The organism is Microcoleus sp. AR_TQ3_B6 (assembly GCF_036702785.1).
Lineage (GTDB): Bacteria > Cyanobacteriota > Cyanobacteriia > Cyanobacteriales > Microcoleaceae > Microcoleus.
The window spans coordinates 34403-91528 of record NZ_JAUBVJ010000024.1; the positions used below are offsets into that span (position 1 = coordinate 34403).

Here is a 57126-nt window from a genome sequence, read left to right on the forward strand (position 1 = left end):
TCAGTTCGCCACCCTCAGAAAGGACATAGGGATTTGAGATTTGAGATTTGAGATTTGAGATTTGAGATTTGAGATTCTACACCATTGGCGTGTCAAAACGTCAAATAAAAAACCAAGCTTTAGATCACTTTTGAGCTGGTTTAAATTCGGGGGTGTGATGTAGCAGCGGATCAATACGCCACCCTCAGATTTGTTAAAAATTATCAATTATGAATTGAGTTAAAATGTCCATGGCTAGAGTTAGGCTTTATTATATTTTCATAAATAAATAAGGTAATTAAATGCTGCACAATTATCAACTAGCTATGGAAGAAATTCCCCCCCTAGCTCAAACTCTTGGCGAGCATTTTGACCGTTTGCCTCAAGTTGTAGCGTCGCTTTAGCAGGTTCTAGAACAACTCGAGTTGCGGATGAGTCGTCGGATTTTGATTTTTACGTGTATGTTGAAGAGGAAATTCCTGTTGACCTACGGGAGGCGATAGCGAGACAATTTTCCGACCCCATCGAAATCAACAATCAATTTTGGAAACCCGGGGACGAGTGGATAGATATTAACACTGGCTGCGGTATAGATATTATGTACCACAGGCTCGAATGGATCGAAGAAGAACTCGATCGCGTCCTGGTCAAACATCAAGCATCAGTAGGTTATTCAACCTGTTTTTGGTGGAACGTTCTCACCTCAATATCATTTTATGACAAAGATAAGTAGGTAGGCGGGATTAAACCGAATAATGTAACAGTATGTAAACAGGTTTAAGTCAGCCAGTTGAGAGCATTTGGATACTTTACCATCGTTTACATAGTGGCGTTTTTTCGCGCCGACTTACTTACGTCTCTTAATTATACAGCAGATTGCAGGTAAATAGAGTACACTTAAAAATAGTAAATTAATAGCAGTAATGAAACCATTACCCCTCAAACTTCGAGAAAAAGTGGTCAAAGCTTACAATCCGGGTAACACATCAAGCACGAAAACTAGCTACCCGATTTGATGTGAGTAAGTATGATTGTTGAACGACTATTAAAACGCTACCAACTTACAGGAAATATCCAACCACAACATCAACAGTATCAGCCATAAAAGTGAGTTGAATGAATATTCAAGTCAACTCCATGAGCTAGTACAAAAATATCCAAATAGCACTTTGTCAGAATATTGTGAGTAATGGGGAAATATTTACGGACAATGGATAAGTCCTAGTACCATGTGCCGAGAATTAAAAAGGGTGGGACTAAAAAAAAAAGACGCTACTCTGTAGTCAAGCGGCGACAGACCGAGTGCAAAAATTAAGAGGAGAATACTGGGAAAAAATGAAAAATATAGCTCCATCAAACCTAATTCTTATGGATTAAATGGGGTTTTACTCGGTTTAGTTTAACTAGAAGTTATGCAAAGCGAGCCTTACGGCACTCGAGTCTCTAATTTAACAACATTTTAGCTGCAAAAAACTCACAGCAATTATAGCTATTAGTTTTAAAAAAATGGTAGCATTAAGTATTCTCCGTTACTCGATATGGCAAGGCATTTGAAGTGTTAATCGAAAAAAATTGAGTGTCGAAACTCCCTCGTGGAAGCGGTAGTAGTAATCGATAATTAACCAGCACATAAAATAGCTTCTATTGCACCAATGATTCAAGTATTTGGCGCAAGTATTATTAACTTATAACCGTATTCTCCCCATTTTAATACCCTTGAATTATGGTGGTCGTAACTTAAATTTTTTCATGGTTAACTATTTTCTAACTACAACAAAAATGATTGATACATTAATTGCCGTCGCCCTCGATTCAATCAATCCTCCAAATGTAAGTAAAAGACTGGTTTACTAAATGCTGTTACTGTCATCTATAAACTTGCAATTGGCTATAGCATGGTTAATCAACCGGAGATGATATAAAGTTTTGTTTTCAGGGCTGGTTGAATCTGGCGGAGGCAGCCTCGAAGTTGATAGGTCAGTCCCTAAGTGCATAGGGTAATAGCCGGAGCCGGAAAAGTATAAAGAATTGCTAAATTTTTTCATAGAAGCTACTATCTAATATGATATAGTTTTACTATTCTTTTTCAAGAAAGCATATATAGTATGAATCTAAACCAGTATCTTGAGTTCTTAGCTTGTCCTAATTGTAACTATAATTTACATTCCATCAGCCAATGTGAAAATTGTGGGTTAAAATTTGAAATGGATGGTGATACGCCTAAACTATTCCCTACTTCTCGTCGTCGCACCGTCCAATTTGAATTTAATTCAGATCGCTCTGTAATTGATGAAAACATACTACAAACTTATATCAACGATCCACCTAGAGCTGATGTAACTAGCAATATTCCCTACCATCTCGATCCGGCCCATATATATGTTATCAACCAGCTTCCCCCAAACCAAAATATTTTGGAAATAGGTTGCGGTGGCGGTCAGTCAAGGCAATGGTTTGAAGGAAAAGGTCATAGCTACATAGGCGTTGATGTTTCAAAAGTACGTGTAGGTGAGTCATTACAGCAATTTGGAGGGTGCGATCTCTTATGTGATGCTCATTTCTTACCGTTTCAAGATAGACAGTTTGATGTGGTATATTCTGCGGCTGTTACAGAGCATTTAGCCTGTCCTTTTTTAGTTGCTCAAGAAGTTGCGAGAGTTTTAAAGCCGGGTGGATATTACTTAGGCAATGTTTCTTTTTTAGAGCCGTGGCATGATAATAGTTTTTTTCATATGTCAGTTTTGGGAGTAATTGAACTTTTGACCCAAGCCGGGTTGGAAATTAAATATGTTTGGCCAGAGCGGGGTTATAGTGGTTATAGAAGCTTATTTACGATGGGAAATAAACTTACTGAAAATATAGTGCTTGTTGGTGAAGCTGCCTATTTTATTTATAGACTAGGAAATCATCTAAAAGCAAGTGCGCGACGTATTTTCAAAGGTGCATCTGTACGAGATATTTATCAACGTGCGAAAGTTTCGGGAGCCATTTTTTGGATTGCGGTTCGTTCTAATACGGGAGTATAAGAGTGTCTGAATCCCTACAAGGGTACTGAAACACTTGACCATTTGAAATGCTATTCAAGCAACAGGAGATGACCAAGTGTTGAAGAGCCTAACATTGGGGTAAAGCCGGGATAAGGACAAATAGGACATCATGTAAGTTTTGTAACTAACCGCAATTTTTAGGCAGGGTAGCGAAGCTGTTACCATGGGCGAGTTAGCGTTTTAAACCCTTGTCAGATAAGGCGTTACGGGTTTATTTTGCACTTTTTTACATGGATATAGGCTTAATGCCATGACCAATAAAAAACGTCGCTAGCAATAAATATTTAGCGGTGATTGCGGTTAGTAAAGCTAATTTTATGACAGTTTTTTCGGCCTTGCATAAGTAAATCGGCCCGAAAAAACGCCACTATGTAAACGATGGTAAAATATCCAAATGCTCTCAACTGGCTGACTTAAACCTGTTTAAGTCAGTCGGCGCGAAAAAATGCCACTATGTAAACGGTGGTAAAGTATCCGAATGCTCTTAACTGGCTGACTTAAACCTGTTTACCTACTGTTATATTATTCGGTTTCATCCCGCCTACCTACTTAGTTGGTTTCAGTAATTGCAAGCAAATGCCGATCGACCTTATCCAGAACAACTCCGTCCAGCCATAACTGCCAAAAATTATCCAATTTTGCGTCGCAATATTTCGGCATTTCGCCACCAGTTATAATCCGCTGTTTTCCGCCGCAATTCAGTCAGTATTATCCATCGAACAGCAGCTTTTTTAAGCAGTTATTTCGATATTGTTTTTGCTGTTAATTCTCTCCCTCATTCGGGCGAAAAACGTCTCGTAGAAAGGGCAACAGCTTTGTGTTCAAAATTGCCGGAAGATTTGGATAGCCAGATTCACAATCTAACTAATTCTGTTTCCTTACCTGCGGGCGATCGCCCAATTTTACAATGTCTTGATGGATTTGTTGACAGTCTCGAGCCATTGTTAATTGAGGCAGGTTTAATTGCTACTAATTCTCTCGCTAGCTAGGTAAGTGCAAAAAAACAATAGTTCCATATCGTAGGGTACACAGTGCGCGCTTCCCTAAATATCGATCGAGCTTTTACAAATTTGCTTGTTTCAAATAACCTTCCAAATCTTTAATTCGTTCTTGCGTCACTCTGGCCCGGCAATAACCGTAGGTAGAAGCAGCCAAAGTACCGCCTTCAAACTGCCCTTTTGCATACTCACAATTTTCATCTCGAAATTTGAGCCAAGTACGCTGTGCCGCAGTCAATCTTTGCTTTTGTCTACTGCTGATTTTTGCTTGCAGTTGCTGGTATACTTGATTGAGCTTTCTGTCTGCAGCTTGGAACTCTTGAGTGGAACAGACATTCATGTCTAGCGTTGTTTGAGGATTTTTGCAGTTAGGCTGTTGGGCGACTTGTGCCGGAATGTTGCTGGCTTTGCTGGGAAGCAAAAATCCGGCTGTCAACAAAAGCAAACTTGCCGCAAATTTTACGCAAATAGTGCTATTTTTCAATTAGTTTCTCGCTTTTTTAATCTTTAAATTTTCTCGGCTGGCTGAGCCGATCGCCAAATCCACCAAGCCGCCGCCCACAGAGTAAAATTGCCGATGAGAGTCATCGCCGCTTGCAGGGTAACGATCCATTCTAGGGCTGGGGAGTTGTCAAAATAGTGCCATGTACAGGCACACATAGCGCTGACGAGAGCGGGCAGCATTCCGGCGGAAAGGGCCCACCAAGCTCGGTTTTGAGTGACTTCGCCGTAAGTCCAAATTAACCAGATGGCGGCAATCCACTCGACGACGCTAGAGACGTGAATAATCCAGGTGGGAATTGACAAAGCGTGCATTTTTTGTATTCTGAACGAAGATGAAAGATTTATCGATCGGGACTTACGCAACTGTCATATAAAGTATGATGAGTCAGTCGATTTTAGATTTTAGATTTTAGATTTTAGATTTACTCCACAGATGAATCTTGGAGCTTGAGCTTTGGTCTAAAATTTTAGGAGCATCCACGACTTAAGTCGGGGCGTGTACCTGTTTTTGGGCTGGTCATACAATTTTAGATTGGCGATTTGAGATGACTGATGACGTAAAGCTTGGAAGCTTGCTGACAGTCGCATTTTTTGGGCTAGTAGTATCAAATTTAAAACCTAAAATCTCAAAAAAATCTAAAATCTAAAATCTAAAATAGTTAGATTCCCCCTCACAAACAAAGAAAAGAGTAGAAATGCGAGCAATTTTGTGCGGCTATTACGGTAAAGGCAACGGCGGCGACGAGGCGCTGTTGGCATCGCTACTGCAAATGTTACCAGATGGCGTGACGCCGATCGTCCTGTCTGGCAATCCTGTCGAGACAAATCAGCGGTACGGGGTAGCTGCGCGCGATCGCATGAATGCCTTTCAAGTTATCGAAGCACTCCGCACATCCGACGCCCTAATCTGGGGCGGCGGCAGTTTAATCCAAGACGCTACTAGCATAGCGAGCCCTTTCTATTATGGGGGTTTGATGGGAATAGCGCAGCGGATGGGCTTAAAAACTGTTGCCTGGGCTCAGGGAATTGGGCCTTTGAAGCGCGAAATCACTCGCAAGTTATCTCAGCGCTGTTTTGCTGGATGCACCGCTGTCAGCGTGCGGGATAAAGGTTCAGCTACTTTACTTGCAGATTGGCAAATTCCCTTTACTTTAGCGCCCGATCCCGTCTGGGCTTTGGAGAATTCTCCCGTGTCGGGCTTGTGGGATTTACCGGCGCCCAGAGTTGCTGTTTGTTTGCGTTCTCATTCTACACTAACTCCCGCCCGTTTATCAAACTTAACTAAAGCTTTAGTTGACTTTCAAAAAGCAACTCGCACCTTAATTTTGCTGCTGCCTTTTCAAGCGTCTCACGACTTAGAAATTGCGAAACATTTGCACGAAGCCCTGCCCAAAAGGAGTCGCATCCTCAGTTTAGACGACCCGAGAAAATTGAAAGGAGTATTCCGGGGAGTCGAAATGGCGATCGGGATGCGCTACCACAGTTTAATTATGGCCGCATCCGAAGAATGCCGCTGTTTTGCCCTCAGCTACGATCCGAAAGTCAGCCAGTTAATGGAAGAGCTAGAAATGCCGGGATACTTATTATCAGAATTGCCAGACGATCCTTATTTAATCAGCAAAACCTGGATCGAACACTATGCTAACGGCGACGCCTTATCGCCAGACAGGATAAAATTTATCGTAGAGCGATCGCTCTTTCACCGCGAAGTATTGCAAACCGCGCTCCAGCAGTCTCCGTAAGAGGTAAAATACGATGACAGCCAGTACAGCCGACTTAAAAATTACCTGGGAAAAATTGCCAGACGACTTCATTTTAGACGAGGAACCTGTCGAAAATATCGACCCCCCCTTGCTCGCTGCCGCCTTGCGGGAAATCTTAGAAATCGCAGGGCTAATTGTCACAGGAATATTAATTGCCTCAAATATGGGGATTTGTCCGACAGTAGACAGCAAGCTAGTTATCAAAGCTCCAGATTGGTTTTATGCCCGCAACGTCCAGCCGCTTTCTAGTCAAGAAATTCGCCGCAGTTACACTCCCAACTTAGAAGGGGAAATTCCGGCGATCGTCATGAAATTTTTGTCAGCTAGCCCCAACGATGAATATTCTCAAATAGAAGATGATCCCCCCGGAAAATGGTATTTTTACGAGCAAATATTGCGAGTGCCAACTTATGCAATATTTCAACCTGCCACAGGAAGGCTAGAAATTAACCAGTTGAATTCATCAGAAAATTATCAACCACAGCAGCCCGATCCAAACGGCCGTTATTGGATTCCTGGAGTTGGATTATTTCTGGGTGTTTGGTATGGCACAAAAGCCGAAAGAACCGGATATTGGTTGCAGTGGTGGGATGAAAGCGGCGAGATATTATTGTGGGGTGCAGAAATGGTAGAAAGAGAAAGGCAAGAAAGAGTAACCGCTCAACAGCAAGCCGAACAAGAACGAGAACGGGCCGAACAAGAACGAGAACGATCGTCCATATTGGCCGCACAATTAAGAGCATTAGGCATTGAACCAGAAGCTTAAAAAATAGGCGATGCTATTCGATAAAAAATCATTGCCAGCAGTTCCACCGCATTCTTACTAAGAGGTAAAATACCATGACATTCAATCCAATGAAATTCAAAATATCCTGGGAAAAATTGCCCAAAAATTTCATTTTAGACGAGCAACCCCTGCAAGATATCGACCAGCCTTTGCTGGCCGCCGCCTTACGGGAAAGCTTAGAAATTGCGGGGCTAATTTTGGAGGGAACATTAATTGCGCCTCACCTGGCGATTTGTGTAACTTTCAACGATAAGCTAGTTATAAAAACTCCCGATCTGTTTTATGCCACCAACGTACAGCCCCTTCCCGATCGAGAAATTCGTCGCAGTTATACCCCCAACCTAGAAGGAGACATTCCGGCAATTGTCATGGAGTTTTTGCCAGAGAATCCTCCTAGTTATCAGGATGAATATTCTGCAAAACCAACTTATCTCCCCGGAAAATGGCATTTTTACGAACAAATATTGCAAGCTCCAATCTATGTAATTTTTGAACCTGCGATCGGATATTTAAAAGTATATCACTTAAATCCACCAGCACAGTATAAAAAACAGCAACCCGATGCAAACAATCGTTATTGGATTCCGGGAGTTGGGTTATTTCTAGGTGTTTGGGAGGGAACAAAAGCCGAAAGAACCGGATATTGGTTGCGGTGGTGGGATGAAAGCGGAGAGATGTTATTGTGGGGAGCAGAAATGGTAGAAAGGGAACGGCAGCGGGCCGATCGACTAGCCGCCCAATTAAGAGCAGCAGGCATTGAACCAGAAGCCTAATGCAATAATGAGCCATTAAAAATTGCCGAGGGACAAATTTTAATGGCTCATTAACTAAAAAGTATTAAACAACATCGCAAAAATTAATATTTATCTGCGTTAATCCACGTTAATCTGCCTTCATCAGCGGTTCAAAAATACATTCAGGAGACAGCAAAATTGGCAAGAGTAAGAGTGCGGGAACACGTCAATCCCCTATCAATTAGATATCAAGCATCTGCAAGTCCCCCGGATTGGACTAAAATCTATGCCCACTTAAATTTACCGCTGCATTTAGATATCGGCTGCGGCAGAGGGCGGTTTTTGTGGCACATGGCGCAAGTACAAACTGACTGGAATTTTCTCGGATTAGAAATTCGGGAACCTCTGGTAGAGGAGGCAAATCTGTGGCGGGACGAAAAAGGCTTGACAAATTTGCACTATTTGTTTTGCAATGCTAATAGTTCCCTGAAGCCGATTTTAGAAACTTTTCCCGCTGGCACTTTGCAGCGAGTTAGCATTCAATTTCCCGATCCGTGGTTCAAGAAAAAGCACCACAAACGGCGGGTGGTGCAGCAGGAATTAGTTAATGAATTGGCAATTTATCTGGGAATTGGCGGCGAAGTTTTTATTCAGTCAGATATTGAAGAAGTAGAAAGAGAAATGTGCGATCGCTTTTCATCTCACCCTAGTTTTAAACGTCAAAACGGCGACAACTGGCTAGCAGAAAATCCCCTACCTGTGGCTACTGAAAGAGAAATTGCTACTCTGAAACGGGGCGAACCAGTTTATCGAGCACTCTATCAAAAATAATGCTCGCTTTGGCAAACTCACCTTGGTAATAAATGTTATAACTTACATCTTGCACCTTGGTTAGGAACAGGCAAGATGCCTGTTCGGCAAAACTTAATTTTCTTGTGGAACGGGCATCTTGCTCGTTAATAAAAGAATTCTTTCTAACTTAAATCCAAGAGGGCAGCCACATCCTAATTTTCCATTCCATTTGCGACAAAGGCAGTCCCAAATAGATAGGCATCCAGAAAATAAAAGCACCCAAAACCAGAAAAATAATTGTTACCCCCATCCCTCGGAGTCGAGTTTGAGGGCTGTGCAGCCACCTGTCAACCCACCAAGCAAGTGCTAAGGCTGCAAACACAGAACAGCCCATATAATGGTACAAAAATATGCAGCGAGTCACCTTCATCCAAGGCAGCAAATTAGCGACCCAATTAACTATTAAATATAAGGCCAGCCACATTTCAGCAGTCGGCGGAAACAAAATCGGCCGCTGCTGTTCTATCGTATCAACAGAAGCCGCGCTGCGCGTTTGCAGCCACACCAAAACCCGGTGAACTAAAACTCCTATTACTAGCAGTAAAGCTAAGGTTGACAGCCACCAAAGGAAGGGATTTCCCATGGCGTGAACGTCAAAAATTGCCTGAGTTGCACCTTCAGGTAAAGGCGGCAAAACCGGATCGGGTTGGGCATTGCTGCTAGCAGTTTTGTAGAAGTAAACTATGGGACGCAGCATCAAAGGCCAACTGTACCACGTGGAACAGTAAGGATGCACGTCTGGGCCGCTTTTAATCCGCTGGTGATAAGTCAAAATTTCCGTTTGCATCTGCCAGAAATTGGGAGTGGGATTAAAGTGCAGGTGAGGAATCCAAGAGATGCTGTAAACTAGAATAGGAATAATAGCTAGACTTAAGCCGAGTTCTAGAAAATTGAGTTTAGTCAGTTTTTGTACGGGACTTTCGGCAGGAATTAGAGGTGAATCTACCTCGCGGCTTTGTTCTTCATTTCCTCTGTTACCCTGGATAAAACGAACTGCCCAAGCACAGATTAAAATTAGATAAGTACCGAGAAGAAACCACAATCCGTTCCATTTGATAGCCGCAGAGGCGCCGAAACCAATCCCGGCTAGTACCAGCCAAAGCCAGCGCTTTTTGCCTTGGGCTTCTACGCATTTTAAAAGAAATAACTGACCTAAAATTCCCAACAAAACTAGATAAATGTTGTTCAGCGCGTAGCGAGACTCCACTAAAAACAAACCGTCGCAGGCGATAAATAAAGCTGCAATAAAAGCAAAGGTGCGGCGCGGAACTAGCTGATAAGCTAGGCCTCCCACAACTAGCGGAATAAAGGAACCCGTGAGAGCATTCACCCAGCGGTAATCCCAAGGGGAAAGCAGGGAACCTGCCATACTGTTGACGGCTGTTTTTCCAAAGGGAAGGTGAGTGCCGATCCAAATGCCGATCGCAATTATGTACTGGCTCAGAGGCGGGTGAGCGTTGAAAAAAGGAGTTTTGGTGAGATAATCGTTGGCAAATTTAGCGTAATAAACCTCGTCAAATACTAAAGTGTTAAATTTCTCTAGTTGCCAAAAGCGTAGAGTTAAGGACAACAGGAACACACCGAGCATTCCCAGGGCAAAAACAAAAATTGATTTGTGTGAGTGTTTTTTGTTGGGGTTCATAAAAAATCAGAAAATAGTAAATCCTAGATTTGGGGGCGATCGCTAATTTAAAAATACTGAGTTGAGAATAGCGTAAAAATTACACTTATGACTTTTAACCTTCGCGGAGGCAAACCCAATGCGGCCGCCCTTGGAGGATGTGGCACTACGTGCAGCGGCGGGTGCGATCGCGCTTGGATGCCCGACGCAATGGCACCCCGGAAGGGAAAGCGCACCTGACAAGCTGCGATCGACTATGATACCGGTTAACAAGGTCTTCTTTGAGCAGTTATTTATGAATCTCACGCTTTGGGCTTGGGGGCGTTACGGAATCGCTGTAAGTGCTCTGATCTTGCTAGGAGTCCCGGCGGTAGCTGCACCCAGCGCGATTAAAATTAGTCAAGGGGTATCGCAGCATTCCGGGGGAAACCGGGCGGCGGCTGCTGAAAGAGGCTTTACAGAAGCAGATCAACTGTACCAGCAGGGGAGAGCCCAATCTTTAACAAAAGCGATCGCTAAATGGGAATAAGCATTAAAGCTGTATCGAGAAACGGGCGATCGCGCTCTTGAAGCTCTCACGCTCTACAATAATGCTACTGTCAAAGGCGATCGGGGCAACCTCACTGAAGCCCTCACTGACATTGAAGTTTCCATCAAAATCATCGAAAACCTCCGCACATACGCAATGATGTTGGTTCGCGGCGGGGCATTCTCCCTAAAAATATATGAATTGCGATCGCTTCTACTACTTCTTAAAAAACCAGCTCAGTTTGATAACCAGTGCGGTGATAAGTGCTGCTAAAACTGCTGTTCCTATACTCGCTGTTGCTGAGATAGCAGGAACCAACCAAGGATCTGGAATCCCTAGTTGCGACAGTGTGGAACCTAGAGGATATTTGGCAGCTTCCTTGGGGTCAGATGCGCCCGGAAATTGTGTCGCTATCGACGCAACAATTGACCCAGCCGCCAGTCCAACCCCCAAAATGGCAACGGTATTTTGAAAGTTGCGATCGCGTTCTGATTGGTCAATTTCAGTGACTCCACGAATCGAGTTAATTAACTCTCCTAGTAGGGTTACTCCTAGACTAAGACTTTCATAATCCCTCTCAATTTGTACTAGATATCGAGCTTCTACATTATCGCTAAATTTCTTCAGGAATTCCATATCGCTGACGGTCTGAAATTCTGTCAAGCGTTGCTCCATCCTCTTCAATCGTCTTCCGTAGTTGAGCAGATTCACTTCCATCGTCCGTTTTTGAGTATTCAGATAGTTCAAGTCTATCGAATAGTTAGCCAGAGTATTTTGAGCGTCTACCAAGGTTTTACGGAGCTGTTTTAGGTTGAGATTTCGAGTCTTAGCTTGCTCGAAATCTTTGAGATATTGCTGAGTTAGAACAAAACGATATTTGAGTTTCTGCCTCAGATATTGGCTTTGGCCGTAAGCCCAGAGGATTTTACTGCGGTAGGCAAATAAGCGAAGCCAGTCAAAGTTAATTTCAGAGGCTTTTCTAGCGGTTTCCGAGTTGGGATACAGGGCAATCAAAACCAAGTAGTTATCCTGAAGCTGATGGATGTTACAAATAGGATTTGACTCAGAATTAGAGGAGAGATCCGGTGAATTGAAACGATATCGCCAAAATTCAAATAGTATGCCTCCGGCAAACTGACTTTTGCTTCGGAAATCCCGATCCCAATCGAGTTCGAGTTCTGGAATTTGGCAGCAAGCTTGGGCAATAGATTGAGCTCGATCCGGGGTAAAGTTGGGAATTTGACCCGATAGCATCCAGACTTGCCCGATCGTACTCTTTGACTCAGCTAATCTTCGATCGAGTTCTGCTTTAAGATCGGCAAAGCAACTGACTACAAATGCTTCGGTTTGACTGCGCTCGGGATGTCCTAAAGAATGTTCTACTGAACAATCGAGTAAAAGTCCGTAACTATCTCCTAAACGTACTGGATAGTAGTATCCTTTTAAGGTATAGTTTTGGGAACTACTGTTAAATTGTTCTCTACCTCGATTTCCTAGTAATTCGACATATTCCGCTTCGACTGCGGCATCTCGCTGCTCGATCGCCGATCGGATTCGCTCGGGTAGTTTTTGGAGAAAACGGTCTTTATTATCAGCAATTTCGCCCGCATTTTCTCCCAAGCCGTCGCGCAAGTCGTACAGAAATAAATCTAGGGTCGGATAAATAATCTCACTCATTATGTTTAGCCTTCAGGAATTGGACTTTTGGAGATAGTTCTGCATTCGCTGAAGGAAACTGAGCTTTTTAGCCGTTTTTGCTGAATCTTCTTTAGTCAAGACATTAATAGCAGTGGTGAGAATTTCGTCACTTTCTCGATCGGGTTCGCCTTCAAAATAGCCGAAGGAAACAGGCTCTCGTTTATCGTCTACGAATAATTCTGCTTCTTTTTCCTGTCGGGTTGGTAGTAGTTCGATCGGGATGTTGCCGTCGATCGCCTGCAATTGCATTTTAGCCGTTTGAAAAAGTCGATCGAGGGAGGGGTTTTGCTCGACGATTGCCATCAAGCCTTCTTGAATATAATCCCAGTCGTCTGGATCGATCGCGAGTTGTTGACCCTTGGTTTTCAGCTTCGCTCGTTCGTCGGCAGTGAGTGGTGTTTCTAGCTGTTTCAGAGCGAGTAGGAGCGCCAGTAGAGTGGTGCGAGGAGATTCAGCCATGAAGCCTAGGACGTGAAATGGTTATTTAAAGTTTATGTTAGAGTAAAATAGGCGTTTAAGCCAAAATTCGCCTCGATCGCTGTCATCAGGTCTGTTTTAGTTGCGTTTGGGTGCATTGGCAATGGGATACAGCACTTAACATTTAAATTTTTCATGAAGCGATATGCACTGGTCGTTGGCATCAATCGGTATCCTTCTTTAGAGGCTAAAGGTGAAGCACAACACCTAAAAACCCCAGCGTCAGATGCAGAGGCGATCGCGCAACTCTTGGAAGCCGCTAATAATTTCCAGGTGCGACGGTTGCCTTGTAGCGAGATAGATGGAAAGTTACAGGTCAATCCAGATAAATTGGTTAACGCTGAGGAACTGGAAGATGAAATTACCAAACTGTTTTTGCCAAAAGACGATCGAGATACAGCGCTGTTGTTTTTTGCCGGACATGGACTCCCCAAACCTTTAGGGGATTTAAAACAAATTCTGCTGTCAACCAGTGATGTTAACCCGCGCCTCAAAAAATGGAAGGGTTTACTGCTCAGAGATTTATGGGAGATCGTAGGGCAAAGTTCAGTTAAAGAGCAAATTATTTGGTTGGATAGCTGCCATAGTGGCGAGTTACTGGAATTTAAGGAGAGTGATTTACTGAGGCGAGATTCTGAACGCAACCGCTTTTTAATTGCCGCTTCTCACAGTTCGGAAGTCGCCTACGAGCGGTTGGATGGCAAGCATGGCGTGCTGTCGGGAGCGCTGATCGAAGGGCTTAACGCCGACAGCACGCCCCAAAATCAATGGATTACCGATCGGAAACTGGCTGATTCCGTGGAGGAGAAATTAAAGGCATACTACCTTGAAGCCAAACTTCCTCAACAACCGCAAATTAGAAGAGCCGATGACGAAATTGAACTGGTTCGTGGCAAAAGTTCGGCGAATGTTGCTGAGTCAACACAGCCAAAAACCTCAATCGTTCGGAAAATTCCATTTGTGTTGCCGCAGTTAGATGTTTCAAGCTTCACGGGGCGGGAGGAAGAGTTACAACAACTCGAAGAGTTGCTGTTAAACCGCCAAGGGACGAAAATATGCAGCATTGCCAGTTTGGCTGGAGTTGGAGGGATTGGTAAATCTGCCCTCGCCTGTCACTTTGCCACGATCCATAAAGATGATTTTCCAGATGGTGTGATTGGTTTGCGGGTGGATGGCAAAGATCTAGATGCGATTGCTCGTGAATTTGCGCGTGGGTGCGGCGAGGAAATTGACTCGGAGGACGAACGAGATGCCAGCACCATCATGCAAGAGGTGTTTGCTTACCGTCGGATGCTGTTGATTTTCGACAATGCTGAAGAGTCAAGCATTCAGGCATTGCGTCCCGGTGGAGACAGATGCGCGGTGATTGTCACGACGCGCGATCTCCTATTACCCATCTCGCTGGATATTCCAGATAGTGGCAGAATTAATTTGCCCACACTTTCAGGTCCAGATTCACTGAATCTCCTACAAAAGCTCTTGAGTCAAGAGCGTGTGGCTGCTGAACCAGAAGCAGCGTCCCAATTGATCGATATGTCGGGTAAGTTACCCCTTGCCTTGCAAATTATCGGTGCAGCCTTGAAGCTCAACGAAAGGCGCAGTCTTGCCGATTATGCCGAATCGCTGAGTGAAGAACGGCGACTCGCACGACTGACATTCCGAGGCGACAAGCAGTTGGATCTGCGGGCTTGCTTTTCTTTGAGTTTGAAGCAGCTTCAGCCCGAAGAAATCGATTTCTTCTCGTGTTTGAGCGTGTGTGCGGAGGATGGATTTTCCCGACTTACCGCAATGGCGGCGACTGGTTGTGAGGATGAGTATGTCGCACAGGACTCTCTCGATTATCTCTGCCGACTGTCGCTGCTCAATTATGGTGAAGTAGGAGAAAATCGTTTTGTCTTTCACCCACTCATTCGCCTGTTTGCTCGTGAATTGCTGGTTGAGCGAGGATTAGAGGAAGAGGCAACAGCACGACACGCTGAGTTCTTGATTGGGTTTGTAAAGTCGAGCGAACTTGAAGGCTCTGTCGCTTCATTCATTGCAGAAGAATTCAACAACATTATTCTGGCGGCTAAGTGGTTACAAGAACACGAAACAACATCTAATAACAAAAACGAAGAGAAAGAAAAATATGCTTTTGTGATCGGCCTTGAACCCTTTTTTGAACAGTACGGTTACTGGGAACAAGCTGTCACTTTCATGGAGGGATTCGAGCAACTAGCAGAGCGTAACGAAGACTGGAATATTGTTATCAAATTTCGGATTCAGCAAGCAAAGTATCTATCTTTGCAGGGTAAGTCGTCGAGTGCAGAAACAAGGCTAGAAGGTATTCCAGAAATTCTCAGCAAAATCGAGGAGGAAGCACCTCGTCAACTTTCTGAAGCCAAGTGGCTCACAACTCTAGGTGGCATACTAAAGCGGCAAGGGAGATTTGATGAAGCCGTTGATACTTTCAAGCGTGCTGCAAATATTGATGAGCAACTTGGGAATAGCGAAACTTTCAACGATCGACGTTCGGTTGCCATCGGACTCCACGGTTTAGCCGGAATCTTCCAGCAACAAGGCAAACTTGATGAAGCCGCCGCTACTTTCCAACGGGTCGTTGAGATTAGCGAAGCTTTCAATGATCGACGACAGGTGGCGATCGGACTCAACGGTTTAGCCGGAATCTTCCAGCAACAAGGCAAACTCGATGAAGCCGCCGCTACTTTCCAACGTCGAGTTGAGATTAGCGAAGCTTTAAACGACCAGCGTTCGGTTGCCATCGGACTCAACGGTTTAGCCGGAGTCTTCCAGCAACAACGCAAACTCAAAAAAGCCGCTGCCACTTTCCAGCAAGGGGTTGAGATTAGCGAAACTTTAAACGACCAGCGTTCGGTTGCCATCGGACTCAACGGTTTAGCCGGAGTTTTGCAGCAACAAGGCAAACTAGATCAAGCCGCCGCTACTTTCCAACGGGTAGTTGAAATTAACGAAGCTTTCAACGGCCAGCGTTCGGTTGCCATCGGACTCAACGGTTTAGCCGGAGTCTTACTGCAACAAGGCAATCTCAAAGAAGCTGCCGCCACTTTTCAACAGGTGGTGGAGATTGGCGAAACTTTAAACGACCAGCGTTCGGTGGCGATCGGACTCAACGGTTTAGCCGGAGTCTTGCAGCAACAAGGCAAACTCGATGAAGTTGCCGCTACTTTCCAACGGGTAGTTAAGATTAATGAAACTTTAAACGACCAAAAACAAGTTGCGATCGCACTCAACGGTTTAGCCGGAGTCTTACTGCAACAAGGCAATCTCAAAGAAGCTGCCGCCACTTTTCAACAGGTGGTGAAGATTGGCGAAACTTCAAACGACCAAAAACAAGTTGCGATCGCACTCAACGGTTTAGCCGGAGTCTTCCAGCAACAAGGCAAACTCGAGGAAGCCGCCGCCACTTTCCAACAGGTCGTTGAGATTAGCGAAACTTTAAACGATCGACGACAGATTGGGATCGGACTCAACGGTTTAGCCGGAATCTTCCAGCAACAAGGCAAACTCGATCAAGCTGCCGCCACTTTCCAACAGGTCGTTGAGATTAACGAAGCTTTAAACGACCAGCGTTCGGTTGCGATCGGACTCAACGGTTTAGCCGGAATCTTCCAGCAACAAGGTAAACTCGATGAAGCTGCCGCTACTTTCCAACAGGTCGTTGAGATTAGCGAAACTTTAAACGATCGACGACAGATTGGGATCGGACTCAACGGTTTAGCCGGAATCTTCCAGCAACAAGGCAAACTCGATGAAGCTGCCGCTACTTTCCAACGGGTGGTTGAGATTAGCGAAACTTTAAACGACCAGCGTTCGGTTGCCATCGGACTCAACGGTTTAGCCGGAATCTTCCAGCAACAAGGCAAACTCGATGAAGCTGCCGCTACTTTCCAACGTCGAGTTGAGATTAGCGAAGCTTTCAACGACCAGCGTTCGTTGGCGATCGGACTCAACGGTTTAGCCGGAGTCTTGCAGCAACAAGGCAAACTCGATGAAGCCGCCACTACTTTCCAACGGGTGGTTGAGATTAACAAAGCTTTAAACGATCGACGACAGCAGGTCATTACATTGATCCGTTTAGGTGCAGTCTCACAACAGCAAGAGAACCTTAACGACGCGATCGATAATTTTGAGCGTAGCCTTGAACTTAGTAAAACAATAGGCGATCGACAACTCCAAGAAACAACACAGAGAGCTTTAGGAGAAGTGTTGCATCATCAAGGGTGTTTGTTGCTAACTAAAAAAGAATCTTGGAACGAAGCGGAGGAAGTTCTTCGCCGCAGTCAAAATATTTTTGGAGAGTTGGACGATTGCCCCAATTTCGCAATGGTGTTAAATAGCTTGGGAGGATTGTTACGAAAACAGGGAAAATGGAAGGAAGCGGAGACAATGCTTCGATCCGGCTACAATCTAGCCGAGAAACTCAAAGATAAGCGAGGACAGGCAATTATCTTCAATAGTTTAGGTCAGGTCTTGAGCCAACAGCAAGACGCTGAAAATTTTAAATTAGCCCTCATGTATTTTCGAGCAAGTATCAAACTTGGACAAGAACTTCCTGACCAATCCCACCTAGCGAAAGTTTACACGGCAATGGGTCAAGCTTTACTGAAAAATCGAGAAACAGAACAAGCTGTCATCCAACTCATCCAAGGTTTTGAAATTGATGAGAGTTTAACAAATCGTTTTGGTTTAGGTAAAGTTACTCCACAATTAACTCATGCACTGGTAAGACTGGGCAAACGTGATGAAGCATTGGCTTATTGTCAGCGTGCGCTGGCGATCGATCCCGCAAATCGAAAACTTCAAGAATTATACGATCGCCTTTCCTCTCCAAATCCCATCAAAAAGGGTACAGTCAAACACATCCGCTACAATACATAGCAACGCTGCTACTGGGGTCATATTACCCCCAACGATCGCACTGCCGATATCTACTTCCGCGAAGGGTTCATCGATTCGGACTGTATCGCTCAACTTAAACCAGGTGCGATCGTAGAAGTTGAAGTCGAGCAAACCGCAAAAGGACCCTGCGCTAAGAATATTAGGGCTTGCTGAATAATTGGAAAAAAGTGACGCTCTACAATAGTATAACTCCTTCCTCAACTTCCTCAATATAATTTGAAACCCGATCGCCCACGAAAACTAATCTAACATCATACCCAAAAAAAAGCGGCTCCGCTTCCCGCAGAACCGCCGTCACAGAGGATGAAAAATCAAAACTTAACGCACAACACCCTGTACTGAAGGTGATTCAATTGTTTTCATGAAGTACAGCTTCACTAATTGCCAGCCGTTCGAGAGATACAAAGGCAATTTTTGGAAGAACTGCAAGAATTTCGGAGTATTAGAAGCAGCGATTGCAGTCAACTTCTGATTGTTCTTGAGGCAAACATCCAGCCGTTCATAAAATTCTGGATTGTTCACGTCCAGCATCACGGGGAATACGCGGCCTGCTGTTTCGTTGGTCTTTTTGATGACTTCGATGTCGTACTCGCGAGCATCGAGACCGAGCGATCGATAAAAACCGGCGCGCTGGATATCATTGAGATACATTGTCGCGAATACCGACAGCAAGAAGAAACGGCACCAAAGCTTAGCGCGCCAATCATTCAACATCTGAGGCTGAGCTCTCATCACCGCATCAAAGAAATCTCCGTGGCGGTTTTCATCCTGGCACCAATTTTCAAAGAATCGGAAAATTGGATAAATCTGGTCTTCAGGATGGGCTTTTAAGTGCTGGTAAATCGTGATGTAGCGCCAATAACCGATTTTTTCCGACAAGTAAGTCGCGTAGAAAATAAACTTCGGTTTAAAGAATGTGTAACTGCGGCTCTTTGTCAAGAAACCCAAATCCAGGGACAAATTAAAGTCCGAGAGAGCTTTGTTGAGGAATCCGGCGTGCCGCGCTTCGTCCCGCGACATCAGCAAGAAACCTTCTGCCAGCAGTGGATTTGTGTCCTTGAGCTTGCGTGCCAACTCTTTGTAGAGCAAGAAGCCAGAAAACTCAGCGGTGCAAGAGCGTTCCAGGAATTCAATGAACAATTGGCGCTTTTCGCCGTCGATGTGTTCCCAAGATTGCTCGAACTCGGCATCCCGCACGAAGTGGTTGCGGTTGTAGTCAACGCGAAATTCTTTAATAATTGCTTGCAGTTCAGCTTCGTTTATCGAGATGTCCATTTTGGCCATCTCGTCAAAGTCTGTTGTGTAAAATCTCGGCGTGAGAATAGTTTCTTTGGCTGGGGCTTTCACTCCCGGCCGCAGTTCTTCAAAAGTGGGTTTTTTGAGGGAATCTACCATAGGTTTATTTGAGTTCTGCTTATAACTACTCGCTGGTTTCTGTTCTCGGTTACCGAGGGCAAGCGATCGCCCCTGTCTCTTGGTTAACGGCCGGCCGCGCGATCGGCCTCGTTATACTTTACCAAGCTCTCGACCCGGGAAATATATTGCTGGCGTTAAGAATTGCTACGCAGAATTACTCATGGGAGTCCGGGAGACTGGGAGTGGGGGAGACTGGGAGTGGGGGAGACTGGGAGAATTTCAATTTTTGTGTTCTCTCTGACTTGGGGATGATGCGCAAATCTCTCCGGGTGTCAAACTGTTCAAAGACTAAATAGAAAGTACAAAATATATAGAGCGAGTCCAATCCTTAGAATAACCAAGCAGGACGGTCAGAAAATGAGCAATTTGGGTGTTAGTTACCTTTTATGGGCAGCTTGTTTTTTCGGCCCATTCGGACTCCACCGCCTCTACAACGGCAAGATTGGTACTGGTTTACTGTGGCTGTTTACCTTTGGTTTGTGTGGGTTCGGGCAATTGTTTGACTTGCTCCTGCTCCCCAACATGGTGGACGAACACAATGCCAGTCTCAGGGGCAAACTCGGCGTATCTCGCGAAGGTATACCGCTATATCCCGTCAGCGGGGCGATCGCCGCGACATACCCCAAGCAAACTCCCGACCAGTTAGGGGTTAAACTCCTGAAGGCAGCTTATACCAAGAACGGAAGATTATCTGTCACCCAAGGGGTGATGGCAACCGGCGCTACTTTTGCCGAAGTGGAAGAGGCTTTTACGGCGATGCTGAAAACTGGTTATGTCAGTATCGAGAACGATTCAGTAACTGGCGTCGTGATGTACCACTTTCACGAACTTTAGCTGGTGCGGGTGCCTCAGAATCGGGGATTTTTTCTGTGGTTCGAGAGGGTAATCGCGCTGTGCACCCTATGGGGGCTCCTTCTGGTGCGGGTGCCTCAGAATCGGGGATTTTTTCTGTGGTTCGAGAGGGTAATCGCGCTGTGCACCCTACTACTTGATATTGCTGACCGAACAGTTGTTGCCGTTTTTCGAGCAAGCATTGCTGGCAAAATCGGCTAGAATGTTTGTTTGTCTATACAATCCGAAAGTATTTAGCGTCATGGCAGTCCCTAAGAAGAAAACCTCCAAATCCAAGAAGAATATGCGCAAGGCAACCTGGAAGCGCAAAGCTGTAGTGGCAGCTCAGAAAGCTCTGTCCCAGGGCAAATCAGTTCTGACTGGGCGTTCCAACAGCTTCGTGTATCCCAGCAATGAAGAAGAGGAGGAAGAATAGAAATGAAATACTGGGCATTGGGCGAACCCGATGCCCGATGGGTCAATCGATTTGAGATTTGAGATTTTAGATTTTAGATTGACCCCACGGATAAATGCTCTTTCTTGAGGATTTTCGAAAATCGATTGGGGATTGATTCCACGGATAAATCACGTGGCGGGTACCACCTTTGAAATTCGCTTGTCAATCGATTTTTGCTGTTGGTAAAATCAGCATGGCATCGCCAAAGGAATAAAAGCGGTACTGATGGTCGATCGCCTCTCGGTACAAATCCAACAGCCTAGGCCTTCCAATCATCGCACTTACCATCATCATCAAAGTAGAGCGCGGCAAGTGAAAATTGGTAATCATCCCCTCTACAACCCGCCACTTGTAACCAGGGTAGATAAACAAATTGGTCCGGCCGCAAAAAGGCTGCAAGGAAAAATCGCCGCTCGCTGCAGCGGCTCCCTCTAAAGCTCGCACTGCTGTTGTACCCACGGCAAAGATGCGCCCGCCTCTAGCTTTAGTTTCGCGGATTTTCTCGACGGTGGCCGGGGGTACTTCCACCCATTCGCCGTGCATTTGGTGAGCCGTTACGTCAGCTACCTCCACCGGGCGAAAGGTCCCTACTCCGACGTGTAGGGTGACAAAAGTTTTTTCGATTCCCCGCTCCTGCAAGCGACTGAACAATTCTTCGGTGAAGTGCAAACCGGCGGTGGGGGCCGCGATGGCCCCGGGTCGATCGGCATAAACAGTCTGGTACTGTTCCGCCCCAGCTTGGGAATTTTCGATGTAGGGCGGCAGGGGTACGTGGCCGTATTCGTCCAAAAACTTCGCCAGACTCGCATCTGTGGGGATGTCAAACTCCAGCAGCCGCCCTCCTGTTGCGTCGTCCCTGGCGATAACTGTCGCAGTCAATCGACGATCGAGCACAGCAGATTCGGTTCGGCTACAGCCTGGACCTGCAGCAGAGTCCTCACTTGCTGGGGCGATCGGGTCAAACTCAATTTGTGACCCCAACTTTAAGCGTTTCCCCGGTTTAACCAAAGCCAGCCAGCAGTTGTGCTGCCGTTCTTCCATCAACAATATTTCCACAGCCGGGCCGTTGGGTTTGTGCCCGTAGAGCCTCGCTGGCAGTACGCGGGTGTTATTCAGTACCAGTAAGTCTCCGGGCTCCAGCAAATCTGGCAAATCCCGGAAAATCCGGTGTTGCTGGCTGCTGGGAGAATCTACAGCCAGCAAGCGAGAACTGTCCCTCGGCACTACGGGATTTTGGGCAATGCGCGAGGGCGGAAGTTCGTAGTTGTAGCCGTCCAAAGACCAGTCAATCTCTGTCATCGAGTGAATTCCTGTGCGATCGATCTGTCAACTGGGTAACAAAATTGGGTAAAAACCCCCATCCAAAGTCGGGTGCTTTTCCCCTTGTGGTGGCGGGTATAGACCGGGATGATATAGGTATAGCATCAGCTTTGCTGCAAGGATCGTTATGGAATACCTCTACTACATCGCCAATACTAGCCTTACTCTGAGAGTCGTGGATTACCTGCGCACGGCTCATCATCTTCCCTTGCAATTTATCACTGTTATTCACCAAATTGACGGCTGGGTGGTGAAGGTGAAAATGAGCCAATATTTAGCTCCAGAAATGCACGGCGATTTTCGGGCTTTTATGAACGAACTCGGGATTCCTTACGATCCTGAAATTCGCTTGCAAATGGCACTTTGGAGTTTGGAAACGGGACAGTCCCCGCTGAGCGTGATGCGCCGCTACCAGGTGGCCGTGGTTTGTCACGGCAGCCCTGACCGCAAGGAAATTGAAGCGTTTCGCCAGCAGTTTGTCAAGGGCCTGGGGTATTGCCCGGAAACTCTCGCCTAGACTGCATACCAGATAAATTAACTGTTATGCCAGAGGTGAAGAGGGAGAAAAGGGCACAGGAGGAGAGAGGGATTCGGGGAGAGACACAGAAGATTTAACGCTTTTTTCACGTCCGTTAAAGATGAAGAAAGAAATGCGCCAGAGCAAGGGCAAGTTAACAATTAAAAATTAGCGAGTGGGATTACTTTGTGATTTTACCCTCTAATTTTTAATGAGAAATTTTTAATTGCTGAAAGCCGATCGAATGTATTCTTGCAGGGTAAGGCGGTAGTTTTCTGCAAGGGCGGATTGAGAGTTCGCAGCAGTTAACGGCAATATTGGTTTAGTGTTTGGCCGTGAAGGTTCGCACCTGACTAGGGCGACATCAAAGCGACAATAATTATGTGCTAAATCTGGACGAGTGCTTAAAAATATTTCGGCTGTTTGCCAAAGTTTGGCTTGTTTTGTGGTAGTAACAGCCAGCATTCCACCAGCATCCCAATTTCCCAGGCGGCGAGTTTTTACCTCTACAAATGCTAATGTTGGGCATTGCTGATGGGGAAGGGCTCGGTTTTTTGCGCTTTCTTCATCTCTTCCGAGTGCGATGATGTCAATCTCTCCCCAGCGACAGCGCCACTGTCGGTGCAGGATTTCCCAGCCTTGCTGCTGCAACCACTCGGCGACTAAGTTTTCTCCCAATGTGCCGATATCCCGAGAGTTTGGGGATTGGGGGGAATTGCAGTGGGCCGTCGCCGTCCCCTTCGAGGGCTTTCCTTCGGATCGCAACGCTTTCGCTAACGGGCGATTCCCTACGGGATAGCTGCGCTTCACGCGCTTTCTGGTAGAATTCAATTCTGAACTGTCACGGCTGCCCATTAGGTTTAACTTATGAATTCTCGAATTCGCCAACATCGCAAAAATATTTATACTTTCTTGCTGAGTTTTGTTATTTTAGCAGTAATGGCCGCTGGGGCGATCGGCATTAATCCCGCACCTGCTTTCGCTTTGGATCACGACAAAGAAATCCTAGTCGGGGCTGATTTTAGTGGACAAGTTCTGACTGACGACAGTTTTAATAAAGCTAATCTTCGCAACAGCAATTTTACTAATGCAGATTTGCGGGGTGTCAGCTTTTTTGCGGCTAATATGGAAGAGGCAAACTTTGAAGGCGCTAATTTCACGGGTGCTACTTTAGATTTAGCTCGCATGATGAAAGCAAATTTAACTAATGCTATCCTTGAGGGTGCTTTTGCTTACAATACCAGACTCGAAGGAGCTGTCATTGACGGTGCTGATTTTACAGAGACACTGCTGCGAGACGATATGATCGAAAAACTTTGTAAAGTGGCAAAAGGTACTAATCCCGTGACGGGTAGAGATACTCGCGAAACTCTTTTTTGCGATTATTAAAAGGCTAGTTCAACCAAACTTACCCCGCACGCGGGGTAAGTTCCATGTAAGCTCTCTGGCAGTAGGGATCTCGGGCTTGAGCCTCCGCCGGATACATGACTGCAATATCAGCGAAACCCCCAGCAAATCGAAGGCTTTATGCTGTAAACGAGTTGGCGTCCTCAGGTCGAAACTAACTGCAACACCCGCTAGTTTAGGCTGCATTCGAGTTTAAAATATTGAGATTTATTACTCTAGTCAACCTCTTTACGGTTAACTAACGGAATTTAGTTCAATTGCTAATAAATGAGGCTACTCAATGACTACAGAATTAAATAGTGGTTCTCAAAGATCGCCAAACACTCTCCATGCTTGGGGTATAGCAGTGTTGCTTGTCGTCACCCTAATTTGGGGTACGAGCTATCCGGTTATCAAGGGAGCTCTCAGCAGTCTTTCTCCTTCTGCAATATTTGCAACCCGCTACGTAATAGCAGCGTTGCCGTTTACCCCCTATTTGCGCTTCCTGAATTTTTCCCTGCTACGGGATGGAGTCTTCTTATCACTCATATTGTTTCCTGCATCAGTCCTCCAAACCCTTGCCCTTGAGACAACTTCTGCCGATCGTGGTGCATTCATTGCCAGTTTCAACGTCATCCTAGTTCCTCTGCTAGGGCAACTGCTAGGTAGGCAGGTGTTCCTAAAAACTTTCCTCGCCGCAGGACTTGCCATCTTTGGCATTGGAGTGATGTGTTGGGAGAGCGAACAGCTAGTGCTCGGAGATCTGTTGATGTTGGGCAACGCCTTCCTCTACTCGATCTACATTCTTAAGCTTGAGTCCACCACGTTGCGCCACCCCATTTTGCCACTCGCCGCGATCCAGCTTTGGGTAATAACAATATTTTCTTTAATTTGGGCCGCTCCAGATCTGCTTGCACAACATGAGGCAATTGGCGCGAATCTTGGTATTCTTTTATATATTGGCTTATTTGATACTGCTGCTACGATTGTCCTTCAAGTATTAGCTCAACGATGGGTTAATGCTGACGAAACGGCGCTCATGTATACTTTCGAGCCGATTTCCGCAGCGATTTTCTCGTTTCTACTACTAGGAGAGAAACTGGGAGTACGCGGTGTGATTGGCGCAGTTCTTGTACTGGTGGCAATGGTTTTTGGTCAAAGCAAATCTCAGGACGCTGAGCACAATGGCGAAATACAGGTTAACGAGTCGATTGTTGCAGCGCTGCCCGATTCGGATACCGATCCCATTAACGCTCCAGAGTCGCTTCCGAGCGCTAACGTCGTGGAATTAGAATTAGATTTGTAATTTGTATTAAGAGTGAGGAAAATGGGTTTCGATATTTTCATGCAGCAAACAGAGAAAGGTAGAGGCGTTTTTGCCAGCCGAGGCTTCTGTAAAGGTGAGACTGTGGTGGTTGGACGCCGAGTCGAGATCCTGCCAGAAAGAACTATTCACTCTTTTCAAATGGACTTTGACCTGCATATAGAATTAGATGAACCGGCACAATTGATCAATCATTCTTGTAGCCCAAACACAGGGGTTCGGAATAATCAATTCGGAGCCTACAATTTCGTGGCATTGGTTGATATTCCTTCGGGAAGCGAGATTACATGGGATTACTCTACAACAGAGTACACTTCCATTGACATTCCCAAATGTTGTTGTGGCTCCACCGAATGTCGATCGAAGATCCTTGGATTCAAATTTCTCCCTGACGCAATCAGGAAAAAGTATGGTAATTTTATCGCCGATTACCTCAAGGTAACTAACCCTGAAAGTTTTCCTATGAAGGATTTGGCTATTAAATAAATATAGTGTTTCTCGCTTGAGTGAGAAACATCTCGTTGAGATTTTGTAGGGTAGGTATTGCCCACCCTCATCGAATTGCTTAGACTGCAAAGCTTTGATGGGCAGTACCCACTGCAATGTTTCCAGAATGCCTTCTCTTACAGCACTTTGCGCTGCTAAAAAATCCCGATTATTTTTGGAGAGCCACGAGGTGATTAATTTTTTTGACAAGAGTAGAAGTTTTTTGTGTTATCATTTTTTTTAATCCTTGCAACACAATTTTACAACATAAATTTTATACCTAAGGGGTAATCATGAAACCTTTAATCAACCAATTCATTTTAAATGATGAATACAAACAAACATCGCAGCTTTGCGAATTACGCCATCAGTTTGCTAAAAATCAGTATGTTTATTTACCCAATCTATTTACTCCAACAGTATTTTCTATATTAAGATCGGAGGTTGATAAATTAGAAGAATTTGCTACACATAAAAACTATCAGACTAACGGATTAGAGACGGCTCGTAACATGAAGGTATTTGGTGGGATGAAGGTATTTGAAAAATCTCCTGCACTTAGCATACTTTATACTCATCATGAACTGCGAACCTTACTTAAAGAAATAACTGATGGGCCTATCTATCATAGTACTAATGAAGAAATTGTAGGTGTACATTATCTATTAGAAACTGGTAATACTCATGGATGGCACTTAGATGATTACCCTTTTATATTCATCATGATCTTTTATGCTCCATCAAAAAGTAACGGAGGAACTGTGGAATGTATTCCTAACTGGGTATCTTATGCTCAAAAAATGGGTTATCAGGAAAATGAACCAATAGGGAATTATGTAGAAAAATGTAGAAAAGAACATTTAGTTCAGGAGTATTACCATGCTCCAGGTGACGCCTATTTAATGAGAGCAGATCAAGTATTGCATCGAGTAAGTCCTCTTAAAAAAGAAAATGAGAAGAGGGCTATAGTTGGGTTCGACTATAGTTATACTCTAGAAGTAGTTAATACCGATAGAGTAACCGGATTATATGATTAATAATACTTAACTTCTGGTTCCCAATTTTTTACGAGACAACAGAGTATATTTCCATGGCCATTCCAGAATGTTGTTGTGGCTCGCCCGAATGTCGCTCGGAGCCCCTTGGATTCAAATTTCTGCCTGTCGAAATCAGGAAAGCGTATGGTGAGTTTATTGCCGATTACCTCAAGGTAACTAAGCCTGAAACGGAACTTCCCCCGCGTCCTCTTAAAGTTCCTAGTATTGCCCCCATCAGTAGGGATCTCGGGCTTTAGCCCCTGCCGGATAAATGACTAGAATGTCAGCGGAACCGCCAGCAAATCGAAGGCTTTCTGCTGTAAAGGAGTTGGGGTCCTCAGGTGGAAACTAACTGAAACACCCGCTAGTTTAGGCTGCACTCGATTTTTAGCGATCGTCGATAAATTAGTCACTAACGTCCGAAAACTTTGAACGGGAAACTTCTCCAAAGTACGTTTTGTTGAAGCTTTCCGTTTCGCCGGAGTGGCAGACAAAACCTGGACAATCACCGAACCAGACTCCCAAGGATCTAACCACTCGTCATCCTCGAACAACAACGGTGCTAAGGGCGATCGCATATCCCATCTAATTTTGCTTCCATTCCCATCTTCTGGCTGTTTCGTTCGTACCTGATTTTGGTTCATAACAAGGACTAAAGTCCTTAACTCCTAGAAATTCCCACTCCAAGGTAGGGATGTTAAATCGTAAAAATTAACTTGACGCAGCCGCTCTAATTCCTTGAGCCATTCTTGTTCGGCACAGAATTGTTTGTGATATTCTATAGCCTCTTCGCCACTGCTAGCGGTCTTGGCTTTTTCCCACATATTGAGGGCAATCCGGCGCCGCTTTATACTGATAATTTGCTCGATACAGGCGAGGGCAGATCTAATTACTAGAGGTGCGCGATAAACGTTTCTTTCTGAGAACTCATTTAAGTGAAATAAATGCGATATTTGATTGAGTTGATTGGGATATTCAATGAAGCTATCTTGCAATTTCAATATTAACTCAGAAGGCGCTACTTGTAAAGACATTTTGTGCAATATTTCTGCATTCACAATCTGGTGCCACAAAAATCTGTGGTGAGAAAGGCTAAACTGCACGTCTCTAGCTGCTATTGCTTCTCTGACATCTTGGCGGTATTCGGGACAGTGCAAATAAATCTGCAATAATTGCGCTTCTGCTTCTTCTAAAAGACTGCGGGCTGCTGCAGATAAGCTTGATTTTGAGCTTTGGTTTTCGCCGCTTGCCCGCTGCTTTTTATATTGTTTGTTCGGCTTCAGCTTGTTTCTAATTAACAGGGGCATTGTCAATGATTCGTCTTGACTCTGCCGCTTTGCCCAATCGCTGACTACTTGATTTAGCAAGTTTTCAGCGAGCATTTTTGTGAGTCTGAAATCTCCTTTGCTGAGAATTTCGGCGCTTTTTTGCAAATAATGTGCTAGCTGATTGTCGTCAGTGATATTGGTTAATAATTTTATAATTTTTTTTGTGACTTGCTGGGAAGTATCGGCTTGCTTTAAATCTTGATTGACGAGCATTTGTTGCAGTTGCCAGTCGAGCCACAAGGGAGCATTTTCGAGCAATTCTCGATATTGTTCTGATGAGTATGTTTTGAGGTATTCGTCGGCATCTTTGCCGTCGGGAATGTTGAGCACTCGCAGTTGTACTTCTCCTTGATAAGCGAGTTTTTCTATTTCTCCTATCGCGCGTTCTGCTGCTTGAGTTCCTGCTTTGTCGGCGTCGAAGTTGAGGATAATTTGTTTGGAGTCAGTGTAGCGCAATAACTGCCGCACTTGGTTTAAACTTAAGGCTGTGCCGAGGGAAGCGACGGCGTTGGAGATGCCGGCGGCATGAAGTGCGATCGCGTCAAAATACCCCTCTACAACCACTGCTCGATCGGCTTTGCTAATGGCTGTTTTGGCTGTATCTAAGGCAAATAAAGTTTTGCCTTTATCGAAGAGTTCTGTTTCGGGAGAATTGAGGTATTTCGGCTGTTCGTCGCCGAGAGCTCTGCCGCCGAAACCGATGACTCTGCCTTGGGTATCGCGAATGGGAATCATTATGCGATTGCGGAAGCGATCGTAATAGCCGCTACCTCCTGATTTGCGCGGTACAATTAATCCAGCTTGTTCTACTAATTGCGCCGGATAGTTTTTCTGTTCTACCAAATAAGTGTAAAGTGCTTCCCAACCTTGGGGTGCATAACCTAATTGGAATTTTTGGATAGTTTCTTCGCCCAGCTTGCGCTCTGATTTGAGATATGCTAAGGGTTCTTCTCCTTGGGTTTGCCGCAAAGCGTGTTCGTAAAACTTGGCTGTTAGTGCTGAGATTTCATACAGTTGTTCCCGCAGAGAAATTTGGCGCTGCAATTCTTGTCGGTGTTCGGGTTCGACTGTTTTGACGGGGACTTGATAATTTTTAGCTAATTCTAATACTACTTCGCTGAAAGGGCGTTTCTCCAATTCCATGAGAAACTTAAAAGCATTGCCGCCTGCACCGCAGCCGAAACAATAGTACATTTGTTTGGCTGGGCTGACTGTAAAGCTGGGAGATTTTTCGTCGTGAAAGGGGCACAATCCTACGAATTCTTTGCCGCGTTTTCGCAACACGACGCGCCCGGAAATGACATCTACTATGTCGGCTCTTTGTTTTACTTCTTCGATTGTTTCGGGATGCAGCCGGGGAACTTGCATAGGGCTATTTTAGGCAAATTAAAAGTATAGCGGAAGGAAGAAGGAAGAAGGAAGAAGGAAGAAGGAAGAAGGAAGACAAGCAAGGGTTTTAGCCCTTGAGAAAGTGTTAATCATCTTAGCGATTGCTATATGTTTATTTTGCGCGATCGCACTTTAGTAAAGCCTCCTGACTGACTTTCAGGACTTGCGCACAAAAACTCAAGCGTTGCGGGTTTTTATACCAGGGCTGATGGCTGTCACCATGTTTTTTCCTAAAAAACCCGGTTTTTCCGTAAGGCATAACTTTATTGTAAGATATTTACACTAACTGTAAGGAGCATCGAAAATAATGCGAATTTTAATGATGGGCGGTACTCGGTTTATCGGGGTTTATCTTACTAAGATTTTAGCAGCACAAGGACATGAAGTGGTGTTGTTTAACCGGGGCAACAAGCCTGTACCGGTTTCGGGCGTGAAACAGATTCAGGGCGATCGCACAAATGTCGAACAACTAAAAGAAAAGTTATCGACGGTCGAGTTTGACGCTGTTTTTGACAACAACGGGCGCGAACTCAGCGATACAAAGCCTTTAGCTGAAATATTTAAAGGGCGGGTGCAGCACTTTGTTTACATGAGCTCTGCGGGGGTTTATTTGAAGTCGGATCAAATGCCTCATATTGAAGGGGACGCTACCGATCCTAAAAGCCGGCATTTGGGTAAATGCGAAACCGAAACTTACTTGGCCGAGTCCGGTTTGCCTTGGACTTCGATTCGCCCGACTTACATTTACGGGCCACAAAATTATAACGATTTGGAGGCTTGGTTTTTCGATCGCATTGCGCGCGATCGACCGATTCCGATTCCCGGTAACGGAATGCACTTCACGCAGTTGGGGCACTGTCAGGATTTGGCTAAAGCAATGGCGGCGGTTTTGGGGAACTCTAGGGCGATCGGGCAAATTTACAACGTTTCGGGCGATCGATTTGTCACCTTTGACGGTTTAGCCCGCGCCTGCATTCAAGCGGCAGGCAAATCCCCTGATGCTATTAAGATTGTACACTACGATCCGAAACAATTTGACTTCGGCAAAAAGAAAGCTTTTCCGATGAGATTGCAGCACTTCTTCGCTTCCGTTAATAAAGCTGTCACCGATCTTAACTGGCAACCGGAATTTGACTTACTTTCTGGATTGAAAGATTCTTTTCAGAATGATTATGTAGTTTCGGGGCGGGACAAAGCTGAGATTGATTTTTCAGTCGATGATGAAATTTTGAAATCGGTTCAAAGTTAAGTTAGAGTGGGAGCATCCCAAGGCTAGCAAAAATCTAGAAGCCCACCCTAACCCTCCCCTTAGTAAGGGGAGGGAACAAGAAAGAAAGCAAACAGACTGTCACAGTAAAGTTCGCAATGCGACATTACATCGGCGCCAAAGATAGCTACTTAGAGGTGATAGCAAAACTCAACAACGACACGTCTGTAATTATTGCAATCCAAGTTCTAAACCGGCCGACATTGGACAAGGTAGCTTTGTACAATACAGCAACAACTCATGGAACTAGATTAATGATTGAAGAATTGTACAAGGGATTCCCACCTGTAATTTATTTTATTGAAATCCGGACTCCCCAGTTGTCGCTCGACCAATTAAAAAATTTAGATAAGCCATGTTAGATTTTTATAATGCGGAAGATTTAACATCTTGGTTGGAAGCTAATTCTCCAAAAGACTAGGAAATATTAGGTGAATTTCATGCTTGGAATAACACTCGGCAATCGCTACAGTATTATCCGTCACTTGGGAGGCGGCGGATTTGCTCAAACTTATTTAGCTGAAGATAAGCAGCTACCAGGCAATCACCTCTGCGTTGTCAAGCAGCTTAAACCTCAAGCAACAGATCCCGAAACTCTACAGGTAGCTAGACGTTTATTCGATACCGAAGCACAAGTTTTGTACAAACTGGGAAATCACGATCGCATTCCCCGACTTTTTGCTTTTTTTGAAGAGAATCAAGAGTTTTATCTAGTTCAAGAATTTATAGAAGGTCACGATTTAAGTCAAGAAATTACGCAAGCTTCTCCGGGAACTGCGGGAGTCATGCAGGAAGATGCAGTCATTTGTATATTGCAGGAACTTCTCGAAATTTTAGACTTTGTACACCAGCAAAATGTGATTCACCGCGATGTCAATCCCCGCAATATCCTCCGCAGAGATAGAGACGGCAAATTAGTTTTAATTGACTTCGGCGCAGTCAAAGAAATTACTACTCAAATCAGCAATCCTCAGCCCAAGAATAGCTTGAGTGTCAGCATCGGTACTCCCGGTTATATGCCCAGCGAACAAGCTCACGGCAACCCGAAACTCAGCAGCGATATCTATGCGGCAGGTGCGATCGCAATTCAGTTCCTCACTGGCATAAATCCTCACCAAATGCCAAAAAACCCCGATACAGAGGAAATTTTTTGGCAGGACAAAACATCAGTCAGTCCTGAATTTGCGAAGATTTTAGATAAGATGGTAAAGTACGATTTTCGCCAACGTTATTCTAGTGCCGGTGAAACGCTGCAAGCTATTAAAGAATTGAAAAATTCTGTCAGCGGTACAGTTCCTGTATTGCCTCCGGTTGCTGCTGCGAAGGGGCGGCTCAAATCCCGAAAAAAACTGTATTTTAAAATATTGTCGATCGCCAGTTTAATTGGCATCAGTATTATAGCATCAATTTATGGTGTAAATACTTTTAATGCGGCCAACGCAACTGACCTGTACAACCGAGGCAATACTCTTTACAATTTAAGCCGATTTGAAGAAGCTCTGGCAGCTTACGATCGAGCAATAAGTCTCAGGCCGGACTATGCGGAAGTTTGGCAGGAAAAAGCTAAAACTTTATATGAATTGAAAAAATATCGAGAATCGCAGTCAGCTTATGATAAAGCCATAGAATTAAAGCCGGAATACTTGGAAGCTTGGACGGGACGCGGTTATGCTTTGGAGAAGCTGCAACAGTCTCAAGAGGCGATCGCATCTTTTGATAACGCTTTGAAAATCCAGCCCGACTATGCGGCAGCCTGGGAAGGCAGAGGCGATACTCTGTTAGATTCGCAGCGGTACGAAGAGGCGATCGGCTCCTACGAAAAAGCGGTACAATTTCAGCCTAATTTGGACCGTGCCTGGTACAATCGGGGACAAGCTTACCAAAAATTAAAACAGTACGATCGAGCCGTTGAATCCTATCAAAAAGCAGTTGAAATCAAATTTGATAATTATGAAGCTTGGTACAATGTAGGGAATGTTTTCCTAGAAGTTAACAAAAATCAAGAAGCTTTTGAAGCCTACGAAAAAGCCGTGCGGTTTCAGCCAAATTTTTATCAAGGGTGGTACAGTAAAGGCATCGCTTCGCTGAAAATGCGGAGGCATGAAGAAGCGGTAGAAGCTTACGAAAAAGCTGTTAAATTAAAACCGGATTATTATCAAGCGTGGTATAATTTAGGCTGGTCTTACCACGAATTGCGCAGGTACGAACAAGCAATTGAGTGTTACAGCAGAGCCTTAGATTTAAACCCGGAAGAATATCAAGCGTGGTACAATAGAGGAAATGCTCAGTACAATTTAAAGCGGTACGAAGATGCGCTAGTCTCTTACAATGAAGCTGTCTATGTCAAGCCTGACTACTCGGAAGCCTGGTACAGCCGCGGCAATGCACTGGTGGCGGTAAAAAGATACGAAGATGCGATCGCCTCCTATGACAAAGCAATTCGCTACAAACCGGATTACCCCGCTGCAATGGAAGCAAAAAAGCGGGCAGAAAGTCAGTTAGGAACCAGCCCGCTAGAATCCCAAAAACAACAATAATTGTTATTAGTCCCCCTCTGCTAGGACGAGAGGCAAGTGTAGTAGCGATTTCAAGATCCGAACGATCCTGGGGGTAGGTTATCTTTTAGCGAACAGCGGGAGAAATTACGGTAACTCGGCGGCTGTCTACTAACATCGGCCAAAAACCTCGATCGCTCAATGTTTTTACAGCAGCAGTAGCGGCGTTTTGATCCGTTGTATGAGCGACGAATAAAAAGGGACGCTGGCCGTAGGAAGCTAAGCCTACTTGCGTGCCTAATGCTTGCCTGACTTGGGCGGCTAATTCCGGTTGGTTGAAGTAATCTACTAACACTGCATAACCAGGGCCCAGGGGTCGCGGATTGAAGGCAAGATTGCCGCTGGGAGAATTGGTGATTGGTTCAGAATCCGGCGCTGGCTGAGGGTTGTAGACTGGCAAATTTTGGGGTAGCGCGGCTGCGGGCGATCGTACTACGTAAGCTTGCAATCCGACAACATCTTCGATGTATTTAACCCAATCGCTGGCGATTTGCGAGTCGCGAAAGCCGCCAACTCGCGTCACCGTGTCGTTGATGTACCGACAAACTGTGTTGTTAGTATTTCCCGGGAAAGAGCGTTTTGCTCTTTCTTGCTGTTCGGGTGTTGGGGTGACAATTAACAGTAGATATTCATCGGACTGGGGCGGTTGGCAGCTCGACTCAGCTTTAACAGAATTCGAGAAAATTGTCAAGGCAAAAATGGCGATCGAAGTAGCAGAAAATAGGGGTAGAGACAAAATAAATTTGTACAATTGACTCCTAATTTCTGTGAGTCGTTTTGTCGGATTTTTGGCAAGTTTATTCATGCTGTCTGTAGGGATGCAAGGGCATCGGGAATAGTTGGTGATGGTGCTTGAAATTCACCTGTCAGTACATATTCTAATCGCAGTTTCAACCAAGTGATGAAGACTCGATCGGTAGAAATAATAGCGGCGGCTGGCTGAGGGCATTTTGCTTTAACTTCGGCCATTGTCGGTGCTTCTAGGAAAGCGGGCTGTTTGACCAACCAGAAGTCTATTTCTTTTTCTTGTTCGTTGTAGTTGCGAGTTCTTTCTTTAAACACTTCATCTAGGGGTTCTTCTTCTAGCAAAAAGCGTTGGCTGGCTAAAATGTAGTAGTAGGTTTGCATTTTTCTCGGTTGTTAGGGGTTGACGGTTAGCGGTTAATGCCGCCTGTATCTGCCAGTTTTGCTGGTCAGGGGCGGGTTTGCCGAGTTGCGGTTGTTGGAGAGTTCTAGACTCTTGTGCCGTTTACTTTACCTTATTTGCTGTCATCTTGGGTAGATGCTGAGCAAGTCGCCTCAGAAAAATCTTTGGTGGTGAGAGTTGGGGGAGTTGTGAGAGTTGCGAGAGTTGCTGGTTGTTTGGGGATTTGGGCGATTATTTTTCGGGCTGGTGATTTTCGGGAAAATTTAGGTGACAATAGGAAATTAGATGGAATTGCACGTTGAATAATTACCAATTATTGAGGCAATCAGAGGGCTGTTAAACCTGATTGGGAGTGGTTTGCATATGAAAAGTTGTTGGAGTGCGATCGCGACTGGTATTGCTTGGTGTCTGGCTTGGGGCGATCGACGCAAACCTCAATTTGAGATCGGCGTGTTGCAGGAAATGCGACAGGCTTTGAATTCAGGGCAGGAAGTGCCGGAGGATGTGAGGGAAATTGTCGATCGGGTTCGGGAACTAGAAAAACTTGAGTTTCCGAATTCGAGCGGTGAGTTAAAGCAGTTAAGCGAACAGCATCCTCAGCTTTGGAACTCCCGGATCGGCTTAGTTTACGGCGGTGCGACCAAAATCAAGCAATATGTGTTTGACTCATCAAAAATTCAGGATGTGCGCGGTGGCTCGGCCTTATTGGACAGAATAAACCTAGTTGACTTACCTGCTTTTTTTAATAAAAATCCTCAGTTATCCCAATACACAATTCAGTGCCAAGAAATCCGAAGATGGCTCGATCGGACAATTCCCAGCCAGCCAAAACTCTCAGAAGCACTGATTCCCGAACTCATTATTTATTCAACAGGTGGCAATATTCTGGCATTTTGTCCGGCGGCATTTGTTGACGACTTGGCTGATGCCATTGAAAAACGCTACACAGAAGAAACTTTAACTGCCAATTCCTGTGCCGTAGGAGAGAAATTTAAACTCTTAGAAATTCGCTTTGGGTTGCTACGAGAACCCATTGAAAATACACTTTGGCTAGATTGGTATCGTCAGCACTATCAAAAACCGCTGGTTCAAGCTTACTTTGGTAATTTGGCTAAAAATCTAGAGAAGAGTAAAACTGAACGGTGTACTGAAGAGCCTATATCCGTTGAAGATGCTTTTGCAAATAGAAAGAGCTTTAATGAAATAACAACCAAATTGGCAGTTCTCTTTAATCAACGGCGGAGCGGCAATGATTTTTCTAATCGTCCCAGTCGCCGCTATCCGCCGATGTTTGAAACACATCCTTACTTGATGCGAGATGGAAATGAACGCCGTTCAGCAGTAACCATCGTGCAACCACCAGAGTTACCAAGAGAAACCAACTTTTCTGAAACTTCTGCTCGTAAGCATTTAGTTGGTTACAGAGCAAAAAAAGGTTCGCCTCAAGTTCCTGAATGGTACACAAACTCTCAATTGGAGTGGCGAAGTATTAGAGTTGAAGGTTGGGTAGATAGATTCAATAGCTTTCTGAGAAAAAATCCCAGTCTAAAACAGAAATACTATGGAGGTTTGAAATCCGATAACGTTGAAATTGCCGAAAACCTCAGCCATATTGGGAATGCGAGTAAAAATTTTATTGCCTATATCTATGCTGATGGCAATAATATGGGTGGCTATATTCAAAATATTCGCACTCCCCAAAAATATCAAGAGTTTAGTAAAGATGTAGAATTAGCAACGGAGTATGCTGTTTACCAAGCATTAGCAGAGAGTTTGCATCCTCATGAATTGCAAAATTTTACCGATGAAGATTCTACACTCACTAACGGCGATTTAGTCCATCCTTTTGAAATCATTACCATTGGTGGGGATGATATTTTCTTGATTGTTCCAGCAGATAAAGCATTGGCGATCGCCCAAACTATCGGACAACGATTTGAAAAAATATTGCTAAAACAACAGCCATTGGTAGAAAATTCAACAGCCACAGAACAAATCAAGGGAGACTATCAGATTCAGGGATCTAATAAACCTATCGACCCGAAAAAAATCCACCGCTACAAACCTACAGAAGCTCCTCTTTCTCAATGCCAACTCAGTACCTCAAGTGGCGTACTAATTACAGCTTATGATACCCCCATCTATTATGCCAAAGATTTTATCGATCAATTACTGAAATCAGCAAAAGAACGAGCCAAAAAATTAAAAAGCGCCGGATACTATGGCGGAACCGTAGATTTTATGGTAATGAAATCTGTTACCATGATTTCTTCGGATGTAAAAGTATTTCGCAAGGAGGCATTGTTCAAGAAACTGAAACCCAACCTCAAGCTTTATGCTGCGCCCTATACATTACATGAATTAGGAGGATTACTAAGCTCAATAGAAGCCTTAAACAAGGCTAAATTTCCCAAGTCGCAACTTTACCAAATTAGGAGTTTATTAGAGCGTGGGAAACACACAGCTATTCTTAATTACCGCTACTTCCGCACGCGACTGCAGCAAGGAAAATCAGAACTGGAAAAACATTTTGAAGAAGCTTGGTGTCAACCAAAAGATCCAACTAACCCTGGCAATTTAGCTCCTTGGATGTATGATGATGGGTCGCTTGAGACTGACAAGTCAGACTATCCACTTTTTGAAACCATTTGGCGAGACATGGTAGATTTATATGATTTTATTGCTGCCTCTGAAGATGACGTGGTGTTAGAATCAGAGCTAGCGACCAGGGAGGTTGAATCATGATTTTTCTCGATGAAATATCCAACTCCAGCCTCACATCCTATGAAATTACCGCTGTAATTGACTCTGCTTTGTGTGTCGGTGCGGGTGGTTCTTCAGGTTCGCTAGCTGATAAACCAATTGTTCGCAACTCAGAAAGAAATTTAGTGATTCCTGGTTCTCAAATTAAAGGGCGTTTGCGTCACGAGTGTGAAAAAATTGCTAGAGGTTTGCATTGGGCAGTTTGTTATTCTCCCAACCCTCAAACCATGTGTCCTCAAAGAGCAGGTTTAACAGAAAACTTCGATCGCCCGGAATATCATGTATCAGGTTACGAGGGGAAGCATTGCCTAATTTGTAAAATATTCGGCAATCCAGTTTTGCGTTCTCGCATCTTATTTGATGACTTAATCTGTATGGAAGACCCAGAAAACTTACCAGAAATATTGCGTCCAGGTGTCACACTCAATCGTCGTCGTCGCGTTGCTGAAGAGCAAAAACTTTACTTCCTAGAAACCTCGCCAGCAAATACCCAACTTAAGTTTACAGGACAAATCCACCTATCTGATGCGCCACAGAATGCTAATGCACCAGATAATGCTAATGAACCCGATTATGCAGGAGCATTAATATTAACTGGATTGAGACATATTCATGCTTTAGGTGGTAGTAAATCAGCAGGTTTGGGATGGCTGCATTGGGAATTTCCTAACTTACCCTTGAAAGAAACCGCGTGGGATTTTCTCGCAAAAGGAGAGGGAGAATGAAAAAGATTAATTTAGAAATTAAAGCATTGTCTCCTTTGGCGATCGGGAGACAGAAACCAGGCGGCTCAATTAGTGAAGCAGAGAGTTACATTCCCGGTACTGTGATTCGAGGAGCAATAGCAGCTTACATACTGAAACGCGCTAATACACCCATTACTGCTAGCGACAATTTTCACAGTTTGTTTTTGGGCGATAATCCAGCTATTTTCCAAAATGCTTATCCTGCAACTCTGAATATTGATGATGATATTGTCATTGGGAATGATATCAGGATATTACCCGTTACTGCACTCAGTTCCAAAACTCAGCCTGGATTTATGCCAGAAAAAAATGGTGTTTTTGATACACTAATCGATCGCTTCTGTGCTGAAGGCTTCGGTCAGCTTTACGATCCAAATTGTCCGGCGGATGGCGATCGAGTTGACGCATTCACTGGCTTTTACAGCGAATTTAATGAAGACTACTATAGTCCTTCTGCAAGTACCCGTCTATTAACACGAGTCGGCATTAATCGCCGCCGAGCAACATCAGAAGAAAAGGTACTTTACAGTATTGAAGTTCTGAATGAGTCTAAGGGTAAAGGTAATAAAGAAAAACCTGTTGTCTATTCTGGGGCGATCGTAGTCGTTGATGAACTCGCAAACTCCCTACAAAACTTTATCAATAATCACCAGGAGGATCTGCGATTAGGAGGCTCAACTTCACGGGGATTAGGGCGAGTTAAAATTACAGCTAAGTCACCTGTAGAGGGAAAAGCTGTTAAGCCATTGGTAGAAGAGCGAGTCAAGGAGTTTCAGGATAAATTGCATCAGCGATGGGATGAATGGAAGAGAATTTATAACCAACCTTTAGAAGATTTACTACAAAATCGCACTTATTTCACTATCGATCTACAATCTGATGCTATCTTAAGAGAAAAGTGGCGACGCACTACTGTTATTTCAGAAGATATGCTCCAGCAGTTTGCCGGAGTGGCTGATTTATCTCTAAAATTGCACGCTGCTTACAGCAGTTATGACTATTTATCTGGTTGGAATTCTGCATGGGGGTTGATGAAAGATGTGGAATTGATTACAAATAAGGGAGGTGTTTATCTATTCAGTACCAATCAACCCAATTTATGGATGGATAAATTGAAGGATTTGGAAGTGAATGGAGTAGGCGATCGCACAGAGGAAGGTTTTGGTCAAATACGTGTTTGTGATGAATTTCATTTAATTCTTCGTGAGGATGCTGTCTAAAAATGGATAAACTTATAGATATCTTCTTAACAGAACAATTAGCGTTAAGACTTGAACGGGAAATTAGCAACCAAATGGATGAGGTGATAGGTAACAAAGTAAAACCGATATCTCAAAAATTTTCAATAGCCAGCAAAGATAAAAAATCTCCATTTAGAAATGTTCTTGCTGTTGCTACTGATTCTAGCTCATCGCTTGAGGTTATCAAAAACTATATACGTTATCAAGTCGGGCGTAAAGAGTCTAGTCCAATTTGGAAAACTTCCCAAAATAGCGAACTATTTGCTCAAGCAGTAGTTAATGACTTACAGAATTTGAGTCAAGATGCTCAAGAAATTGTGCAACGACTCAGAAGGGCTATTCCAAAAGGTAATTCTTTGGAACCTTATTTGGAAGATAATCAAAATAGAGAGAAGATCAAAAAAGATATTCACCTTAAACTTGCCCAGCTATACTTAGGCTATCTGGCAAGAGAACATACAGCTTCAGTCGGTGAAAGTAAGTTAAAATAAATATCAACATCGAACAAGTATCAAACAGGAGACAAATTATGAATCGTCTAGTTATTTCAACTGTTGGCACGAGTTTACTAATCAATCAAATTAGTGATAGACGCGATCCTAAAGGTTGGGAGGATATGTTACAACAAACGGCTAATCTTACTCAAGAACAGATTAATCAATCTGCTCCTGAAGTTGTAGACATAATTAAAACTTTGAAGCAGAGAGCTGAAAAAAAGCTCAATGATGGCAATACCCTAGAGATTAGAGAGGCTAGCGCTGAATTGAATGGTATTTATGGATTGTACGAGGAGCAACTAGAGAAGGGTAGGCTAGACACTCACTACTTGGTGACTACAGATACAGCGCAAGGTCAAATTACTGCAAATATCATAAAAGAATTTCTAAAAACAAAAGTAAATTTTGTAGATATAATTACGCCGGAAAAACTTTCAACCGCAAGCACTAAAAGTTTTCATCAGGGAATTGATGATTTAATTGACTGGGTTGATAAAAAAGTCAAAAATTTTCCCAAACCCAAATATGATATCTATTTCAATTTGGTAGGTGGTTTTAAAGCTTTACAAGGATGTATGAACACAATCGGTATGTTTTATGCCGATAAAATTACCTATGTTTTTGAAGGCCAATCCTCAAAACTAATTACCATACCGCGCCTACCAATTACAGTGGATACTAATATTCTTAAAAACCATGCAGTTACTTTAGCCTTACTTGAGGCTGGTGCTAGCTTGTCACCTGAAAAAACGACAACTGTTCCGGAAGCAATGGTTGCAGAAAGAGATGGACAAATGACTATTTCTAACTGGGGACAACTTATCTGGAAGAAATATGGAGATGATTTTTTATCGCAAGACTTATTAGATTTCCCTAGAATATCTTACGCAGGTGATTTTAGAGGAGAGTATAAAAAAATTAAAGATGTAAATGATAAAGTTCGGATACAAAAAACTATTGCTAAAGTTTCAAGGATACTAGAAGAATCTAATGGTAATACTAGAGAAGTTGGTAAACAAGTTGAGTATTATCCATATCAAGGAGCCAAAGATAAAGAAGGAGTTGACCATTTTTATGTAGGAAAACAGTTCCGAATTAGTTGTAAAATCCAAAATGGAATTTTAAAGCTACGACATTATGGAACTCATAAGTATGTAGAGGGAAAAGAAACCACTTAATAAGAGTAAAAAGTATGTTTTACACCTTCAAATACCGCCTATAACTAACAGGAACCCTCACACCGTCACCGCACTCCGCTTTTGACTTCTTTGAAAAATATACTACAGCTATCCGTACAAGATGTGTTTGGCTGGTTAATTGTGAATTAATTTAATTCCTCGGGTAAGTTTATGTTTGACACTTTCAAAAATCGACTGGAAATCACAGGTACACTCACAACAGTAACCGCATTGCGGATTAGTAAAGGTCGATCGACCGAACCAATTGGCTCTGATTTACCTGTAATTAAAGATGCTTTGGGCAGACCCTTAATTCCCGGTTCAAGCTTTAAAGGTTCTCTCCGATCGCGCTTAGAGAGCTTCCTCCGAGGTATCGACCCAAATCTAGCCGAAGATCCGGCTAACTACACAAGTTCAACTAGAAACAATCAAGTCAAAGATTTAAAAGTAAAATACCAAAATGATGACTTGAATTTAACACAAGAACTGCTCGACATAACAGACGATATTGGCAGTTTATTTGGCACTCCTTGGATGGCGAGCAAATTTCAAGTACGCGACTTAACCGTACAACCCGATGCGTGGTTCGGACAATATCAAGAACGAGATGGAGTAGCCATTGACAGAGACACAGAAACCGCCGCAGACGGAAAACTTTACGACTACCAAGTTGTCCCCGCCGCAACTCCCTTTGATTTTAAAGCAGTAGTTGAAAATGCTCAGGATTGGGAATTAGGTTTATTAATGATTGGTTTGCATCAATTTGAAACAGAACAAATTCCTCTCGGAGGCGGGCGATCGCGCGGTTTAGGAGTGGTTAAACTAGAAATTGATAAGATGCGCTGGATTGATGTTGAAGACCATCCCGAATTTTTGTTAGAATACTTAAAAAAGTTAGTCATGGGAGATGAAACGGCTTATGAAGATGCGGCAGATTATAAAGATGAGTGGGTACAAAAGCTGATCGATCGACTGAACAATAACATTTCTCAATCATCCCCAAATCAAACAGCTCAAGGCTAAAACTAAACATCCCACACAGGAGGTCAATATGAGTTTCAGCAATTATAAAGATATCGGTGAAGTTCTCAAAGAGTTTCAGATTACTTATACAGAAGCTAATTTCATGGGAGAAACTGAATTTAATATCCCTGAGTATTTTAGGGAAGACTTAGCATTTATGATGCGAGAAGCAGTTGTGGACAATTCAGAGTTTGCTGTGTGCGAAAATTTGATATATCCAGTTATCAAAGAAGTCTGGAAATCTTATTATAGTAAGTTTGTTCTCTGGAGCCATAGATCTCTTACCTACGACCTGAATCTGTCTGGTTTTCCTGAATATATTTTGGCTAAACGCTCTCCTTTGGGAAAATTCGTGTTTGAAAAACCTTATTTTCTGTTAGTTGAGGCTAAGCAAGATAAATTCGACGAAGGGTGGGCGCAGTGTTTAGCTGAGATGATTGCAGCACAGCGGTTAAATGGCGATTTGCAGGTAACAATATTTGGGATTGTTTCTAATGGAAAAGGATGGGAGTTTGGCAAACTTGAAAATCAGAATTTTATGCACAATCAAGCTTTCTACACTATTCAGGAAATCGATCGCCTATTTGCTCTTGTCAACTATGTTTTTCAGCAATGCGAAATTCAGCTTGATGAGTTAGTAGCTGCTTAATTTCTAACTATCTCTTAAATTACTCACCCATGCACAAACGACTTGTCAATCATTGCACGATCGCCCTCACTATAATTCCCGACGGCCCAATTCTCATCAAATCCGGCAAAGAAGGAGCCGATCCAACTAAACCGGATATGGAGTTTGTCGAGACTTACCATGCAGGAGGGAAGTCAATTTATCTACCGGGAAGCAGTTTAAAAGGTGCTATTCGCGCTCATGCTGAGAGAATTGTCAGAACCCTAGGAAGAGATAGTAATCCTAACGATCCGAAAGTTCTCTGGGCTAACGATCCATTGAATGACAAGCATGATTACTTGAAAGATAAATCATCCAGCGATATTTACAAGTTCTCTTCTTTTACCGATCGCATTTTCGGCAACACTTCAATTGCTAGCAGACTTAGAATAGAAGATGCTCACCCAATTGATAAGAAACAGCTCAAAATTCAAGAACGCAATGGAGTCGCGATCGATCGCGTTTTCGGCTCTACGATACCAGGAGCATTATTCAACTACCAAGTCTGCACCGCCGGAGAATTTCGCACTAAAATACATCTCAAAAACTTTTCCTTAGCACAATTAGGCTTAATTGGCTTAGTTTTGCGAGACTTAAATGATGGCTGGTTTGGAATCGGTTTTGCCAAATCTCGCGGTTTGGGGACGGTGACAGTCAAATATAACGAAGCCGTAGTTCAATATCCCGGTTGTCAATTAGATCGAGATAATCGCCAAATTCAACAAATAGTCAAACCCGGTCGATGGGGACACGCTTTTTTGCTGGGTGCAGGAGAATTTTTAGACACTGAAGAAGCCGCAAATTATGGCTTTTCTAAACCCGATCGCGAACAAACTCCAATTGCTGCTGAACCGATGGATTTAGGTTTTGGAGTGCAGCTAAAATGGCAAGGCGACGGTGAAACTGGTGTGCCCAATTTATTTAAATGTGCGGTTCAGGCTTGGAGTGAATTTTTAAGAGGGGCCGCAGCATGACAGGATATGTTGGTTTTAAACAAGTTTCATCATCAGCAGAACTTAAGAATTTGCTAGATAAATTAGCAACTGATAAAAGTTATTATTTTGTGCGATCGCCCCACGCAGTCAGCGGCATTTGCATGAAATTGCCCGATGAGTTTTTCCCCGGTTTTGAAGGGCAAATGTTTAATGCCGATCGCGAATTGCGCTGGAAAAAGCAGGGAAGTGCATATCAAGCGTTAGTGCTGAGTCGAGTTGAAGCCGATTTAGAAGGATTTGAGCCGATCGGTGACAATTGGGAATGCTGCGATCGCGCTGCTTACTTTCACGGCATTGACGAAACTAAATTCCCTAAAAGCTTTATTTATAAGGGAGAAAATGATGAAAAACTTGACTTTAACAATATTAGCATAGGTCAGCGATACTTTCAAGAAAAAAGAACTGCTACCGTTCATTTTGTCGCCCTCACTGTCAGGAGTATAAATGACTAATAATCCCCCGCCAAAGCCCCGACGTTCTACACCGCCGCCAAGTAGTCCGGTTTCTAATAATAATCCCGCTGAAATTGGAGGATCTAAACCTTATAAATTAATTAGTTTCCCCAAGGAACGACCGCCAAAAAATCCTCCGGCCGGACATCACCAATATTTGGGCGATCGCCTGCACGGAACTTTGTTTCTAACTTTGAAAGTACAGACTACTTTGCACGTCTCTACAGGCGTAGTTGTCATGGGTAGCGACATAGGCAGCCGCGTCCCTTTAATCAAAACAATGGTTCAAAATATTGACCAAAAGTTATCAATTCAAGGTAGTTCTCTCAAAGGCTGCATCCGGTCAGCATACGAAGCCATTACTATAAGTTGCATCTGTAAAACAAAAGCAGATAGAAACACAATTCCCGATGGATATTCCGAATGTAAACTAGACCGAAAAAAAAACATAGTTAAAATTTGTCCTGCCTGTCAAGTATTCGGTGCCTTAGATTGGCAAGGGCTAATTGAATTCAGCGATGCTAAATGCCAAAATACGGGCTTTGCTACGGGATTTATGCCCTCTTTATATCGTCCCCGTCCCGATCAAAGACGAGCATATTTTGACGCAAGAGGCAAGGTAGCAGGGCGCAAATTTTACTATCACACAATTCGGGCGATCGACAAAGGTCAAAATCAAGGAATTACCGTTCAGCAAGCGGCTAAAGAGTATACTTTCAAAACACAGATACAATTCAAAAACTTAACAGCAGCAGAGTTAGGAACGCTTTTGATTGTGTTGGGGCAAGATCCAAAATATGCGATCGCCCTCAAGGTAGGCGGCGGGAAGCCGATCGGCATGGGAACAATGACTGTGGAGGTAACAGCGGCAAGGGTGTTGCAGAATAAGGGAGATTTGCGCGATCGCTATTCCTCCTACAATCCTCCTGAATCTGACAGCATGACTGGCACAAAATTGCAACAATTTATGCAAAAAAATATTCAAGCTGCTCATTCTAGCTTAGTGCAAGCAAATCAATTGCAACAACTAGCTGAAGTATTGAAATATCCGACCGATCGGGAACCTCCAACAGGAATGTATTAAAGATGTCTAATACTGAATTAGGGACAGAATCTTTGACCGAAAACCAGTGGGGAATTGCCCACGCGATCGCTCAAACTTTAGTTAAAGAACAAACCGATGTAAATGAATTGGGAAAGGCGATCGCCTATCTCCGCAATGCAGTTAATCAAGATCGAGCTGATGCCAATTCCCGGTTTTTCAAGTATCTTAAAACCCTAGTCGGTAATGGCAGACAAATCGGACACAGTGCCAAAACCACAGATTATTACCGCAGCATCGACAAAGCTTGTAGCGATTGTCTCAAAGGATTTCAAGGGGATGCTAGCACTTTGCTGCAAATTTTAGGTTGGGCATCTCGTTTGATGCGTTACTACAAAGAAGCGGGGCCGATTGGAGAAGTTGTGGCCCCAGTTGTAGAGTCAGGGAGACAAGTTGAAATTGCTAAGGCGATCGGCAGTCATGAGTTTGCAGTGGGTCAAATTGTCGAAGCCAAAGTTACTGCTGTCAAAGGGAACAAGGTGACATATGAAATTCTGGGAACTATCAGGCTAACTGAGAAAGAACCTAAAAATGCACAATTTTTTTCTGAAGGTCAAGTGGTGAAAGTTGAGGTTTTAGACCTTAAGGAAGATGGCAGTCTTAGAAAAGTCAAATACTGTGAATAAGAATATTGAGCGTTGCTGAAGGTCGGATGATTTTCGGGTAGAAGAAGGGTTGATACGAGAATAGAGCATGGCTGTAAATTGCCAACTCTTCACCACCATTAGAACATCAAAGTGGACACAAGTTGATATAAGACATGAGAACAAAGCCTTTTAGTATATTACGAGAGAGGATGACGCCAGAGCGAAGGGCAAAGATTGAAACGCGAGTTCAACTCGCCTTACTCCATCTTACCCTTTTGGAACTTCAAAAGTCGTTGGGGTACACAGAGGAAGATATAGAAAAAGACATCAACGCTGTTGATCCTACTTTTTCTGATTTGGAGAACATAGATGATCTTCAAGTATCTGCCCTCTCTCGCTATATCCAAGCTCTTGGTGGGAGTCTAAAATTAGTAGCTAATTTCCCTGACAAGGAAATCGTTCTTGCTCAGTTCGAGTAAGTAATACTCAATAGTATCGACAACAAAAAAGAGTTCGGGAGATTATAATCATCCGGCTCTTTTTTGCAGAGAAGGGCTTGATTTTTATCAAAATGAGGGCGATTCTTTAGAAGACTGGAGAGGGAAAAATTTCCAAAGACTTCAACAAGTCTTTCAACTTACCCCGCAAGGGGATGGTAACACGCATCTAGTATGGTGATTGAACAGTTGATTCAGTTTTCACCTCTTCCCCGCAAGGGGACTTTAATCGATCGACCTAATTGCTTCCCACACTTTTTTAAACGCGCGATCGCCCTTTCCCAATCCTCCATTCAGTCAAGGGCGATCGCCATTTTTTATGTTTTATATTGATAAGAATTCCAAATATTACGCAACCGACACAATGGAAGTGTCTGGCTAAATAAATAATTACCGATCGCACCCCCACTCCCATCCGCTCCCCGTCATCCCCCGATTTGTGGCATTCTATATCTGAAAACCTCACAAAACACCGCATGAAGGAGGGCAGCAAGTACCAGTCGCTCTTAAATTATCTGCGCCAAAATCGCCATCTCGACGAAGTAACCCTCAACTTCGCCGAAATAGAGGCATTGCTAAACGACGCACTCCCCCCTTCCGCACGCACTCAGCAAGCTTGGTGGAGCAACCGCAAAAAGGGCGCTCTGCAAGCTACCGCTTGGATGGAGGCAGGATATCGGGTGGAAACAGTTGATTTCGACGCACAACGGGTAACATTTCGCAAGTTAATCCAGAAAATTCAGGTTCAGCAGGCGGGCGATGCCGTCCAGTGGAATAGCGAACTCATCAAGGCATTGCGTCTCCATATGGGGTTGACACAAACAGAATTTGCAGAACGGTTGGGGGTTGACCAGAGGACGGTGAGTAAGTGGGAGAACGGACACTTACCTGCTCGTTCCACGCTAAAACATCTGAATTTAGTCTCCGAAGTAGCTGGTTTCAGCTTTAGGGGAGAATCTAAAAACACAGATTAAAGTATTGACATTTTACAATTTTAAATTGTATATTGTTAGAGTAAGGCTTAGTTAGGCGATCGTCAAGTGCGATCGCGCCAAAAAACAAAGCCCCCAAAAACAAAAGCCAGCGCCGCAAATGTGGCACTGGCCGATTCAAAATTAAAAAATCACCTCTATGATACACCATTCTTTCAGGCCTCGCCCGATTACCGATCGAGAAAAACGAATCATTCAGCTTTACGCTGACTGTCAACTGGCGATGACTCCGCAGCAATTCTACGCAAAATGGGACGTCCCGCAAGAAGCTCTAGCTCTCATTTGCTGTCGATCGCTTTCTACTGTGCGTCGCTGGTTTACCAGGGGAGGCAAGCACCGCCATCCCCAACTGCACGACTTGCGTCACCTCGCCTTGATGAATTTTCTGTTAGAGCATTTTGAAGCGATTCCCCCAGAACTTCGGCAACAACTTTGCTTAGCCAATTCGTAATCTTGCATTTTTTTCTAGCCACCTGACAAAGTAGGTGGCTTTAATTTAGCCCCCTATAATAATTAAGGTGAGACAATCCCTGACAAAAAAACAGATTTTTTTGTTTGGGAACTCGCTATGCCTTCCAGTGTTTATAAAACCCTTGATGCCCTTATCTTAAATCGCGAACCAATCCATCAAAACATAACAGAATAAATAACCCCACCCAAAATCATGTCTTGACTTCGATCGATTAAAGGCTAGACTGATTTAAGCTTTACCATAAAATTTTCTCCCCGTTCATGAACATCGCTTATCTAATCAACCTATATCCCAAAGTCAGCCACAGCTTTGTCCGCAGAGAAGTTATAGCCGTTGAAACTTGCGGCCTGAAAGTCGCACGCTTTTCGATCCGATCCTGCGAGTCAGAACTCGTTGATGAGGCAGACAAACTAGAGCAAGAATTGACTAAAGTAATCTTAGGAGTTGGTGTACAGGGGTTAGCGTGGGGCTTGCTGCGCGTTGCCGCAACTAGACCAATTCGATTCATCGAAGCTGTGCGGTTAATGTTCAAAGTTGGCTGGCACTCGGAACGGGGGATTTTGCGGCATCTAGCTTATTTAGCAGAAGCTTGCATTCTTTTAAATTGGTTGGCAGAATCGGGTATCGCACACGTTCACGCTCACTTCGGGACAAATTCGACAACAGTCGCAATGCTGTGCCGCGTGCTTGGCGGCCCGGCTTACAGTTTCACCGTCCACGGCCCTGAAGAATTTGATAAACCCACACTTCTTTCCTTAAACGAAAAAATTAAGCGATCGACCTTTGTAGCAGCAGTTAGTTACTTCGGTAAAAGTCAGCTTTTCCGGTGGTGCGATCGCACTTTTTGGTCAAAAATTCACGTCATACACTGCGGCGTAGATGCCGCATTTTTAGCTGCACCCTACGTCCCCATACCCGCAGCACCCCGCTTAGCTTGCATTGGCCGGCTCAGCGAACAAAAAGGTCATTTGTTATTGCTAGAAGCTGCTAACTTGCTAGCAGTTCAAGGCTTAGAGTTTAAGTTGGTACTCGTAGGAGACGGGCCGCTGCGATCGGATATTGAAAAGCAGATTCTGCAACTCGGCCTGCAAAATCACATAGAAATTACCGGCTGGGCCAGTGGCGATCGAGTTCAGCAAGAGATTTTAGCTTCACGGGCAATGGTATTGCCGAGTTTTGCCGAAGGTTTGCCCGTCGTAATTATGGAAGCCCTCGCTCTCAATCGGCCCGTAATTAGCACTTATGTTGCTGGCATCCCGGAACTCGTAGAACCCGGTGTTTGCGGTTGGTTAGTTCCTCCCGGTTCCGCAGAAGCATTAGCCGTAGCCATGCGCGCGGTATTGGAAGCACCTGTAGAAAAGCTAGAACAAATGGGGAAAACAGGAGCCCAGAGAGTTGCTCAACAACACAATGTTGATTTAGAGGCAAAAAAATTAGTCGCGCTGTTTGAGAGTGCTTCAGAAGGGTGCAAAACCTATTGATTAACTGACATCAAACTTGTTAGCATCGGAATTATTCATATATCTCTTCTCTTTATCTGCGTGAATCTGCGTCAATCCCTTCTCATCTGCGGTTACTAAATTATCTTTTTTTAACCGCAGATGAGGGCAGATTAACACAGATTCACGCAGATGAATGAGATTAATTCCGGTTGCAGCGTCCGTGATTGTTGACTGTTGACTGGATTTTACAATTCCGATGCTAACCGGATTTGATATGACATCTTGCACAATTATTAATAAGTATTTCAAGGGCGGGATCTCCTGCCCACCCACAGGAAAATTAATTGTTTGTGTAACAAGCCGTCCAGTCTGTTCCTTTAATTAAAGCAACCTACTTACAAACTTTTTAAGGAATAGGAACAGATCGCAACAACTTGTCAACAATCGTCTTAGCCCTCCTTCCCCCCGCCGGAATCAACCTGTGAGACAGGACGTGCGGCGCCAAATCCTTCACATCATCCGGGGTCGCAAAATCCCGCCCCGAAATAAACGCCAAAGCCTGGGACGCCCGGTGCAAAGCCACCGCACCCCGCGGACTCACCCCCAAAGTAATCTCCTCATCCTCCCGCGTCGATCGCACCAAATCCACAATATACTGTTTCAAAGAGCCTTCCACCTTCACACCAGCGCACAAACGACGCAATTCCTGCACTTCTTCCAAAGAAATACAAGGCTGCAAATCTTCAACAGCAAAACTATCAGAAAGCCGTTCCAACATTTGCAACTCTTCCAACGCAGCGGGATAGCCCAAAGTCAAAGACAAAGTAAACCTATCCATCTGGGCTTCCGGTAGCGGAAAAGTGCCTTGATATTCGATCGGGTTCTGAGTCGCAATCACAAAAAACGGCGCCGGAACATTCCGAGAAACTCCATCTACTGTCACCTGCTTTTCTTCCATCACTTCCAGCAAAGCTGATTGAGTTCGCGGCGTCGCTCGATTGATTTCATCGGCAAGCAAAACATTAGCAAAAACTGGTCCGGGCAAAAACTCAAACTCTCCGCTGCGCGGATTCCAAATATTAGTACCGGTGATATCCGTCGGTAACAAATCGGGAGTGCACTGAATCCGCTGAAACTTGCCATCGATCGATCGCGCCAAAGACTTCGCCAGCAGCGTTTTTCCCACACCCGGCACATCTTCCAGCAGCGCGTGCCCGCCCGAAAGTACGGCTACCAGCACCAAGCGAATAGCATCGGCTTTGCCAACAATAGTCTTGCCTAGATTTTGTTTGAGCCGCTCAATATTTTGTCTCATATCCCTGATTTCTAATTGTTAATTGCTAGTTGCTAATTGTCGAAAAGATATCAAGATTGCCAAAATCTTGAGTCTTTACCTTGCCGACTTCGTATTTGTACAACTAGAATTTAGTCTGACTCATGTTGCACCATTTTTTAAACCGCTCGCCCGTTCTATATCACATAATTATTAGACTTTAGCAGCTAATACGCTTCTAGCAACATCACAATCTGCCTGAATTTGAGTTTTGAGAGCATCCAGAGAAGCGAATTTTTGTTCGGGCCGCAAAAACTCTACCAAACTCGCGCTCAAGGTTTTACCGTACAAATCCCCAGACCAATCTAACAGGTGAACTTCCACAGTGGGTTGCAGCCCGTCTACCGTCGGGCGGCAACCAACATTCATCACCCCATTGACAAAAAATAAATTTGATGCTACGCCGGGGATTAGAGATTTGGGATTTTCCCGCTGATAGGAAGAACTTTGATCTTTCATCTTTTCCCCTCCATGCTTCACCGAGACTCGCACTGCGTACACGCCAAAACGTGGCAAAAATTTTTCCGGCGGCAGTTCGATATTAGCAGTAGGAAATCCGATCGTTCTGCCCAGCCGCTGTCCGCCAACCACAGTCCCCATTAAACTGTAAGGTCGCCCCAGCAACTGATTCGCTCTTGTGACGTCGCCGGATGCCAGACCTTCGCGGATTGCAGAACTGCTGATCCGTACCGTACCGCAATTGTGCAGGGGTACAAGAGCAACATCAACACCGTAACCCGAGGCGATCGACTGCAAATCCACAGACGTCCCAGCGCGTCCCCGTCCAAACCTAAAATCAACCCCCACACTAATTCGGCTCGCTTTTAATTGTCGAACCAGAATTTCCTCGACAAACTCAATAGCCGTCAAAGTCGCCAATTCTCGATCGAACGGCAGCAGCACAAGTTGCTCGACGCCTATTGCTTCGAGCAATTCTACCTTTTCTGCCAGAGGTGTCAGCAGTTTTTTCGGTTGACCCGTAAAGAATTCTTGCGGGTGGGGATCGAATGTCACCACAGTGCTGTAAAGCCGCTCTACCCCATGAGAATCGAGACCAGAGAGGCTGTTGCCCTCTGCCCTTGTCTGCCCTATCAAACCATCGAAACTATGGCTGCTGCCGGCTCGATCGGGAGGTGCTGCTGAGTCATTGTCGCAGCTCGCCGGATCTTCGCTTTCCAAATTTTGATCTCTGCCAGCGTTTGAGCGCAAGTTTTGCCCCGTCTCCGAAACCGTCACAGAATTTGGCCCAGGCGATTTATTTAAAATTGGCTGCACGACTTGTCGATGCCCTAGGTGCAAACCATCAAAGTTTCCCAAGGCAACAGAAGTTGGAGTCAGAGCAGCGGTACAAGAAGAAGTTACCCACACGCTTAAGATTTTGACACACTTAGCCAGATTGCGATCGCCAGTCGATTTTAGATGTTAGATGTTAGATTTTAGATTGACTCCACAGATGCAATCTGGGAGATTGAACTTTGGTCTAAACTTTTTGGTTTTCCACGACTTAAACCGGGGGCTGGTATCCGTCTTTGAGGTCAGCCCTAACTTAAATTGGAGATTTCCGACCTCAAGATGTAACAAGCATCTGGCAATATCAAATCCATCAGACAGGCACTTTAGGCACTTGCACCGACGCTTCAGACAAATCTTTCTCAGGAGGCAGCAACTGTAACGACAAACCTTCCCGCGCCATCAAACTGTTCGGGAACCTTTGAGCCACTTGTTCTCCCACCCTGTCTAAAAACTCGTCATTGTGCAGCGGGTCGTGGTGAAAAATCACCAACTTTTTGACATTAGCAGCCTTTGCCACCTTCACCGCTTCCTGCCAAGTCGAATGTCCCCAGCCGACCTTGCTGCTCTTCTCCGCATAATACTCCTCATCGGTATAAGTAGCGTCGTAGATCAGCACCTCAGCATCCCTGGCCAAATACAGCACATTTTCGTCCAAACGGTCGGGAAAATGTTCCGTATCAGTCACGTAAGCAGCCGAATACCCCCGCCAGTTCACGCGGTAGCCTATAGCTTCCCCGGGATGGTTCAACAAAGCAGTTTCCACCTTAATCTCTCCGATTTCCAGCGGTTTGCCCACTTCTATATCGTTAAATTTCAGGTCTGCCCCCATAATTTGCAGTGGCACCGGAAAATTGGGGTGCAGCATCTGGTCGTGGAGCCGCTGCTGGATACTAGCCTTATTAGGAGCAATAGCCCCATAGATGTGAAAACAATTGCCCTGAATAAAAGCTGGGACAAAAAATGGGAATCCTTGAATGTGATCCCAGTGAGAGTGAGTAAAAAATATATGAGCTTTTACGGGCATCTGCGACAGGAGAGTTTGTCCCAAAACCCGCAATCCAGTACCGCCATCGAAAATTAGGCGACTGTCACCCACTCGCATTTCTATACAGGGCGTGTTACCCCCGTAACGTACTGTTTCAGCCCCGGGAGACGCTATGCTACCTCTAACGCCCCAGAAGTGAACCGTGAATTGGTTTTGCATACTAGACATGGGTTTTCCTGCAAGATTGTTCCGGCGAGCCATCGGTAAGGTGTTTACATACTGGTAAGGGTTTTACAATCAAACCCAAGCTCTTTGACCGTCGAGAAACGCACTTGTTGGAAGTGCCAAGAGTCTCGCTTGCCAGAGAATGCAAAACTGTTGGGTTTGACAACTGAGCAAGAAATTACAAGCTAGATTAATCCAGTCTCGATCGTAAGTATTCTTTTCTTCTCTTGACTAGCCTAACCTCCGCAGACACAGTTTGGGGCAGCAGTTCTACCTGAGTCTGGTCAAAAGCCGCTGTTTTTCCAGTCTCCGCACTTGCGGCACCAGGATCGCGCGGTTGGTTGTTGGCGCTGCTGCTTTACGGGTTTGAACCCGGATGATGCCCGAACTGCTATCTAGTCCGGTCGAGCGACCATAATATCGAGGCTCCTGGGCGGGTTTACGGCGAGATCTGGCTGATATTGCCGATCGGGCGTGACCGGACGGCCCCTACAATAATTACGGTTAATTTGCCGGACTTCATATGCTGCTTTATAAAACCTACTCAAACATGAACAAACCTGACCGTCAACGGAGTACCGTTAGACCGCAGGCTTCTTTTTCCCTCGATGCAAGGGTTTTTTTGAGTGAAGTAGAACCACCGCCACTTTCTTCATTACTGTTTCAACGTGCCAGAAAGTACATTGAAAATCAGGATGCTCCCGAAATATAATTAGCCAGCTTCCCAACCTCCGACAGCCACCCCTTTCATCAAGAGGCGTGGATTCGGGGTACGAAGGCGAAGAAGACCTCCTTTAACTCCCCTCTAAATACACGCCTTGGACGAACCGGCTGATAGTTAACTTTAGTTCCCTAAAGCCAGTTGAAGTTGACTGACAACGCTATGGGATAGTCGCCTATCCCAAGATAAGTCGGCTATCCCCCGATCGCCAAAGGTTATATAGTTAACTTTAGCGCCTAAACCTAAATTAGTCTATCTAGAAGAACTTATCTTTCTAGATGAAGAAGAGGTAGGTTTAGCCAACTATTTGCCCCGAGCGTTAAGCAAACGCCACCGAACCCCTGGCCATGAGGATCACGGACTCCTTGTCAACAAACCTGACGCTCAACTCGTACCGTTAGACCGCAGGCTTCTTTTTCCCTTGACGCAAGGGCTTTTTTGAGTGACGTAGAACCACCGCCACTTTCTTCATTACTGTTTCAACGTGCCAGAAAGTACATTGAAAATCAGGATGATACCGAAATATAATTGCCCCGCTCGGTACCTGGAACCTCCACCCCGAGAGATCGAGAGGCGTGGATCCGGGGTAAGTAGGCGAAGAAGGCCTCCTTTAACTCCACTCTAAATACACGCCTTGGACGAACCGACTGATAATTAACGAGAAACCGGTTTAATTAACTCAATTCCCATTAATTCCAAAATTTGCTTCTACCGAACCTAGTATGTAAAACTAACTAGCAAAATGCCAATGTAAGAAGCTCCTCAGAATAAAGTTGTCAAAAATTCTCAACCCATAGGCTTTTCTTTTGATTAGCTTTAATTTGTTATTAATCCCTTCCACAACTCGTTGACTATTCCTCCGATCAAAATATGCAATAATTTGTGTGTAATTCGTTTAGCTTAAAGTGAGCCAAAAGGCTTACGGGGCGGTTAGCATAGCTGTTGAATTAGCTAGTAACAACTGATTACATTTGTAGGTGACGACCTTGAGTCAAGTCCTACCCCGCAAGTGCAGCGGTGAAAGCATATCCCCTATGTTGTTGAATAGAAACCAACAAGATAAAGCGGGGATAAAAGGCAGAACTACTGATAGCCTAATTTGGTAACTGCCGAGCAATAACTCATGCGTAGCATAAGCAAAGACGTGTTTGAACTATCGTCATGCGTAATGGTCTAACGGCTGATTAAGACCAAGCCAAAAGGCAAGGGTAGGGTATTGGCAACTACAATTTTGACCAATAAGCACTACCCATAAACCCGGTGGAGAGCATCACGCTAAAAGTTCAATCAATGTGTAATCGGAACGAAGTAACCCTTGTATATCTCTGGAAAAGGTCGATGCCCAGTAGGTTGCTAGCCATAAGGTATATAAGGGAAGGATTGAGTCAAAAGCGAATGCCTTGCTGTAATAATAAGGCTGAAAGGGAGACAAGATAGGCTATAATTGTTACTGTTAGGCAGTTTCAGCCTACTTGAGCAGCAAAAAAAATTGGTTCTTCCTTACTTACTATGCTAAATAAATAGTCAAATTAGTAAATAAATATGAATAAATGTATAAAATAGTCACTCAAGTTCTTGCCAGACTAGACATCGAGGTGGGTTTAATAGTTAACTCGATCATGGTCACCAATACTTTTTAGATAAAATCACAGTCATGGCTACAAAAAACGGGACTAAAGTTCTAACAGAAACCCTGAATATACAGCACTTCCGGATGTTATGAGGTACAGTAGCAGCAATTAGTAAACCAGTTTTTGAGATGTTTCGGATTAATTAAGTCAAGAGCCACAGCAATTATCGCATCAACCATTTTAGTGGTGGTTGGCGAAAACTGTCGTAATAAAGATTTAAGTTGCGACCACCATAATTCAATCGGATTAAAATCAGGAGAGTATGGCAGGGTAAGAGCATCTCAATCATGCTTGACAAAAGCACTTGAGAATTTGCATCATATAGTCATTATTCATCGCAGCCCGTTTTCTTTTTTGTCGCAAGCTACGTTTGAGAGTTGTTTCTTGATTGACAGCATTAAGTGCCATCCGTCTTACTAGAGCAAAATTCTGAGAGTTGTTTAACGAACGAATACGACATTTATCTTCATCAAAGGTAACATCTAAACTCCAATGCATTTGGTTCTCAATGCTCCAATGTTGACGAATAACACGACCATTAATCGATGCATCTACTGGTAACGAACTTAAGTAAAAATGCACTTCACGAGTGGTTTTATTCCAAAGATTACGGATTCTTTCGACCATCACAATAGTCCGAAGACCTGCCCCTTGTTCTTGCTTATAAAGTCCTCCTAAAGATGCAACTGATACCGCCCAGACTTTTCTGGTTTCGATGCGATGATGTTCCTTTTCGGTTCGGGAATCATAGCTCACTTCAATTCCCATAAATTTCTGAGTTATTGCGATATTAAACCAGTCTTTTACTTGATTATAAAGAGTAGGATGATTGCTTTTTAATGCCAGGACATAATCCGCTTTTTTCTGACGAATAAGTCGCACAATTTCGGTTTGAGTTCCCATCGCATCAATGGTAATAATCGCTCCCGTAATGTCGATTAATTCTAGCAAGGCAGGGATAGCTGTGATTTCATGATTAATGGTCTTCCACTTTGACTTGTCCGAGTACCAAGCGCTGTTCGCTCGCCCAAGCTGTCACTAAATGTAGGTTTTTTAAACCTTTTTTTGTGTCATAAGAGCCTCGTAAACTTTTTCCATCTATCGGGATAATTTCTGATGAAACTGAACTCATAATTTTTTGAAGCCATTGGGATAACTTGTCTTCTAATATTTTAGGGTCTAACTTTTCAAATACTCTACGAAATGTGTCATCGCTTGGAATTCCATGGGGTAATTCTAAAAATTCTAGGACTTACGCATTGACAAATCAACCTAAATATGAATGAAACGCTAAAATTACAGGATTCCTTTGGCGGGTAAAGTTTCTGCCACCACAAACAGTTACAAAAAGCCCTTAAATGTAGAGTTTTTGCTAATCAATTAATATGAACTTGGCGGTTAGTTAATATTCAGCTTTTAGACCTACTTTTTGATTTAGGTAATGGAGAATGAACTCACGGGCAACTTCTAAAGATAGATTTCTTTGAATTTCATACCAATTATCAATCAGTGCCTTTGCCCTCATCAATTCTAATTGGACAAAAGCCCGAATTGAACAGAAGAAAGGGGTGAAAATAGCGGGAGCACTTCTCACCATAAATCTTTTAATTCCACAAAGTTGTTTGATGGCTCTGTGGTAACATTCAATTCCCCAATGTATTGAATGCGTGGTCATAAAATCACTTCTAGTTATATCTTCAGTCTCTTTGATGTCAGGCAAAAACATGATATAGTATCTCTCTGTGTCGTTTTTGAACTGCTTCTGAAATACTTTTACTTGCCCGAAATTTTTGAGATGAACGACTTGCCCTTCGGGGGAAATTTCGATGTTTTTCACAGCCGTGTATTTCCCCGGAGTTATGGCCACTTGGCGGTTTCTCGCTATTCCCATCATAAAACCTAGTTTTTGGTTTCT

Annotated in this window: 56 protein-coding genes and 2 pseudogenes (1 of these 58 running past the window's edge); 39 read left to right on the plus strand and 19 right to left on the minus strand. The window is 44.1% G+C overall.

The genetic code is table 11. The features are described from left to right. Positions 1–436: 436 nt before the first annotated feature. The 3 genes from QUB56_RS14055 to QUB56_RS14065 all read left to right on the plus strand — a co-directional run bounded on the left by QUB56_RS14055 (position 437) and on the right by QUB56_RS14065 (position 4015). Entirely contained in the window at positions 437–712 is a 276-nt protein-coding gene (locus QUB56_RS14055; protein WP_332955888.1) for a hypothetical protein, read from the plus strand. Positions 713–2084: 1372 nt separating this feature from the next. Continuing rightward, a complete protein-coding gene (locus tag QUB56_RS14060; protein ID WP_332955889.1) occupies positions 2085–3005 on the plus strand; it encodes a class I SAM-dependent methyltransferase in 921 nt (306 codons plus the stop codon). Between the two features lie 836 nt (positions 3006–3841). Further along, the gene (locus QUB56_RS14065) at positions 3842–4015 is read left to right on the plus strand and encodes a hypothetical protein (protein WP_332955890.1); all 174 of its coding nucleotides are present in this window, start codon (positions 3842–3844) and stop codon (positions 4013–4015) included. 73 nt (positions 4016–4088) lie between these two features. On the opposite strand, the gene QUB56_RS14070 is transcribed toward QUB56_RS14065, so the two are convergent. Together QUB56_RS14070 and QUB56_RS14075 are read right to left on the minus strand one after the other, a co-directional pair. Continuing rightward, positions 4089–4508, minus strand: coding sequence for a lysozyme inhibitor LprI family protein (locus tag QUB56_RS14070; protein WP_332955891.1), 420 nt, complete (start codon positions 4506–4508; stop codon positions 4089–4091). A gap of 23 nt (positions 4509–4531) precedes the next feature. Beyond that, positions 4532–4840, minus strand: coding sequence for a DUF2499 domain-containing protein (locus QUB56_RS14075; RefSeq protein ID WP_332955892.1), 309 nt, complete (start codon positions 4838–4840; stop codon positions 4532–4534). Positions 4841–5223: 383 nt separating this feature from the next. On the opposite strand from QUB56_RS14075, the gene csaB reads away from it, so the two are divergent. The 4 genes from csaB to trmB all read left to right on the plus strand — a co-directional run bounded on the left by csaB (position 5224) and on the right by trmB (position 8643). Beyond that, a complete protein-coding gene (gene csaB / locus QUB56_RS14080) occupies positions 5224–6270 on the plus strand; it encodes a polysaccharide pyruvyl transferase CsaB (protein WP_332955893.1) in 1047 nt (348 codons plus the stop codon). A gap of 13 nt (positions 6271–6283) precedes the next feature. Next, positions 6284–7057 carry a Uma2 family endonuclease gene (locus QUB56_RS14085; RefSeq protein WP_332955895.1) on the plus strand — a complete coding sequence of 258 codons (774 nt, stop codon included), beginning with the start codon at positions 6284–6286 and terminating at the stop codon, positions 7055–7057. A gap of 74 nt (positions 7058–7131) precedes the next feature. Further along, positions 7132–7851, plus strand: a complete 720-nt coding sequence (locus tag QUB56_RS14090) for a Uma2 family endonuclease (RefSeq protein WP_332955896.1) — start codon at positions 7132–7134, stop codon at positions 7849–7851. A 159-nt stretch (positions 7852–8010) separates the two neighbouring features. Further along, positions 8011–8643, plus strand: coding sequence for a tRNA (guanosine(46)-N7)-methyltransferase TrmB (trmB, locus tag QUB56_RS14095; protein WP_332955898.1), 633 nt, complete (start codon positions 8011–8013; stop codon positions 8641–8643). A 148-nt stretch (positions 8644–8791) separates the two neighbouring features. On the opposite strand, the gene QUB56_RS14100 is transcribed toward trmB, so the two are convergent. After that, positions 8792–10306, minus strand: coding sequence for a phospholipid carrier-dependent glycosyltransferase (locus QUB56_RS14100; protein WP_332955899.1), 1515 nt, complete (start codon positions 10304–10306; stop codon positions 8792–8794). Between the two features lie 118 nt (positions 10307–10424). Between QUB56_RS14100 and QUB56_RS14105 the strand changes: the two genes are divergently transcribed. Continuing rightward, positions 10425–10814: a hypothetical protein gene (locus QUB56_RS14105; RefSeq protein ID WP_332955900.1), complete on the plus strand. Its 390-nt coding sequence runs from the start codon at positions 10425–10427 to the stop codon at positions 10812–10814. Between the two features lie 216 nt (positions 10815–11030). Here QUB56_RS14105 and QUB56_RS14110 read toward each other — a convergent pair whose 3' ends face one another. After that, positions 11031–12491, minus strand: a complete 1461-nt coding sequence (locus tag QUB56_RS14110) for a hypothetical protein (RefSeq protein ID WP_332955901.1) — start codon at positions 12489–12491, stop codon at positions 11031–11033. Positions 12492–12503: 12 nt separating this feature from the next. Then, positions 12504–12971, minus strand: coding sequence for a hypothetical protein (locus tag QUB56_RS14115; RefSeq protein ID WP_332955902.1), 468 nt, complete (start codon positions 12969–12971; stop codon positions 12504–12506). A 153-nt stretch (positions 12972–13124) separates the two neighbouring features. On the opposite strand from QUB56_RS14115, the gene QUB56_RS14120 reads away from it, so the two are divergent. Further along, positions 13125–17888 (plus strand): tetratricopeptide repeat protein, encoded by a 4764-nt coding sequence (locus tag QUB56_RS14120; protein WP_332955903.1) that lies wholly within the window; start codon positions 13125–13127, stop codon positions 17886–17888. Between the two features lie 21 nt (positions 17889–17909). Beyond that, positions 17910–18062, plus strand: coding sequence for a hypothetical protein (locus QUB56_RS37200; protein ID WP_445243343.1), 153 nt, complete (start codon positions 17910–17912; stop codon positions 18060–18062). 165 nt (positions 18063–18227) lie between these two features. On the opposite strand, the gene acsF is transcribed toward QUB56_RS37200, so the two are convergent. After that, positions 18228–19304, minus strand: a complete 1077-nt coding sequence (gene acsF, locus QUB56_RS14125) for a magnesium-protoporphyrin IX monomethyl ester (oxidative) cyclase (protein WP_332955904.1) — start codon at positions 19302–19304, stop codon at positions 18228–18230. Between the two features lie 8 nt (positions 19305–19312). On the opposite strand from acsF, the gene QUB56_RS14130 reads away from it, so the two are divergent. From QUB56_RS14130 to rpmF, 3 genes are all read left to right on the plus strand, one after another. After that, positions 19313–19621 (plus strand): hypothetical protein, encoded by a 309-nt coding sequence (locus tag QUB56_RS14130; RefSeq protein ID WP_332955905.1) that lies wholly within the window; start codon positions 19313–19315, stop codon positions 19619–19621. Between the two features lie 61 nt (positions 19622–19682). Further along, positions 19683–20159 (plus strand): TM2 domain-containing protein, encoded by a 477-nt coding sequence (locus tag QUB56_RS14135; protein ID WP_332955906.1) that lies wholly within the window; start codon positions 19683–19685, stop codon positions 20157–20159. A gap of 259 nt (positions 20160–20418) precedes the next feature. Then, a complete protein-coding gene (rpmF, locus tag QUB56_RS14140) occupies positions 20419–20592 on the plus strand; it encodes a 50S ribosomal protein L32 (RefSeq protein ID WP_332955950.1) in 174 nt (57 codons plus the stop codon). A gap of 183 nt (positions 20593–20775) precedes the next feature. Here the strand turns inward: rpmF and queA are convergent, their stop codons facing one another. Continuing rightward, positions 20776–21912 carry a tRNA preQ1(34) S-adenosylmethionine ribosyltransferase-isomerase QueA gene (gene queA / locus QUB56_RS14145; RefSeq protein ID WP_332955907.1) on the minus strand — a complete coding sequence of 379 codons (1137 nt, stop codon included), beginning with the start codon at positions 21910–21912 and terminating at the stop codon, positions 20776–20778. Between the two features lie 148 nt (positions 21913–22060). On the opposite strand from queA, the gene QUB56_RS14150 reads away from it, so the two are divergent. After that, positions 22061–22450, plus strand: coding sequence for a hypothetical protein (locus tag QUB56_RS14150; RefSeq protein ID WP_332955908.1), 390 nt, complete (start codon positions 22061–22063; stop codon positions 22448–22450). Positions 22451–22672: 222 nt separating this feature from the next. On the opposite strand, the gene QUB56_RS14155 is transcribed toward QUB56_RS14150, so the two are convergent. Next, positions 22673–23305 carry a YraN family protein gene (locus tag QUB56_RS14155; RefSeq protein ID WP_332955909.1) on the minus strand — a complete coding sequence of 211 codons (633 nt, stop codon included), beginning with the start codon at positions 23303–23305 and terminating at the stop codon, positions 22673–22675. 12 nt (positions 23306–23317) lie between these two features. Here QUB56_RS14155 and QUB56_RS14160 point away from each other — a divergent pair, with 12 nt between their 5' ends. The 4 genes from QUB56_RS14160 to QUB56_RS14175 all read left to right on the plus strand — a co-directional run bounded on the left by QUB56_RS14160 (position 23318) and on the right by QUB56_RS14175 (position 26683). Continuing rightward, on the plus strand, positions 23318–23839 hold the full coding sequence (locus QUB56_RS14160; RefSeq protein WP_332955910.1) for a pentapeptide repeat-containing protein: 522 nt from the start codon (positions 23318–23320) through the stop codon (positions 23837–23839). Between the two features lie 298 nt (positions 23840–24137). Continuing rightward, positions 24138–25142: a DMT family transporter gene (locus tag QUB56_RS14165; protein ID WP_332955911.1), complete on the plus strand. Its 1005-nt coding sequence runs from the start codon at positions 24138–24140 to the stop codon at positions 25140–25142. Positions 25143–25163: 21 nt separating this feature from the next. After that, positions 25164–25646 carry an SET domain-containing protein-lysine N-methyltransferase gene (locus QUB56_RS14170; protein WP_332955912.1) on the plus strand — a complete coding sequence of 161 codons (483 nt, stop codon included), beginning with the start codon at positions 25164–25166 and terminating at the stop codon, positions 25644–25646. A 293-nt stretch (positions 25647–25939) separates the two neighbouring features. Further along, positions 25940–26683 carry a HalD/BesD family halogenase gene (locus QUB56_RS14175; protein ID WP_332955913.1) on the plus strand — a complete coding sequence of 248 codons (744 nt, stop codon included), beginning with the start codon at positions 25940–25942 and terminating at the stop codon, positions 26681–26683. 275 nt (positions 26684–26958) lie between these two features. On the opposite strand, the gene QUB56_RS14180 is transcribed toward QUB56_RS14175, so the two are convergent. Beyond that, positions 26959–27327 carry a hypothetical protein gene (locus QUB56_RS14180; RefSeq protein WP_332955915.1) on the minus strand — a complete coding sequence of 123 codons (369 nt, stop codon included), beginning with the start codon at positions 27325–27327 and terminating at the stop codon, positions 26959–26961. A 24-nt stretch (positions 27328–27351) separates the two neighbouring features. Then, complete coding sequence (gene dnaG, locus QUB56_RS14185; protein WP_332955916.1) at positions 27352–29379, minus strand: DNA primase; 2028 nt, start codon at positions 29377–29379, stop codon at positions 27352–27354. A 328-nt stretch (positions 29380–29707) separates the two neighbouring features. Between dnaG and QUB56_RS14190 the strand changes: the two genes are divergently transcribed. The 3 genes from QUB56_RS14190 (at position 29708) to QUB56_RS14200 (ending at position 33204) form a co-directional block, all read left to right on the plus strand. Continuing rightward, positions 29708–30649, plus strand: coding sequence for an NAD-dependent epimerase/dehydratase family protein (locus tag QUB56_RS14190; RefSeq protein WP_332955917.1), 942 nt, complete (start codon positions 29708–29710; stop codon positions 30647–30649). Positions 30650–30765: 116 nt separating this feature from the next. Beyond that, positions 30766–31029 carry a hypothetical protein gene (locus tag QUB56_RS14195; RefSeq protein ID WP_332955918.1) on the plus strand — a complete coding sequence of 88 codons (264 nt, stop codon included), beginning with the start codon at positions 30766–30768 and terminating at the stop codon, positions 31027–31029. Between the two features lie 78 nt (positions 31030–31107). Then, complete coding sequence (locus QUB56_RS14200; protein WP_332955920.1) at positions 31108–33204, plus strand: tetratricopeptide repeat protein; 2097 nt, start codon at positions 31108–31110, stop codon at positions 33202–33204. Positions 33205–33289: 85 nt separating this feature from the next. Here QUB56_RS14200 and QUB56_RS14205 read toward each other — a convergent pair whose 3' ends face one another. Together QUB56_RS14205 and QUB56_RS14210 are read right to left on the minus strand one after the other, a co-directional pair. Then, positions 33290–34027, minus strand: coding sequence for a hypothetical protein (locus QUB56_RS14205; protein ID WP_332955921.1), 738 nt, complete (start codon positions 34025–34027; stop codon positions 33290–33292). Beyond that, positions 34024–34350: an MgPME-cyclase complex family protein gene (locus QUB56_RS14210; RefSeq protein ID WP_332955922.1), complete on the minus strand. Its 327-nt coding sequence runs from the start codon at positions 34348–34350 to the stop codon at positions 34024–34026. The genes QUB56_RS14205 and QUB56_RS14210 overlap by 4 nt, the downstream gene beginning before the upstream one ends. 114 nt (positions 34351–34464) lie before the next feature. Between QUB56_RS14210 and QUB56_RS14215 the strand changes: the two genes are divergently transcribed. From QUB56_RS14215 to QUB56_RS14295, 17 genes are all read left to right on the plus strand, one after another. Beyond that, positions 34465–34671 (plus strand): hypothetical protein, encoded by a 207-nt coding sequence (locus QUB56_RS14215; protein ID WP_332955924.1) that lies wholly within the window; start codon positions 34465–34467, stop codon positions 34669–34671. Positions 34672–34732: 61 nt separating this feature from the next. Next, positions 34733–37114 carry a type III-B CRISPR-associated protein Cas10/Cmr2 gene (cas10, locus tag QUB56_RS14220; RefSeq protein WP_332955925.1) on the plus strand — a complete coding sequence of 794 codons (2382 nt, stop codon included), beginning with the start codon at positions 34733–34735 and terminating at the stop codon, positions 37112–37114. Continuing rightward, a complete protein-coding gene (locus QUB56_RS14225; RefSeq protein ID WP_332955926.1) occupies positions 37111–37857 on the plus strand; it encodes an RAMP superfamily CRISPR-associated protein in 747 nt (248 codons plus the stop codon). Before cas10 ends, QUB56_RS14225 begins: the two co-directional genes overlap by 4 nt. After that, positions 37854–39098: a type III-D CRISPR-associated RAMP protein Csx10 gene (gene csx10, locus QUB56_RS14230; protein ID WP_332955927.1), complete on the plus strand. Its 1245-nt coding sequence runs from the start codon at positions 37854–37856 to the stop codon at positions 39096–39098. The genes QUB56_RS14225 and csx10 overlap by 4 nt, the downstream gene beginning before the upstream one ends. Before the next feature lie 2 nt (positions 39099–39100). Next, the gene (locus QUB56_RS14235) at positions 39101–39610 is read left to right on the plus strand and encodes a hypothetical protein (RefSeq protein WP_332955928.1); all 510 of its coding nucleotides are present in this window, start codon (positions 39101–39103) and stop codon (positions 39608–39610) included. Between the two features lie 38 nt (positions 39611–39648). Then, complete coding sequence (locus QUB56_RS14240; protein WP_332955930.1) at positions 39649–40794, plus strand: putative CRISPR-associated protein; 1146 nt, start codon at positions 39649–39651, stop codon at positions 40792–40794. 171 nt (positions 40795–40965) lie between these two features. Then, positions 40966–41817 carry a type III CRISPR-associated RAMP protein Csx7 gene (gene csx7, locus QUB56_RS14245; protein ID WP_332955931.1) on the plus strand — a complete coding sequence of 284 codons (852 nt, stop codon included), beginning with the start codon at positions 40966–40968 and terminating at the stop codon, positions 41815–41817. A gap of 28 nt (positions 41818–41845) precedes the next feature. After that, the gene (locus QUB56_RS14250; RefSeq protein WP_332955932.1) at positions 41846–42466 is read left to right on the plus strand and encodes a hypothetical protein; all 621 of its coding nucleotides are present in this window, start codon (positions 41846–41848) and stop codon (positions 42464–42466) included. A gap of 29 nt (positions 42467–42495) precedes the next feature. After that, positions 42496–43458, plus strand: a complete 963-nt coding sequence (locus QUB56_RS14255; protein WP_332955933.1) for an RAMP superfamily CRISPR-associated protein — start codon at positions 42496–42498, stop codon at positions 43456–43458. Beyond that, positions 43455–43931 carry a hypothetical protein gene (locus QUB56_RS14260; RefSeq protein WP_332955934.1) on the plus strand — a complete coding sequence of 159 codons (477 nt, stop codon included), beginning with the start codon at positions 43455–43457 and terminating at the stop codon, positions 43929–43931. Before QUB56_RS14255 ends, QUB56_RS14260 begins: the two co-directional genes overlap by 4 nt. Further along, positions 43924–45015 (plus strand): RAMP superfamily CRISPR-associated protein, encoded by a 1092-nt coding sequence (locus QUB56_RS14265; protein WP_332955935.1) that lies wholly within the window; start codon positions 43924–43926, stop codon positions 45013–45015. Before QUB56_RS14260 ends, QUB56_RS14265 begins: the two co-directional genes overlap by 8 nt. Before the next feature lie 2 nt (positions 45016–45017). Continuing rightward, positions 45018–45659: a hypothetical protein gene (locus QUB56_RS14270; protein ID WP_332955936.1), complete on the plus strand. Its 642-nt coding sequence runs from the start codon at positions 45018–45020 to the stop codon at positions 45657–45659. A gap of 170 nt (positions 45660–45829) precedes the next feature. Next, entirely contained in the window at positions 45830–46099 is a 270-nt protein-coding gene (locus QUB56_RS14275; RefSeq protein ID WP_332955937.1) for an XRE family transcriptional regulator, read from the plus strand. Positions 46100–46291: 192 nt separating this feature from the next. Next, positions 46292–46450, plus strand: a complete 159-nt coding sequence (locus QUB56_RS14280) for a hypothetical protein (RefSeq protein WP_332955938.1) — start codon at positions 46292–46294, stop codon at positions 46448–46450. Positions 46451–46593: 143 nt separating this feature from the next. Further along, positions 46594–47091, plus strand: a complete 498-nt coding sequence (locus tag QUB56_RS14285) for a helix-turn-helix transcriptional regulator (RefSeq protein ID WP_332955939.1) — start codon at positions 46594–46596, stop codon at positions 47089–47091. Positions 47092–47248: 157 nt separating this feature from the next. Then, positions 47249–47560, plus strand: coding sequence for a helix-turn-helix domain-containing protein (locus tag QUB56_RS14290; RefSeq protein ID WP_332955941.1), 312 nt, complete (start codon positions 47249–47251; stop codon positions 47558–47560). Positions 47561–47841: 281 nt separating this feature from the next. Beyond that, the gene (locus QUB56_RS14295; RefSeq protein WP_332955942.1) at positions 47842–49062 is read left to right on the plus strand and encodes a glycosyltransferase; all 1221 of its coding nucleotides are present in this window, start codon (positions 47842–47844) and stop codon (positions 49060–49062) included. Here QUB56_RS14295 and QUB56_RS14300 read toward each other — a convergent pair whose 3' ends face one another. The 4 genes from QUB56_RS14300 to QUB56_RS14315 all read right to left on the minus strand — a co-directional run bounded on the left by QUB56_RS14300 (position 49063) and on the right by QUB56_RS14315 (position 52862). Continuing rightward, positions 49063–49311: a hypothetical protein gene (locus QUB56_RS14300; RefSeq protein ID WP_332955943.1), complete on the minus strand. Its 249-nt coding sequence runs from the start codon at positions 49309–49311 to the stop codon at positions 49063–49065. A gap of 118 nt (positions 49312–49429) precedes the next feature. Next, positions 49430–50338, minus strand: coding sequence for a MoxR family ATPase (locus tag QUB56_RS14305; RefSeq protein ID WP_332955944.1), 909 nt, complete (start codon positions 50336–50338; stop codon positions 49430–49432). 171 nt (positions 50339–50509) lie between these two features. Beyond that, positions 50510–51724 (minus strand): bifunctional riboflavin kinase/FAD synthetase, encoded by a 1215-nt coding sequence (locus QUB56_RS14310; RefSeq protein WP_332955946.1) that lies wholly within the window; start codon positions 51722–51724, stop codon positions 50510–50512. Between the two features lie 235 nt (positions 51725–51959). Continuing rightward, positions 51960–52862 carry an MBL fold metallo-hydrolase gene (locus tag QUB56_RS14315; RefSeq protein ID WP_332955947.1) on the minus strand — a complete coding sequence of 301 codons (903 nt, stop codon included), beginning with the start codon at positions 52860–52862 and terminating at the stop codon, positions 51960–51962. 547 nt (positions 52863–53409) lie between these two features. Here QUB56_RS14315 and QUB56_RS14320 point away from each other — a divergent pair. Next, positions 53410–53571, plus strand: a complete 162-nt coding sequence (locus tag QUB56_RS14320; protein ID WP_332955948.1) for a hypothetical protein — start codon at positions 53410–53412, stop codon at positions 53569–53571. A 739-nt stretch (positions 53572–54310) separates the two neighbouring features. On the opposite strand, the pseudogene QUB56_RS14325 reads toward QUB56_RS14320, so the two are convergent. The 3 genes and pseudogenes from QUB56_RS14325 to QUB56_RS14335 all read right to left on the minus strand — a co-directional run. Continuing rightward, a pseudogene (locus tag QUB56_RS14325) lies at positions 54311–54460 on the minus strand (transposase); the annotation flags it as partial. Positions 54461–55496: 1036 nt separating this feature from the next. Then, positions 55497–56457 (minus strand): annotated as a pseudogene (locus QUB56_RS14330) (ISAs1 family transposase); the annotation flags it as partial. 156 nt (positions 56458–56613) lie between these two features. Beyond that, positions 56614–57126: the final stretch of an IS701 family transposase gene (locus tag QUB56_RS14335; protein WP_332955951.1), read on the minus strand. 528 nt of this gene lie beyond the right edge of the window; 513 of the gene's 1041 nt are visible here — the last part of the coding sequence; its start codon lies beyond the right edge, outside the window; it ends in the stop codon at positions 56614–56616.

What these genes read in the sequence shown, in the direction of transcription:
- QUB56_RS14060 (WP_332955889.1), top strand. Translation starts at nt 2,085, where the DNA reads ATGAATCTAAACCAGTATCTTGAGTTCTTAGCTTGTCCTAATTGTAAC.
- QUB56_RS14075 (WP_332955892.1), bottom strand. Translation starts at nt 4,840, where the DNA reads ATGCACGCTTTGTCAATTCCCACCTGGATTATTCACGTCTCTAGCGTC.
- csaB (WP_332955893.1), top strand. Translation starts at nt 5,224, where the DNA reads ATGCGAGCAATTTTGTGCGGCTATTACGGTAAAGGCAACGGCGGCGAC.
- QUB56_RS14085 (WP_332955895.1), top strand. Translation starts at nt 6,284, where the DNA reads ATGACAGCCAGTACAGCCGACTTAAAAATTACCTGGGAAAAATTGCCA.
- QUB56_RS14090 (WP_332955896.1), top strand. Translation starts at nt 7,132, where the DNA reads ATGACATTCAATCCAATGAAATTCAAAATATCCTGGGAAAAATTGCCC.
- QUB56_RS14100 (WP_332955899.1), bottom strand. Translation starts at nt 10,306, where the DNA reads ATGAACCCCAACAAAAAACACTCACACAAATCAATTTTTGTTTTTGCC.
- QUB56_RS14105 (WP_332955900.1), top strand. Translation starts at nt 10,425, where the DNA reads ATGCGGCCGCCCTTGGAGGATGTGGCACTACGTGCAGCGGCGGGTGCG.
- QUB56_RS14110 (WP_332955901.1), bottom strand. Translation starts at nt 12,491, where the DNA reads ATGAGTGAGATTATTTATCCGACCCTAGATTTATTTCTGTACGACTTG.
- QUB56_RS14115 (WP_332955902.1), bottom strand. Translation starts at nt 12,971, where the DNA reads ATGGCTGAATCTCCTCGCACCACTCTACTGGCGCTCCTACTCGCTCTG.
- QUB56_RS14120 (WP_332955903.1), top strand. Translation starts at nt 13,125, where the DNA reads ATGAAGCGATATGCACTGGTCGTTGGCATCAATCGGTATCCTTCTTTA.
- acsF (WP_332955904.1), bottom strand. Translation starts at nt 19,304, where the DNA reads ATGGTAGATTCCCTCAAAAAACCCACTTTTGAAGAACTGCGGCCGGGA.
- QUB56_RS14135 (WP_332955906.1), top strand. Translation starts at nt 19,683, where the DNA reads ATGAGCAATTTGGGTGTTAGTTACCTTTTATGGGCAGCTTGTTTTTTC.
- rpmF (WP_332955950.1), top strand. Translation starts at nt 20,419, where the DNA reads ATGGCAGTCCCTAAGAAGAAAACCTCCAAATCCAAGAAGAATATGCGC.
- queA (WP_332955907.1), bottom strand. Translation starts at nt 21,912, where the DNA reads ATGACAGAGATTGACTGGTCTTTGGACGGCTACAACTACGAACTTCCG.
- QUB56_RS14150 (WP_332955908.1), top strand. Translation starts at nt 22,061, where the DNA reads ATGGAATACCTCTACTACATCGCCAATACTAGCCTTACTCTGAGAGTC.
- QUB56_RS14155 (WP_332955909.1), bottom strand. Translation starts at nt 23,305, where the DNA reads ATGGGCAGCCGTGACAGTTCAGAATTGAATTCTACCAGAAAGCGCGTG.
- QUB56_RS14160 (WP_332955910.1), top strand. Translation starts at nt 23,318, where the DNA reads ATGAATTCTCGAATTCGCCAACATCGCAAAAATATTTATACTTTCTTG.
- QUB56_RS14165 (WP_332955911.1), top strand. Translation starts at nt 24,138, where the DNA reads ATGACTACAGAATTAAATAGTGGTTCTCAAAGATCGCCAAACACTCTC.
- QUB56_RS14170 (WP_332955912.1), top strand. Translation starts at nt 25,164, where the DNA reads ATGGGTTTCGATATTTTCATGCAGCAAACAGAGAAAGGTAGAGGCGTT.
- QUB56_RS14175 (WP_332955913.1), top strand. Translation starts at nt 25,940, where the DNA reads ATGAAACCTTTAATCAACCAATTCATTTTAAATGATGAATACAAACAA.
- QUB56_RS14180 (WP_332955915.1), bottom strand. Translation starts at nt 27,327, where the DNA reads ATGAACCAAAATCAGGTACGAACGAAACAGCCAGAAGATGGGAATGGA.
- dnaG (WP_332955916.1), bottom strand. Translation starts at nt 29,379, where the DNA reads ATGCAAGTTCCCCGGCTGCATCCCGAAACAATCGAAGAAGTAAAACAA.
- QUB56_RS14190 (WP_332955917.1), top strand. Translation starts at nt 29,708, where the DNA reads ATGCGAATTTTAATGATGGGCGGTACTCGGTTTATCGGGGTTTATCTT.
- QUB56_RS14195 (WP_332955918.1), top strand. Translation starts at nt 30,766, where the DNA reads ATGCGACATTACATCGGCGCCAAAGATAGCTACTTAGAGGTGATAGCA.
- QUB56_RS14200 (WP_332955920.1), top strand. Translation starts at nt 31,108, where the DNA reads ATGCTTGGAATAACACTCGGCAATCGCTACAGTATTATCCGTCACTTG.
- QUB56_RS14205 (WP_332955921.1), bottom strand. Translation starts at nt 34,027, where the DNA reads ATGAATAAACTTGCCAAAAATCCGACAAAACGACTCACAGAAATTAGG.
- QUB56_RS14210 (WP_332955922.1), bottom strand. Translation starts at nt 34,350, where the DNA reads ATGCAAACCTACTACTACATTTTAGCCAGCCAACGCTTTTTGCTAGAA.
- cas10 (WP_332955925.1), top strand. Translation starts at nt 34,733, where the DNA reads ATGAAAAGTTGTTGGAGTGCGATCGCGACTGGTATTGCTTGGTGTCTG.
- QUB56_RS14225 (WP_332955926.1), top strand. Translation starts at nt 37,111, where the DNA reads ATGATTTTTCTCGATGAAATATCCAACTCCAGCCTCACATCCTATGAA.
- csx10 (WP_332955927.1), top strand. Translation starts at nt 37,854, where the DNA reads ATGAAAAAGATTAATTTAGAAATTAAAGCATTGTCTCCTTTGGCGATC.
- QUB56_RS14235 (WP_332955928.1), top strand. Translation starts at nt 39,101, where the DNA reads ATGGATAAACTTATAGATATCTTCTTAACAGAACAATTAGCGTTAAGA.
- QUB56_RS14240 (WP_332955930.1), top strand. Translation starts at nt 39,649, where the DNA reads ATGAATCGTCTAGTTATTTCAACTGTTGGCACGAGTTTACTAATCAAT.
- csx7 (WP_332955931.1), top strand. Translation starts at nt 40,966, where the DNA reads ATGTTTGACACTTTCAAAAATCGACTGGAAATCACAGGTACACTCACA.
- QUB56_RS14250 (WP_332955932.1), top strand. Translation starts at nt 41,846, where the DNA reads ATGAGTTTCAGCAATTATAAAGATATCGGTGAAGTTCTCAAAGAGTTT.
- QUB56_RS14255 (WP_332955933.1), top strand. Translation starts at nt 42,496, where the DNA reads ATGCACAAACGACTTGTCAATCATTGCACGATCGCCCTCACTATAATT.
- QUB56_RS14260 (WP_332955934.1), top strand. Translation starts at nt 43,455, where the DNA reads ATGACAGGATATGTTGGTTTTAAACAAGTTTCATCATCAGCAGAACTT.
- QUB56_RS14265 (WP_332955935.1), top strand. Translation starts at nt 43,924, where the DNA reads ATGACTAATAATCCCCCGCCAAAGCCCCGACGTTCTACACCGCCGCCA.
- QUB56_RS14270 (WP_332955936.1), top strand. Translation starts at nt 45,018, where the DNA reads ATGTCTAATACTGAATTAGGGACAGAATCTTTGACCGAAAACCAGTGG.
- QUB56_RS14275 (WP_332955937.1), top strand. Translation starts at nt 45,830, where the DNA reads ATGACGCCAGAGCGAAGGGCAAAGATTGAAACGCGAGTTCAACTCGCC.
- QUB56_RS14280 (WP_332955938.1), top strand. Translation starts at nt 46,292, where the DNA reads ATGGTGATTGAACAGTTGATTCAGTTTTCACCTCTTCCCCGCAAGGGG.
- QUB56_RS14285 (WP_332955939.1), top strand. Translation starts at nt 46,594, where the DNA reads ATGAAGGAGGGCAGCAAGTACCAGTCGCTCTTAAATTATCTGCGCCAA.
- QUB56_RS14290 (WP_332955941.1), top strand. Translation starts at nt 47,249, where the DNA reads ATGATACACCATTCTTTCAGGCCTCGCCCGATTACCGATCGAGAAAAA.
- QUB56_RS14295 (WP_332955942.1), top strand. Translation starts at nt 47,842, where the DNA reads ATGAACATCGCTTATCTAATCAACCTATATCCCAAAGTCAGCCACAGC.
- QUB56_RS14305 (WP_332955944.1), bottom strand. Translation starts at nt 50,338, where the DNA reads ATGAGACAAAATATTGAGCGGCTCAAACAAAATCTAGGCAAGACTATT.
- QUB56_RS14315 (WP_332955947.1), bottom strand. Translation starts at nt 52,862, where the DNA reads ATGTCTAGTATGCAAAACCAATTCACGGTTCACTTCTGGGGCGTTAGA.
- QUB56_RS14320 (WP_332955948.1), top strand. Translation starts at nt 53,410, where the DNA reads ATGAACAAACCTGACCGTCAACGGAGTACCGTTAGACCGCAGGCTTCT.